Genomic DNA, 57,671 nt, shown 5'->3' on the forward strand with positions numbered 1-57,671 from the left:
GGCGTTGCCGCTCATGGGCTCAATCGGCTCGGCCGCGTGAGCAAGCTCCCGCGGCTCTCGCCACAATCGCCCATAGACTGTGGTCTCGTGACACGGTGGTTCGCGCGCAGGTCGGCGCCGGTCGACGCGCCGAAGCTCAAGCCGCGACGTGAGCAGGCCGTGGGGACCCGCGTGGATCTGCACGACATAGCTCCCGATGTGCTGCCCTATCTCGGCCAGGTCGCCTACCTTCAGCTGCAGGTCTTCGAGACGCTTTCGGGTGTCGTGCAGCAGGTCCCGTCTCTGGCGAGCAAGGAGACGATCGCGCTGGCGGCGGGTGCCGCGCTCAGCAAGCATCAGGCCGTGCTCGCCGAGATCCGCAGACACGACGCCGAGCCGTCAGAGGTGATGGCTCCCTTCGCGCGCGCGATCGACGGATTCCAGGCGATCACCGTCGGCCGCGACTGGCAGGAGACCCTGCTTGCCGTCTACGTGACCGACGGCCTGCTCAGCGACTTCTTCATGCGATTGGCGCAGGGCATCTCGGGTGACGTCGGTCCGCGTGCAGTAGGTCTGCTGGGCGTGCAGAGCAGCACCCAGCAGATCGCGGCCATCCTGTCGCTGGAGATCCAGCAGGATGCCACCCTCGGCTCGCGACTGGCCATGTGGGGGAGGAGGCTGGTGGGCGACACCCTGCTGGTCGCCAGATCGGCACTGAAGCTCTCCGGCAACGCCCGCTCGGACGAGGAGCGCATCGATCCCGTGTTCACCGAGATCATCGGAGCGCACACGAGACGCATGGATGCGCTGGGACTGACCGCCTGACGGCATCCGTTCGCCCGCTGAACGTCGGCTGCGGGCCGCACGCCGCCAGCGACCACGTCACGGCACGCCGGACTTTTGACGATTCGCCGTAAGGAAATCGCGATCTCCGTACGGCGAATCGGCAATTGTGCGGCAAAACACAAAGCTCAGGGCTGGCGACAACGAAGAGTGCGCGAGGTCGACGAAGAGTGCGCGAAGTGGACGAAGAGTGCGCGAGGTCAACTCCGTCATGCCGGACCCGCGCTGCATGCACGATCGGCCGGCGACCCTCAGTCCACGAACGTGTCGCGCAGGCGCTGCTGCACTGCAGCATCCAGACCGAGACCGTCGGTGAAATAGCGCTCAATGGTGCCGTACCGCTCACGCGCTTCGGCCAGTGCCGTCTGCAGGTATCGGGCTTTGACCCCGAGCACCGGTTTGAGCAGCTCCGGGTCGCCGCCGCCCGCAGCGAATCCGTCGAGCACCGGCTGCAGTCCCGCGAGCAGGTAGCCGTTGCTCAGCAGATAGTCGTCGACGACGTCGGACTCGGACACCCCGAGCAGGAGGAGCAGCGCCGCAGTCGCCCACCCGGTACGGTCCTTGCCGGTCGTGCAGTGGTAAAGCGCCGGAAGCGCGTCGGCGCCCGCGAGAGCAAGGAAGAGCCCATGATAAGCCGTGCGGGCGCTCGGCAGAGGGACGAGCCCCCGGTACGCCGTGTCGAACGTCGCGTCGATGTCGGTACGGGCGAGCAGCCTGCTCGCCTTCTGCGGCTGCGAGGTGAGCCGTGTGATCCGCGCCGGCGGCGCTCCCGGCGCGTCCGCCATCACATCCAGGTTCGCTGTTGTCGCGCCATCCAGATCCCGGTCAGGGGCGGCTTCGCGCTCTGCCGCCGTCCGCAGATCGAACACCGTACGGATGCCACGCTCGCGCAAGCGGGATAGATGCGCCTCACTCGCGCGACCCAGAGCCGTCGAGCGATACAGCAGACCCGTGCGGGTGCGACGCCCGTCGGAGGTCTGGCATCCGCCGACGTCCCTCAGATTCGGGACGCCGTCGCACTCGAGCAGCGTGCCAGGGCGGGCCTCCGGATCGCCGGACCCCGTCGCCGCACGCTCTGCCACGTCACGCCCCGGTGGACGGCAGGCCCGTTCGGGTCAGGCGGTGCAGCCGCCGGTCGTCGGCTCGGCTGCGCAGCGCGCCGAAGGCGAGGTCGACGCCGACCGTGACGACCGCCGTGCCGACGAGCGTGATCCACCAGATCCAGCCGCCGTTCCACTTGAGGCCGAGCCAGGTCAGCGCCACCCAGAGCGCGGCCGCCACACCAGCGCCGACGGCGGGGATGAGGACGCTGCCGTGCGCGTGACGGTACGGAAGCGTGTACCTGGCGAGCAGGCCGATGACCGCGCCGCCCAAGGTGATGAACAGAAGCTCCATTGCCGTGACCTTCGTGTGGGGTGTGGAAGCCGAGCCGACTCGCGCTGTGCTGGTAGAGCCGGCGTGCCTGCGCGTCCGTCAGATTACGCGACGAAGCCGACGCGACGCGATTCCTCGCTGCCGATCTGCACGTAGGCGATGCCCGCGGTCGGCACGATGAACAGACTGCCGTGCTCGTCGCGCAGCTCGAGCGTGGCCGCTGCGTTGGCGAGCGCCTCGCTGACGGCGGCCTCGACCTCGGCCGCGGACTGGTTGGACTCGAAGCTCAGCTCACGGGGGGCGTTGACGATGCCGATGCGAATTTCCACGGGGTGCCTTCCGTTGTGGTGCCTGTTGGTGTCAGTCACATTACGGTAGCCGCACGCCGCGCTCTGGACAGTTCACTGTCGGCAGAATGCCCTTCCGCAAGCGCGCGAGTGGCGTGCCGGCGGTGTCGGTGGCGGGCCCTAACGTGAGAGCGTGCTGCATGAGAAGACGCTCCTCATCGAGAACGCGGGCGAGCTGGACGCGTCGCAGCGCGCGGTGCTCACGATGGAGCCGCAGACCTCGGCGCTCGTCGTGGGAGCACCCGGCACCGGCAAGACGACGACGCTCGTCGAGCTTCTCGCGGATCGCGTGCACCGGTGCAGTTTCGCGCCGGAATCGGTGTTGGCGCTCACGTTCGACAGAGCGAGCGCCACGCGACTGCGCGATCGGCTGGGGCTGCGTATCGGCGAAGCCGTGAACGGTCCGCTCGCACGCACCGTCTCGTCGCTCGCGTTCGACATCGTCAGCCAGGCGGCCATTCGAGCCGGAGCCGAGCCGCCCACCCTGCTCACCGGAGCGGAGCAGGATGCCGATGTCGCTGCCCTTCTCTCCGGACACATCGAAGACGGCTCAGGGCCGGAATGGCCGGAGCACCTCGGCGAAGCGGTGCGCGGTCTGCGGTCCTTCCGCACCGAGCTGCGTGAACTCATGGCCAGGGCCACCGAGCACAGGGTGACACCCGCCGTCATGCGCAGCCTCGGACACGAGCTCGGACACCCGGAGTGGGTCGCCGCTGCGGACTTCATCGACGACTACCAGGCATCCATCGCCTCCGCCCGCCCCGATCAGCTCGACTCGGCGGAGCTTGCGCGGTTCGCCGTCGCGGCACTCGACCGTGGGGAGGTCAGCGACGCCGTTGCGCGGCTTCGTCTCGTCGCCGTCGACGACCTGCAGGAGGCCACCGAGCTCGGCCTCGGGTTGATCGAAGCGTTGCGCGCACGAGGTGTCGCCGTGGTGGCGTTCGGCGATCCGGATGCCTCCACCAGCGTCTTCCGCGGCGGCTCGGCCGATGCCGTCGCCCGCTTCGGCGCGGGGATGACGACGCGACTGCTGCGTGTGGCACACCGCCAGCCGTCCGCGCTTCGCGAACTGACGCGCAAGGTGACCGAGCGGGTGGGAACGGCGGGAGTCGTCGGCCATCGGGGAGCCATGCCTGCCCGGTCCGAGACAGAGGAGCTGATACCCCTTCTTACGATCGAAGCGCCGACGCCCGCGAGAGAGTGGGCGTCGGTCGCGCGGCTCCTGCGGGAACGCCATCTCATCGACGGCGTCGCCTGGTCGCGACTCGCGGTCGTCGTCCGCTCAGGGGCGCTCATCGATCGGGTGGCTCGGGCGCTCGCCGTCGCCGAGGTGCCCGTGCGCACCACGACTGCCGCGTCTGCTCTGCGCGACGACCCGGCGGCGCGGGCGCTGCTCGACATCGTCGACCACGGAGTGGGCCGGGCTGCCCTCGACGTCGATGCGGTCACGGCAATGCTGCTCGGTCCGTTCGGGGGACTCGACCGCCTCGCCGTCCGCCGGCTCCGGGTGGCGCTGCGCACCGAGGAGGTGGCCGCAGGAGGCACGCGCGGTGCGGACGCGCTGCTCGTGGAAGCCATCGCGGCTCCCGGCCGACTCGCCACGATCGACCATCGGATCGCCAGGCAGGCGGATCGGCTGGCGAGAACGCTGGATGCCGTGCGCACGGCATCCGCCGGGGGTGCGGGCATCGAGGAGCTGCTCTGGGTCGTCTGGGAGCGGACGGGTCGCGGTGCGCAGTGGCGGCAGGCGGCGTCGGGAACGGGCGTCGCGGCATCCGAGGCGAACCGCAATCTCGACGGAGTGGTGGCGCTCTTCACGGCGGCGAAGCGCTTCGGGGAACGCGAGCCCGATTCGCCGCCGTCCGTCTTCCTCGCCAGGGTTCTCGACGCCGACGTGCCCGAGGACACGCTCTCGCCGAGCAGCGCGGCCGAGTCGGTTCTGATCGCCACGCCGTCCGGCGTCGTCGGTCAGGAGTTCGACGTCGTCGTGGTCGCGGGTCTCCAGGAAGGCGTCTGGCCGGACCTGCGTGTGCGGGGCACGCTGCTCAACACCGAGGCGCTCATCCGTGCCGCGGCGGGGGAACCGGATGCCGTGCTCGATGCGCGCAAGCAGGTGGCGGCCGACGAGCTGCGCATGTTCGCCGTCGCCGTCTCGCGGGCGAGCAGGCAGGTGGTGCTGGCGGCGGCATCCGACGAAGACGAGACGCCGAGCGTGCTCTTCGGCCTGGCACCCGTCGGCACGCCGAGCGTGGATGCCGCAGCGCCCGCGCTCACACTCCGCGGCCTCACCGGACGGCTGCGTCGTGAGCTCACCAGAGACGACACTGCCCCGGCGGCGCGGCGGGAGGCGGCGTCGGCGCTCGTCGCGCTCGCTGAGGCGGGCGTTCCCGGTGCGGATCCATCTCTGTGGCACGGGCTGTTCGAACCCTCGACGCGAGCCGCGCTGTTCGACGACGAGGAGACGGTACCCATCTCGCCCTCCCGCATCGAGGCCATCGAGGAGTCGCCGCTCGACTGGTTCCTCGACGACATCGCGGGTTCGAGCACGAGTACGTCGATGGGCATCGGCACCATCGTGCACTGGGCGATGGAGACGGCGGACGACCCTGCAGTCGATGCACTGTTCGCGGCGGTCGAGTCTCGCTGGAGCGAGCTCGTGTTCGAAGCGCCGTGGATCGCCGCGCGAGAGAAGAGAGCCGTGCGCCGGCTCGTGCAGGGCGTCGCCGAGTACCTGACCGACTCGGAGCGTGCCGGAGCACGGCTGGTGGCGGCGGAGACCGGCTTCCACCTCGACGTGGGACGCGTGCAGGTGCGCGGCAAGATCGACAGAGTCGAGGCCGACCGTTCGGGAGGCATCACGATCGTCGACCTCAAGACCGGAAAGCCGGAGACGAACGACGCCAAGCTCGCGGAGATGCCGCAACTCGGCATCTACCAGCTGGCCTATGCCTCAGGACAGCTCGACGAACTGTGCGACGCCTTCGCACCGCACACCTCGGCAGGAGCCAAGTTGCTGTTCGTGCGAGATGGCGTGCGCGGCAAGTCGTATCGGGAAGGCGTGCAGGCCGCACTCGACGAAGAGGGGCTCGAGCGCTTCAAGGAACGCATCCGCCAAGCGGCGCAGGCCATAACCGCCGCCGAGTTCGAGGGCGTGGCAGAGGTGGACGAACATCGGTCGGGCTTCGCCGTGCGCCGCCTGCACCGGGTGAAGGCGGTGTGCAGTGACTGACGGAAGCGCCCCGACGCCTGCACCGGCTGTTCCGGTGTCGGCGGATGCGATAGCGGATGCCCTCGGCACGTACCGGCCCACGCCGCAGCAGCGTGCCGTCATCGAGTCACCGGTTGCGCCCGCGCTCGTCGTCGCCGGAGCAGGCAGCGGCAAGACCGAGACCATGGCCTTCCGCGTGCTGTGGCTGCTGGCCAACGGTCTCGTGGAGCCTGGCGGCGTGCTGGGGCTCACGTTCACGCGCAAGGCGGCGGGGGAGTTGCGCGACCGGATGAGGGATCGCATCGCCCGGCTGGCCGATGCCGGGCTCATCGACCGCCCCGACGAGTTCGATCCGCCCGTCGTCTCCACCTACAACTCGTTCGCGAACACCATCTACCGCGACAACGCTCTGCTTCTCGGGCGCGAAAGCGACGGAGCGGTGCTCGGCGAGGCATCCGCATGGCAGCTCGCGCGAAGCGTCGTCATCGCCAGCGACGACCCGCGACTGCACGACCTGGACCAATCGGTCGACCAGGTGACGCGCGCCGTGCTGCAACTGGCGCATGCGCTGGCGGAGAACACGGCCGATGCCGCGGCCGTTGCGGCCATGTCGCGGGAGTTCGCCCGTCTCGAAGAACTCCCGAACGGCGGGAGCGGCGGATACGTGAAGGACGTCGTCGAACCGGCTCGCGCGGTCGGCCAGCTCCCGGTGCTCCTCGACCTCGCGCGCGCTTTCGACGTGGAGAAGCTGCGCAGAGGTCTCGTCGAGTACTCCGATCAGGTGGCGTTCGCGCTCCAGATCATGCAGCGGTCGCCGGAGGTCGCCGACGGCATCCGGCACCGGCATGCCGTGGTTCTTCTCGACGAATACCAGGACACCTCCGTCGCGCAGACCAGGCTGCTCTCCGCGTTGTTCGCCGGGCGCCCCGTGATGGCCGTCGGCGATCCTCATCAGTCGATCTACGGGTGGCGGGGCGCGAGCGCATCGAACCTCGACCAGTTCGCGGCGGCGTTCGGAGACGGAGCTGGGGTGCGCAGGTACGGGCTCAGCATCAGCTGGCGCAACGGGAGGCGCATCCTGGATGCCGCCAACCGGCTGGTGGAGCCGCTCACCTCGCGGTCGAGAGTCGCCGTCGACAGGCTGACGCCGGCACCGGCGGCGAGCGAGCGCGAGATCGAGGCCGTGTTCGCCGAGACAGTCGACGAGGAGGCGGATACCGCGGCACTCTGGCTTCGAGACCGCCTTGCCGAGCCGGTGACCGACGCCGAAGGGCGAGCCGTGACCGACGAGTCGGGCCGGCGAGCGGTGCCCAGCGCAGCGATGCTCTTCCGCTCCCGGGCCACGCAGGCCGCCTTCACCGCGGCACTTCGCGAACATGGGGTGAAGTACCACGTGCTCGGCGTCGGGGGACTGCTGGCCGAACCCGAGATCGCGGACCTCGTGTGCGCGTTGCGCGTCGTCGACGACCCCACGGCGGGTTCGGAGCTGGTGCGGCTGCTCGCGGGAGCTCGCTGGCGCATCGGCGTACGCGACCTGCGCGGCCTCCGCGACGCGGCGACGTGGCTGGCCGAACACGACTACAGACAGCAGCGGCTGGATGACGAGGTGCGGGCGGCGATGCGTGCGAGCGTCATCGACAGCGAACAGGCATCCATCGTGGACGCGCTGGACGCCATCGTTCATGCGCCGGACGGCCATCGCATGCTCGAAGGCATCTCGGAGACCGGACGCACGCGGATGCGCGACGCAGGCCGGCTGTTCGCCCGGCTTCGCGCACGCAGCGGCCTCGACCTGCTCGACTTCGTCACCCTCGTCGAGCATGAGCTCGGGCTCGACATCGAACTGGCGGCCAATGAGTCCCGCACCGGCGGACGCGCGGCCATGGATGCCTTCTTCGGCGCGCTCGGTGACTACCTGTCCGTCAGCGAGACCGCCGGTCTGTCCGGGTTCCTCGGCTGGCTGCGCGAGGCGGAACAGCGCGATTCCCTCGCCCCGAGGTCCGAGAAACCGGAGCCGGGCTGCGTGCAGATCCTCACCGTGCACGGCTCCAAGGGGCTGGAGTGGGACCACGTCGTCGTCCCTCGTCTCGTCGAGGACGAGCTGCCGTCGCGGCCGAACGAAGGGTTCAGCGCATGGCTCGGCTTCGGCCGTCTTCCCTGGGAGTTCCGCGGCGACGCCGACGAGCTGCCCTCCTTCGCATGGCGAGGTGCGACCACACGCAAGGAGGTCAAGGCGGCGCGCGACGACTTCCGGCAGGAGGTCGCGGCGCACTACGAGCGCGAGGAGCGCAGGCTCGCCTATGTCGCCGTGACGCGCGCCAGGCACGGCCTGCTCATAACCGGGTCGTTCTGGGCGACGCAGAAGCAGCCGAGGCGGCCCAGCCGATACCTGACCGAACTGGCGGACGCCGGCATCATCCGGCCGTTGCCGGAAGAGTCCCAGTACGAGGAGAATCCGCTCGGCGAGGCGGCCGAGCCCATCACGTGGCCGCTCGACCCGCTCGGCGGGCGACGGGAAGCCGTCGAGCGCGCGGCCGAACTGGTCAGGAGCTCGGATGCTGGTCATCAGGGACGGTGGGCTCACGAGGTTGAGCTGCTCCTGCGCGAGCGCGAGCAGCTGTTGCAGGCATCCGCAGAGGTCGTTGTGCCGACCCGGGTTCCCGCTTCCCGCTTCAAGGACTACGTCGACGCGCCGGCCGAGGTCGCCGAGGAACTGAAGCGCCCCATGCCGGAGCGGCCGTACCGGGCGACCCGGCTCGGCACGCTGTTCCACTCCTGGGTCGAGCGAAGAGCGGGCCTTGCCGGCGGAACCGAGTTGATCGACGCGTTCCCGGCAGAGCTCGACGACGACATGCCCATCGACGATGCCGATGGTGCCCTCGATGGCGGATCGGCCCGGCCGGCGTCGTCCGCCGAGCTCGTCGAGCGTGAGCGGCTTGCGTCGCTGCAACGCAACTTCGAGCGTTCGCCGTGGGCGGGCAGGCAACCGATCGAGGTCGAACGGGAGATCCATCTGCCGTTCGACGGACACCTCGTGATCTGCAAGATCGACGCCGTATACGAGCACGACGGACGCTACGAGATCGTCGACTGGAAGACCGGTAGACCGCCGAAGGACGACGACGACCTGAACAGCAAGCAGTTGCAGCTCGCGCTCTACCGGCTCGCCTTCTCGAGGTGGCGTGACATCGATCCACGACTCGTCGATGCGGCGTTCTACTACGTCGCCGACGACCTCGTCATCCGGCCGATTCAGCTGCTGGACGAGCACGAGCTGTTGCGGCTATGGCGCGCGAGCACGGCAGCGGCAGGCAGCGGATTCGCCGCTGCGTGAGCGCCACCGGGCCGGCGCCGGCCGCTCGGCTTCGGCTGCTGCCCGCGCGTCGCCCTACCGTGTTGGCGTGGCGCGGGTCGCCCGCGCCACGGTGTCAGTCGTCGTCGCGGTCGAACTCATCGTCCGACGGCGGACGATCCTCGGCGACCGGCGGCAGGCCCCGAGAGGCGTCGCGGTGTTCGCGATCGAGCGGCGTCGCATCCAGCAGCGCCTCGACCTCGGTGATCGCCATGATGGGTCCGGTGTGCGGAGCGAGCGGATCGACGTCGTCGTCATGCACTCGCTCGACGAGGCTGTCGAGCATGGCGACGGCGTCGTCGACGATGAGCTGATCGTGCAGCTGAATCCCGTGCATCAGCCAGCGCGCCAGCTCGAGCTCGGCGTACAGCGTGGCCCGGAACAGGAGATTGCGGTCGGATGCCGCACCGCGGCCGAGCGAATACGCCTCGATGGCGCTCTCCGCGGCGTCCGCGTTCATGCCCAGCACCCAGTGCAGGTCGCGGGCCGGGTCGCCGACGCGCAGCGCCGACCAGCCGATCACTCCGACCACCGACTCCTCGCGCACGATGAACGAGTCGATGGTGAGCGCGCCGTTGATGACCGTGGGCTGGAACCGCCACAGCTCCTCGTCGTCCACGGCCTCCTTCCACCGCTTCGACAACGCGGCGGGCACGAGGCCGGTTCCGGTCGCCGACGCGATGAGCGCCTTCGTGGCCGCAAGGCACTCGGCCGCTGACAGCGTGGGGAGTCCGGCATCCGTCACGAACGAGGTGGGCAGCGAGTGCACCGCTGCGATGGCCCTGCCGATCGAGGCGGCAAGGCCATCTCCGGGCTGCACGTTCTCGAGCGCCACCTTGTCGCCGGGCAGGAAGGTGTAGACGACGGCTCTGGTTCCGCCGATCGGTGTCTGACCGACATACTCGGGCACGTCGAACGGCAGCCGGGAACGCACCCCCGGTGTGAGCGACCGCAGGGCGACGAGGTCGGCGCTCTGCTCGGTCTCGGCATCCTGCGAAGCGGGAACGCGGATGATCAGCTCGGTGCCGTCGCGGCTCGTGAGCAGCGCTGACTCGAAGTCACCGTGCAGGTCGTAGCTGTAGCTGCGGGTGCCGGCGATGTCGAGGTCGGGCACGGCCGACGTGGCCAGCGCGGCTAGAGTGAGGTGGGATCTGGCCATACCGTCAAGGTTAGGCTGCCGCCCGGCGCCAAGGCCGTGCGCCACGCGTTCCCGGCGGGCTCGAACGGCATCCGGTTGCGGGGCCGGTCGGTAAGGCCGAGGCAACACGAGCTCGCCAAGCAGGCAGCACGAGCACGGCGAGGCGTCGCAGGGCCGGATCCTCCCCACCGCCGTGAAGGAGTGCGCCCCATGCCCCGACCGCTCGGTCTTCTGCCGCTGTCCAGGTCCGCCGTGGACCGCGACGGGGTGAGCCGCACGCGCGAGAGCGTGTTCGACGACCTCCTGGCCGATGAGTCTACGAGGATCCTGCCGCTGTGGAACGGCAGGCTGCTCTCCGAGACCAGCGCCGACGACGCGTCATCCCCAGACCAGGCGCCTGACGCCGCGCGCCTTCGCTTGTTCAGCACCGACGAGATCACGTCCGCCCTCACCCGTGTCTACCTCGGCCGGACCATCGACGCCACGCCGCAGGAGCCGGCCGGGACGGCCGTGATCCTCTCCGTGCTGACGGATGCCGCGGCCCGCGAGCTCGAGCCGGACGAGTCCGCGTGGCGTGGCCTGCGCGATCTCGCCACACGGCTCAGCGATCGGGACGGCGGCCTCGCGGCCGAAGCCCTCGCCATCGCCAACTGGCATGCATCCCACACGCACTGCCCGCGCTGCGGTACTCCCACCGTGGTCGAGCATGCGGGCTGGATGCGTCACTGCTACGTGGACAACAACGAGATCTTCCCGCGTACGGATCCGGCGGTCATCATGCGCGTGCTCGACGAGGACGACCGCATTCTTCTCGGGTCCAATGCGATGTGGGAGAACAACCGCTGGTCGCTGCTCGCCGGATTCGTCGAAGCGGGGGAGTCGTTCGAGGCCGCGGTGCTGCGCGAGGTGGAAGAGGAGTCGGGGGTGGTCGTCGCCGACCCTCAGTACCTCGGCTCGCAGCCCTGGCCGTTCCCGGCATCTGTGATGATCGGCATGGAGGCGCGAGCGGTGCCCGGGCACACGCAGCTGCGTCCGGACGGCGAGGAGATCCTCGCCCTTCGCTGGTTCAGTCGCGAGGAGATCTGGCGCGAGCGCGACGACATCCTGCTTCCCGGCGGTTCGTCCATCGCGCACGCGATCGTCCGCGACTGGTACGGCGGTCCTCTCGATCAGCCGCCCGTTCATGCCTCGGCACGGGAGGAGGCGGCGGTCGGAACAGACCCCGACAGCGGGAGATCGGACGCGGCGTGACGCACTCCGCGCAGGAGCTGCTCGACGGTCTCGATGCGGCGCAGCGGGTAGCGGCCGAGGCACTGCTCGGGCCCGTCTGCGTGCTGGCGGGTGCGGGAACGGGCAAGACGAGAGCCATCACCCACCGCATCGCCTACGGTGTCGCGACCGGCGTCTACGCCCCCAACCGGGTCATGGCGCTCACCTTCACCAGCCGTGCCGCGTCGGAATTGCGCACTCGTCTGCGCGTGCTCGGCGCGAGCGGTGTGGCGGCGCGCACCTTTCACGCCGCAGCGCTGAGCCAGCTCAACTACTTCTGGCCGATCGTGGTCGGCGGCGGGCTGCCGCGCGTGCTCGACGGCAAGGCGCGGCTGCTGGCGCAGGCGGCCGAGCGCATCCGGCTGCGGGTGGACACGGCAACGCTCCGCGATGTGGCCGCGGACATCGAGTGGCGCAAGGTCAGTGAGCTCGGCATCGACGACTATGCGCGGATGCTCGCCGGCGGCACCGAAGAGTCGTCGCGGCGTGCTGCGCCCGGATCGCTGCGGCCCGAACAGGCCGTCGACCTGCAAAGGGCGTACGAGGCGCTCAAGGACGAGCGCAGGCAGCTGGACTTCGAGGACGTGCTGCTCGCCTGCGCAGGCATGATCGAGACCGAGCCGTCCGTGGCCATGCACGTGCGAGAGCAGTACCGGTTCTTCGTGGTCGACGAGTACCAGGACGTCTCGCCGCTGCAGCATCGGCTGCTCGAGCTGTGGCTGGGCGACCGGACCGACCTGTGCGTCGTGGGCGACGCCAGCCAGACCATCTACTCGTTCGCCGGCGCATCCAGTTCGTTCCTGCTCGAGTTCGCACGTCGATACCCGGATGCGACACAGGTGCGCCTCGAGCAGAACTACCGGTCGGCTGAACCCATCGTCGAGACCGCGAACCGCCTCATGCGCGGGCGGCCGGGCGCGCTCACGCTGCACACGACGGCGCCGACCACGACTATGCCGGCCGCGACCGGTCCGACAGCACGACGGGAGACGGAGGACGATCCGACCGTCACCGGGTATGCCACCGACGCGGAGGAAGCCGCCGCCGTCGCCGCCGACCTGAAGGCGCGGATCGAGCAGGGCGCGAGGCCGCACGACCTCGCCGTTCTCTACCGGGTGAACGCCCAGGCCGCACCGCTGGAGGCCGCGCTGAACGATGCGGGAGTGGCCTATCAGATGCGCGGAGGCAAGCGGTTCTTCGACCTCCCTGAGGTTCGGCAGGCGGTCATGACGCTACGCGCGGCATCGCTCACCGTGACGGACGAACCGCTCTTCCAATCGGTGAGCGACGTGCTGCGCTCGCTCGGCTGGACGCTGGAGGCGCCCCAGGCGGCGGGCAGCGTACGGGACCGCTGGGAAGCGCTCAACGCAATCATGGGGCTGGTCGACGACGCCCCGTCAGGCACGACGTTCCGCGAGTTCACCGACGATCTGCTCGCCAGGCAGGCCGCGCAGCACGAACCCACCATCGCGGCCGTCACGCTCTGCACCCTGCACACCGCGAAGGGCCTGGAATGGGACGACGTGCACATCGTCGGCCTCGGCGACGGCCTGATGCCGATCGGATATGCCCGCACGCCGGAGGCCGTCGAAGAGGAGCGTCGCCTGCTCTACGTGGGCATCACGCGAGCGAGACGTCGGCTCGCGCTGAGCTGGGCTGAGAACGCTGCCGGCCCACGAGAGCCGTCACGTTTTCTGGCAGAGCTCGGCATCCGCACAGAGGATGCGCGGCGTGCCGCTGCTCGGTGACGCTCCCGTCCGCGTGCAGCCGGATGCTCGTCGCCGCGTGAGAGCGATCGCCTTCGCGCACTCTGGCATCCACCCACCGCGCGGCGAGCGCGGCCACATGAGCGGAGAGGAGTGCGGGCTCAGGAGCGGGCGGATGCGTGTCGAGCTGCACCGCTATGGCCGGCCATGCGGGATCGGTGTCTCTGCGCTCCAAGGAGAGGCATCGCAGGCAGGGATCCCGGTCGGCCGAGCCCGCGTCCGCGAGCACAGGCTGCGCGTAGGGCGAGTCCACGAACGGCCCGAGCTGCACGCCGTCGTCGCCGAAGACGATCGGCAGATGCGGGATGTCCCGGCGCAGCCACGTGCCGTGTCGCCACGGCGGCACGACGTACGAGGCGACGATGACGGCCGCGGCGACGGCGTCCGGCGTTCCGTCGGCCGAGCTCGATGAGACAGCCCGCAGTCCGGCTCCTCTAAGCAACCGCAGCACACGCTCGGCCGTCGGGCCCGCGCCGTCGACGGCGATCACCGGCGCGGGGCTGGGCGACGTCGCCGCAGGCTCCAGCGCTCCGGCGACGGACGCGAGGAGTGCAGACACCTGCGCGGCGGCATCCGCACGGTGTTCCCTTGCCACCTCGATCTCGAGTGCCGACCGTGGAACGCCCGTGCGCAGCGCCGCGAGCATCCGCTCCGTCTCCGGCGACACATCGGGAAAGACGCACACCACGCGATCCACGCCGAGCTGCAGCGTGTGCGGATCGCGCCAGACCAGGGGCACGGCCGGATCGAGTCGATGAACCATACCGGCCATCATGCTCACGACGGGGTGCGCGCGGCGGCGTTCTCCACAGCCCATGCGGGCGAGGGCTCCTCCCGCCGATCAGACCGGGGCGGGTCCGGAGTTCCCCTCGTCCGTGCCGCCCGGGCGGCCCTCGTCGTCGCCCGTATCGGGGCCGTGCTCACCCGTGCTGCCTTCGGCGCCGTGCTCACCCGTGGCGCCTTCGGCGCCGTCGCCCTCGATGTCCTCACCGCTGAGCATCGCGGCGATCGCCTCGTCGAGCTCGTCGTACTCGGGTTGGGCCCCCGACGCGGATGCCGTCAGCCTCGCCACGAGCGAACTCGGGTCGTCGATGTCGTCGGAGGTGGGCAGGAGGTCGGGATGCGACCACAGGCGATCGCGTTCGTCGTCGCCGACGGCATCCGTCACCTGCGTCCACATGGCAGCGGCCTCACGAAGGCGTCGTGGTCTCAGCTCCAGGCCGACCAGGGTCGCGAACGCCGACTCGGCGGGACCTCCGGCCGCGCGACGTCGGCGCACCGTCTCGGCGACGGCATCCGATTTCGGCAGCCGCGTCGTCGCCCGTGCAGTCACCACGTCGACCCAGCCTTCGATGAGGGCGAGCATGGTCTCCAGCCGGCTGAGCGCTGCCTGCTGCGCCTCGCTCTTCGGCGGGATCAGGGCGCCGCTCACCATCGCCTGCCGCAGCTCCTCGGGATTCGAGGGGTCGAAGCTCTCCGCGAGCTCCTCGAGACGGTCGGTGTCGATGGTGACACCCTTGGCGAATTCGGTGATCGCCGTGATGAGCTGCAGCCGCAGCCACTTCGCATGCCGGAACAGTCGCGAGTGCGCCAACTCGCGCACGGCCAGGTAGATCGCGACCTGATCGGTGGGGATGTCCAGGCCGTCTCCGAACGCCGCGACGTTCTGCGGGAGGAGCGCGGCCGTCCCGTCTTTCAGCAGGGGGATGCCGACATCGCCGCCGGAGACCACCTCGCCGGAGAGCTGGCCGACGACCTGCCCGAGCTGCACGGCGAACAGCGTTCCTCCGACGGCGCGCACGATGTGCCCTGCGTTCTGCAGCATGCCGCGCATCTCCTCTGGCGCCTGCTCCTGCATGACTGACGTGAGCGCATCCGAGATGCTCGTGGCGACCGGCTCGGCCAGCTGGCTCCACACCGGCATGGTGTCCTTCACCCACTGCCGCCTGCTGAGCAGCGTCGGTGTCGTCGTCAGCTCGGAGATGCTCGTCACCTCATCGAGCCAGAGCGCGGCGACGGCGAACGCCTGGTCGAGCGAGGCACGTTCGGCGGGTGTCGCCTCGACGGCGTCCTTCGAGGCGATGCTCGTGCCCTGCTCGAGCGCCACGTTCCAGTCGATGCCGTTCGAAGGCGAACGCAGGGCGCTCTGCAACTGGCTCATCAGCGCCTGGATGCTGGCGGCGTCGCCCGGCAGCCCTGCCGCTCCCGCCAGCTGACTGGGGTCGAACGACGCGTTTCCCGAGAGGAACTGCCGAAGCATGTCGCGCAGTTCGTCGTCGGGGTCGTTCCGGTCGTCATCGGACATGCGATGCCTCTTCCCGTTCGATCGCGTGCTCTGATTCAACGCTAGTCCGGCGCACAGCAGCCGAAGGTGGGAAATCGCCTACGCTGGGCTGGTCCGCCGTCCGCCTGTCGCGAACAGGAGCCCTCGATTGAGCCTTTTCTCCGACGACGTGCACTCGGAGGGCTTGCCGCTCGATGGCGAGGCGGCACGTAGCGACGGGTCGGGCCCCGATCCGGATGCCGGTGACCGCTCGGCGGAGACGTCTCCCGTTCCCCGGTCCCGCCGCATCGGCGCCGCGCTCATCGTCGTCGCGTTCGTGCTGCTCCTCGTGATGGTGCTGTCGCCTGCGCCGTACGTGATCGAGGCGCCGGGACCGGTGTTCAACACGCTCGGGTACAACCATCCCGTCGGGGAGCGCGCGACCAATGCCGACGAGAAGAAGCCGCTCATCGTCGTGAGCGGTCACAAGACGTACCCCACCAAGGGCTCGCTCGACCTGCTCACCGTCTCCGAGATCGGCAACCCCGACCAGCTGCCCAACTGGGGTGAGGTGATCCAGGCCTGGTTCTCGCCGTCGAAGGCGGTGATCCCGGTGAGCGTCGCATATCCGCCGGGGCAGGACGTGCAGGAGCAGAACGCCGAGAACGCGCAGCTGATGACCGACTCGCAGAAGGACGCGGTCGCGGCGGCGCTCAATCAGCTCGGCTATCACTTCACGCAGCGCGTCGTGGTGAAGCAGATCGCGCAGGGCCCAGCCAAGGGCATCCTCCAGGTCGGCGACGAGATCCTCACTGTGAACGGCGTCGAGGTGAAGAGCGTCCAGTCGCTGCGCGACGAGCTGAAGAAGAACGGCGCGGGAAAGCCGGCGTCCCTCGAGATCGAGCGCGACGGTGCGAAGAAGACGGTGAGCGTGTCGCCGGAGGAGACGTCGGGAGCGGTCGTGATCGGGATCGGCGCGCAGATGGACTATCGCTTCCCGTTCGAGGTGAAGATCCAGTTGGACAACGTCGGCGGGCCGAGCGCCGGTCAGATGTTCGCGCTGGGGATCATGGACAAGCTCACGCCCGAGTCGCTCAACGGTGGTGCTCGCGTGGCGGGAACCGGCACGATCGACAACGAGGGCGACATCGGCGCCATCGGCGGCATCCGGCAGAAGATGTACGCGGCGCGGGCGGCAGGGGCGACGGTGTTCCTCGCACCCAAGTCGAACTGCGACGAGGTGACGGGACACATCCCGTCCGGACTGCACGTGTTCGCCGTGACGAAACTGGCCGAGTCCGTTCGCGTCCTGGATGCCGTGCGCACCCGATCCAGCACGGCTCACCTCCCCACGTGCCCGGCTTCGTAGCCCGCACGTAGACCGCTCGGTTCGCCATACTCCTACCGCACGTCCAGCCCACTCCCAGGCGACCCCGAACCGGCGCAGGGCACCCCGACCCTAGGATGGGGATCCAGGGCGTGTCCGGCAGGCGCACCCTGACGCCCGACAGCGGATCGCGAGGTCCGCGCGCCCCCGAAGAGGACCTTCCGTGACATCCGCAGCAGTGCACCGCCCCGGTCGACGCCGCCGAGCGGCGGTCTGGATCACGCTCGGCATCGTCGCCGTTCTGGTGATCGCCTTCTTCATCTTCGCGAGCCTGTACACCGACGTGCTGTGGTTCCAGCAGGCCGGCTACCTCGAGGTGCTCACCACGCAGTGGTTCGCGGGCGGCGTCATGTTCCTGCTCGGCTTCTTCGCCATGGCGGTGCCGCTGTGGCTGTGCCTCTTCCTCGCCTATCGACTGCGTCCGGTCTACGCGAAGCTCGACTCCGGCGTCGGGCGCTACCAGCAGGTCGTCGAACCGCTGCGCAGGGTGGCGACCTACGGCATCCCGATCGTCTTCGGCCTGTTCGCCGGTGCCGCTTCGGCGAGCAGATGGCAGACCGCGGCGCTCTGGCTGAACGGCGTGCCTGCGGGCAAGACCGACCCGCAGTTCCATCTGGACGTCTCGTTCTACATGTTCGCGTTGCCGTTCTATCGCAGCGTGCTCGCGTTCATGTCCGCCGTGGTGATCATCGCGCTGCTGGCCACGTTCGCCACGAGCTATCTCTACGGATCGATTCGCGTCAACGGCCGAGAGGTGCGCATCGCGCGGGCGGCACGCGTGCAGATCGCCGTGCTCGCCGCCGTCTACCTGCTCCTTCAGGCCATCAGCATCTGGCTTGACCGGTATGCCTCCGTCACCGACTCCTCTGTCGGGGGACGCGTCACCGGTGCCGCCTACACCGACGTCAATGCCACCATCCCTGGGCGCGCCATCCTTGCCGGCATCGCCGTACTGGTCGCGCTTCTGTTCGTGCTCACGGCGTTCATCGGCCGGTGGCGCTACCCCCTGGTGGGCACGGCGCTGCTCATCGTGTCGGCCATCATCGTCGGCGCCATCTACCCGTGGGGCGTGCAGAAGCTCATCGTCGCACCGAGCGAGAAGACCATCGAGTCCACATACATCGCGCGCTCGATCAAGTCCACACAGCAGGCGTTCGGCGTCGACAACGTGAAGGTGAGCACGTACGACGCCAAGACGGATGCCAAGCAGGGCGCGCTGCGCAAAGACGCAGACACGACGGCGAGCATCCGCATCCTCGACCCCTCCGTCGTCTCCGACGCGTTTGCCCAGCTGCAGCAGTTCAGGCAGTACTACGGGTTCAACTCCCACCTCGACGTCGACCGCTACACCATCGACGGCAAGGAGCAGGACAGCGTGGTGGCGGTGCGCGAGCTGCACCAGTCGGGCCTCGGCGACTCAGGCAAGTACAACGAGACGTTCGTGTACACGCACGGCTACGGTCTGGTCGCGGCGTACGGCAACAAGCGGCAGGCAGACGGGCAGCCGGACTTCTTCGAGTCGGGCATCCCGACCGCCGGTGCCCTGGGCAAGTATCAGCCGCGCGTGTACTTCGGCGAGGACTCGCCGAGGTATTCCATCGTCGGCGCGCCGAAGGGCGCCAAGCCGGTCGAGCTGGACTACCCGGCGGGCTCGGGCGGAAACCAGGCCACGTACACCACGTACTCGGGCAACGGCGGTCCCAAGCTCGACAACCTCTTCACCAGGCTCGCCTACGCGATCAAGTTCCAGGACGAGCAGATCGTGCTGTCGGATGCCGTCAACGACGACTCGCAGATCCTGTACAACCGCAACCCCATCTCGCGCGTGCAGCAGGCAGCTCCGTACCTCACGCTCGACAGCGACCCGTACCCATCGGTCGTGAACGGGCACATCGTGTGGATCATCGACGGCTACACGACGAGCGACCAGTATCCGTACTCGCAGGAGGTGTCGTATGGCGACGCGACGGCCGACTCGCAGCGCACCACGGCGGCCGGCTTCGGCATGGACGACATCAACTACATCCGCAACTCCGTCAAGGCCACCGTCGATGCCTACACCGGCAAGGTGACCCTGTACGCCTGGGACGCATCCGACCCGGTGCTGAAGACCTGGGAGAAGGTGTTTCCGAGTACCGTGAAGCCGGTCAGCGACATGAGCGGCGCTTTGATGAGTCACGTGCGGTACCCGGCCGACCTGTTCAAGGTGCAGCGCGAGATCCTGGCGCAGTACCACGTGACCGACCCCGGCTCGTTCTTCTCGCGCACGGATGCCTGGCAGGTGCCCGACGACCCGTCGAGCTCGGATGCCACGTCGCTGCAGCCGCCGTATTACCTCACGATGCAGATGCCGGGGCAGAAGTCGCCGCAGTTCTCGCTCTACTCGACGTACATCCCGCAATCCACGAGTGCGTCGAACCGGAGCATCCTCAAGGGGTACCTCGCCGTCGATTCCAACGCCGGCGACAAGTCAGGAACGAAATCCTCCGACTACGGAACCCTGAGACTGCTGCGCCTGCCGTCGCAGGACACCGTTCCCGGGCCGGGCCAGGTGCAGAACAACTTCGACTCCGACCCGAGCGTGTCCGCAGCACTCAACCTGCTGAGACAGGGCTCGACGAAGGTGATCAACGGCAACCTGCTCACGCTTCCGGTGGGAGGCGGTCTGCTCTACGTGGAGCCGGTGTACATCCAGTCCAGCGGATCGACGAGCTACCCCCTGCTGCAGAAGGTGCTGGTGTCGTTCGGCGACAAGATCGCATTCGAGGACACGCTCGACGGTGCACTCGACGTGCTGTTCGGCGGCGACTCGGGGGCGACGGCCGGAGACACTGGAACGGGCTCGACGAGCGAACCCACTCAGGGGACGACGGGCGGCTCGGGCCAGACCGGCGGATCGGGCCAGACCGGAACCGGCGGCAACTCCTCGGCGAACAGCACCGAGGAGCAGAAGCTGCAGAACGCGCTGACCGACGCCAAGCAGGCTCTGGCCGACCGCGACGCTGCTCTGAAGGCGGGCGACTGGACGACATACGGCGTGCAGGATGCTCGGCTGCAGAAGGACCTCGCCGACGCGCTCGCGGCACAGCAGGCGATGTCGTCGGGCTCCGGATCCTCCAGCAGCTCGAAGTAGGCACCGGCGGGCAGCAGGCCGGCGGTAGGCAGGCAGGCAGGCACCAGGCAGACAGCACGTCGGCGGACGGCAGCAGGCAGCCAGCACGACGTGGGCCGCGAGCGCGGAACGACGCCGTCGCACGACCGTAAGCTTCACACCATGCCTCGCGTTCTCACCGTTCTCGACGACTATCAGCGAATCGCCCTGCGCTCGGCCGACTGGGCACCGCTTCGCGACACGTTCGACATCGACGTCGTCGCCGAGCACCTCGAAGGCGATGAGCTGCTGGAGCGGATCCGCGCCACTGAGGTCGTCGTGGCGATGCGCGAACGGACGGCCTTCCCCTCCGAGCTCCTCGAGCGCCTCCCCGCGCTGCGCCTTCTCGTCACCACGGGCATGAGGAACGCGTCGATCGACGTGGATGCGGCCAGGCGTCGCGGCGTCGTCGTGGCGGGCACGGGCTCGGCAGGCAACAGCGTCGCCGAGCTGACCATCGGCATGATGATCGCGCTGACCAGGAACTTCGTCGAAGAGGATGCCTCCATCCGCGCCGGAGGGTGGCAGCACTCGATCGGACCCGGGCTCGCCGGCCGCACGCTCGGCGTGCTCGGTCTGGGCAGACTGGGGGTGCCCGTCGCCCGGCTCGCCCAGGCGTTCGACATGCGGGTGATCGCGTGGAGCCGCTCGCTCACGAGCGAGCGCGCCGCGGAGCACGGGGTGACCGCCGTGTCGCGCGAGGAGCTCTTCTCTCTGCCCGACATCCTCACCATCCACCTGCCGCTCACTCCCGGCACGCGCGGTCTCGTCGGCCGCGACGAGTTCGAGCTCATGCGTGAGGACGCCTACCTCGTGAACACCTCGCGCGGTCCGATCGTCGACGAGTCGGCGATGCTCGAGGCCTTGCGCTCCGGCGGCATCGCGGGCGCGGCGCTCGACGTGTACGACTTGGAGCCGCTGCCTGCCGATCACCCGCTGCGATCTGCTCCGCACACGCTCCTGCTGCCGCACATCGGCTACGTGTCGACCGACAACTACCGGGCGTTCTACGGCGACGCCGTCGACGACGTGCTCGCCTACCTCTCCGGCTCGCCGGTCCGCGTCCTCGCCTGACCCGCCGACGGCGCGGGATCGATAGCCTGACCGACATGACAGACCTCTCGACGCGCGCGGCTCAGCTGCCCACCTCTTCGTCGCCCTTCGAGCTGACCGGAACCGCTGTGCTTGTCACCGGCGCGCGCCGGGGACTCGGCAGAGCGATCGCCCTGGAGTTCGCTCGCGCCGGCGCGGATGTCGCGATCGGGCTGCGGGACGAGACGGATGACGCGGGGCTCGTGTCGGAGATCGAGGCACTCGGACGCAGAGCGCTGCCGGTGCGGCTGGATGTGACGCAGCTCGACTCCGCCCGGGAGGCGATCGACCGTGCGGTGACCGAGTTCACCAGGGTGCACACCCTGGTGAACAACGCGGGTGGCGGCATCATGGGTGCGGCCATCGACGTCACCGAGGACGACTTCGACCGAGTGTGGGCGCTGAACACGAAGTCGACATACTTCTTGTCGCAGCATGCCGCCAGGCACATGCGCGAAGCCGGAGGCGGCTCCATCGTGAACATCGCATCCCAGGCCGGCCTCGTGGCGCTGCCCGGCGAATCGTCGTACTGCGTCTCGAAGGCGGCGGTCGTGCACATGACGAGGTGTCACGCCGTCGAGTGGGGGCAGTACGGCATCCGGGTGAACGCGCTCGCTCCGACGTTCATCGAGACCGACGGCACCGAGGCGGCGCTCTCCGACGCGGAGTTCCGTGCCGACACGGTCGAGCGCATCGCTGCCTTGCACCGCGTCGGAGTGCCGCGAGAGGTGTCGGGTGCGGCCGTGTTCCTCGCCTCGCCGGCGGCGTCGCTCATCACGGGGCAGACGCTGGCCGTCGACGGCGGTTGGACGGCACGGTAGCGCGGGCGGCGGTCAGCGGCGCTTGACGCTGCCCGTGAGCTCGGCGATGGCATCCAGCCGGGGCGGGCGGAGGAGCGCCCAGGCGATCGCGATCACGACGAGCGAGGCCAGGAAGACGATGAGGCCGACCCAGTCATCATCGTCGCTCAGGCCGTACATGTGGTTGAGGTTGCGGAGCGGGCCGGTGATGAGCACCAGGCCGACGTGCACCACAGTGAACGCGACGAACCAGATCATCACGACGAAATGCACGGTCCGGGTCACCGAGAGCGGTATCGCCTTGTCGAAGCGGCGCCAGCGCACCGAGAGACCGGGCGCGAGCCGAATGCCGGTCAGCACGGCCAGCGGCGCGGCGAGGAAGATCGTGGCGAAGTAGGTGAGCAGCTGCAGCGCGTTGAAGTTCACCCAGCCGTTCGCGTGCGGCCAGTTGAACGACGCGTACTGAAGGCCGGCCGAGATGGCGTTGGGGATGACGTCCCACCTGGTGGGAACCACGCGCACCCACTGACCCGTGCAGAACAGCAGGACGACGAACACCAGGCCGGTGAGCACCCACAAGGCATCCACCGTGAGATGCCACCAGGAGGTGAGCGTGATTCGGATGGGCGGGTTCTTCGTGCGCACGAGGCGGTCGTTGTCGCGGATCCAGAACTCGCGGGGCCGCGTTCCCGAACGCCGGGTGCGGCGAACGGACCAGCCGGAGAGCACGATGAAGAGCAGGAAGGCGCCGCTCAAAAAGTGCAGAATGGACAGCCACAACGGAAAGCCGACGGGCGCCCAGGACGGCAGCTCGCTCGTGCCCGGATACGTGTGGAGGAACGCGACGACGGCCGGCAGGGCGACGAACCACCGCGCGACGAAGACGACGACCACGGCGCCCACGACGATGACCGGTACGAGCCAGGCGAGCGGACGCCATCTGTTCTGCGCCGCGCTCGCGCTCTGCTCGTGCGTTGTCATCGGGGTTCACGGTAGCGCACCGGAATGGGCGCACTCATGACAGCAGCGAGCACAGCGCCGTCTCCGGGGCCCCCTTCAACGAGATGAGCTCTCCCGAGCGATACCGGTCGAGCACGCGCGGATCGATGTAGCTGGCACGCGCGACCGCCGGCGTGTTGCCGAGCGCCTCGGCAGCGGCGTCGACGGCGGCGTGCACAGCGGCATCCCGCGCTCGTTTCGTGGTCTGCGGGCCGTACCTGGCGAGGGTGGATGCGGCGACGATGGTTCCGCGCAGCGTGCGGAAGTCTTTGGCCGTGGCATCCACGCCGGTGCGAAGGCGGATGTAGTCGTTCACCTCGCCCGTGGTGAGCGCGTGCCACGCGGAGCCGCGCCAGGCGATCGCCCGGCCCGTCGGCCTTCTCACCTGCACGATCTCATGCAGGTAGCGCGCGAGTTCGGGGTCTGTCACGTCGGAGTCCCAGCGCTGGCCGCTCTTGGAGGGGAACCGCAGCGTGATGTCGTCGCCGTCGATGATGACGTCCCTGCACTGCAGCGTGGTGAGACCGCGGCTTCCGTAACGCCGCAGGTATTCCTCGCTGCCGATGCGCAGCGACACTCTGTCGATGACGCGGAAGGCGGCCGCCAGTGCGCGCTCGCGACCGAAGCCGTCGCGCTTCAGATCCCTCGTGACCGTGCGCCGGGCGCCGCGCAGCGCACGTGCGAGCAGCAGCACCCGGTCGAACTTCGCCTCGTCTCGCTGCTTGCGCCAGTCCTCGTGGTACAGGTACTGGCGCCTCCCTGCGTCGTCCGTTCCCACCGCCTGGATGTGCCCGCGCTCGTCCGCGCAGATCCACACCTCCTGCCAGGCGGGAGGGATGGCGAGCGAGAGGATGCGATCCAGCTGCTGCCTGTCGGTGACGCGCTGGCCACGGGCATCCACGAACCGCGGCGGATCGCCGTTCTGCCGCCGGATGCCTGGCCCGTTCGGATCGCTGCGGCGCAGCCTGGCGCGCCGGACGGCGGTGACGATGGGATCGACCGTACCGGTCTGGCCGGTGCTGGTGACGGTCATGGGCTGTGTTCCTCGGTGCTCTGCTGCTCGTGCTCTGCTGCTTGCTGCTCTGCTGTTCGGTGCTCTGGTCTTCGTGCTCCGTCTTCCGTGCTCACGCGTCTGGTCTTCCGTCGCCGAAGCCGCAGCCGCACCCGCAGCCGCGGCCGGAGCCGGAGCCGGAACCGGGCACGGCAGACGACGAGATGGTAAGCACGGTGCGCCGGGGCGGTGCAGACGTTGACACGGCAGGCGCTGGAATGCGACGAGTGCGCTGGACGCCGACGCGTCACCCCTCGCGTCGCGCTGTTACGTTCGAGGGAGCGCGCCACGAACGCGCGGCAGGAACGTCTCACGAAAGGACGCACCGATGCTCTACTCGGGAAAGACCGCGGCAGACAAGCGCGCCGGCTTCAGGGCGGCGCTCGCCGGCGGTGGGCTGCTGAGATTCCCTGGCGCATTCAATCCGCTGAGCGCGCGCCTCATCGAGCGCAAGGGCTTCGACGGCGTGTACATCTCGGGCGCCGTGCTCTCGGCTGACCTCGGGCTTCCCGACATCGGGCTGACCACGCTCACCGAGGTGGCGGGTCGAGCCAGGCAGATCGCGCGCATGACGGACCTCCCCGCCATCGTCGACGCGGACACCGGGTTCGGCGAGCCGATGAACGTGGCGCGCACCGTGCAGGAGATGGAGGATTCCGGTCTGGCCGGCCTCCACATTGAAGACCAGGTGAACCCGAAGCGGTGCGGTCACCTCGACGGCAAGCAGGTGGTGGACGAGCACACGGCGTTGCAACGCATCCGCGCGGCCGTCGACGCCAGGCGCGACCCGAACTTCCTCATCATGGCGCGAACGGACATCCGCGCGGTCGACGGGTTGCAGGCGGCGATCGACCGGGCGAAGGCGCTGGTGGATGCCGGTGCCGACGCGATCTTCCCCGAGGCGATGACGGGTCTGGACGAGTTCGCCGCTGTGCGGGCCGCCGTCGACGTTCCCTTGCTCGCCAACATGACGGAGTTCGGCAAGAGCGAGCTGTTCAGGGTGCAGCAGCTGGCCGACGTGGGCATGAACCTCGTCATCTGGCCGGTCTCTCTGCTCCGGCTCGCGATGGGAGCCGCGATGCAGGGACTCGACGAGCTGAACGAGAGAGGCTCGTTCGCGGGCGCGCTCGACCGCATGCAGCACCGCGCCGAGCTGTACGACCTCATCGACTACGAGGGGTACAACCGGTTCGACACGTCGATCTTCGACTTCACCCTGGAGCGCTGAGCGGCGCTCCGGCGGCGCCTCCCACGCTCACCTGATGCTGTGGCCCGCCTGGAACACTCCGTTCGGGTCGACCTTCTCCGCTTCGCGCAGAAGCCGGTCGCGGGAGGCGCCGTAGGCATCCGCCGCCGCGATGGGATGCTCGCAGAATGTCAGCAGTACCTCTTGCTGCAGCGACCACGGGTCGAGCGCCTGCGCCAGCGCGGTGGCCGCCGCGCTGCCGTGCTCCGCGGCCTCCGGCGTCGGCGCTATCGCGATGGCGTACAGCGCGTAGCCGCCGTCGACGTGCGAGACGGCGCCGGCGCCCTCAGGCGACCGGGCGAACGCTGCGCCCAGCTGCCGCAGCTCGCCGAACAGCAGGCCGGACCGCGTGCCGGGGCCGACCTGGGCGAGGAAGGCGTCGATGGCCTCGTCGGGCACCGAGTCGAGGATGCGGTGATCGCTCACCGCGGGCGTCGGCTGCGGGGGATCCATGTGCATGGCGGGCAGCTCGACGGCGGGGATCCGCGCGAACGTGTCGACCTCGGGATTGAGGGCACGCAGCGGCGACAGGAGCCGTGCGGCCTCGTCGTCGGACTCCAGCAGCGCGCCGTCGATGACGACGACATCGCGTCCGGAGAGGAATGGCGGCAGCTCGGGCAGAGGCGGCAGGCTCATCACCCGGAACGACGTGGTGACCGACTCGGGAGCGTCCAGGGTGAAGTCGCGCCACACCCGCATCACCTCGGCGGCCACGGAACGATCCCAGAGCAGGATGCCGGCGAACACGTCGGGGTAGGGGAGAAGGCCGATCTCGACCGCCGTCACCACACCGAAGTTGCCGTTGCCGCCGCGGAGCGCCCAGAACAGGTCGGCGTCGTCGTCGGCGCTCGCGCGACGCACCTCGCCGTCCGCGGTGACCAGCTCGACGGCTCGCACGCTGTTGACCGCCAGCCCGTGCCGCCGGCCGTAGAACGACATGCCGCCGGAGAGCGCGAAACCCGCGACGGCGACGTCGCCGGCACTGCCGTGCAGCGCAGTGAGACCATAAGGGCTTCCGGCGGCGATGACCTCGTTCCACACGGTCCCTCCCACGACACGCGCCATGCGCGCGTCCGGGTCGACCGTCACGCCCGTCAGTCCGGACATGCGTACGAGCACCGTGCGGGAGAGATCGGATGCCGCCAGCAGCGAGCCGGCGTGTCCCGTGCTCGCGGGGGCGACCCGCAGTCCCGCGGCGACGGATGCGCCCACGACGGTCTGGACGTCGGCGACGGACTGGGGCACGGCGACGGCCGCGGGCTCGAGCACGGCCGCGAGGTTCCATGGGGTGCGGGCCGCGTCGTATCCGGGTTCGTCGGGCAGGAAGAGTCTTCCCGGCAGGAGACCGCGCAGCGATTCAGCGTCGCTCGTGGTGAGCACGTCGGTCATGATGAGTCCTTCGGGTTCGGGTTTTCAGGTTCGGGTTTCGGGTTGAGTCGCCGGGCAGCGCCGGTGCGACCGGCGAGGACTGGCCGGTGACGGCATCAGGATCGGTCGATTCGTTCGATGCCGCCATCCCCCAGACGCGGGGCAAGAGGGTTCAGCGTCCGGGCGACGAGCCACGACGCGCGGAGCAGTGAGCACGAGACGCGAGACAGCGAGCACGAGACGCGGAGCAGGGAGCACGCCGCGCAGGACGACGGTGGGGCGTGATGGCGCCGACGGCGGCCGCGTGCCACGCTGGAAGTGCGAGGTCGCGCCGGTCACCAGCCGCGCGGTCGCCGTGAAGACGCAATCGGGCTCGGTCGTTCCCACAAGGCACGCGGGCCCCGAGCAGGCGAGGAGGCCGGCATGCACATCCGTGGCGAGATCGGGAAGCGACAGCGGGCGGTGATGTCGCGGTGATCGACAAGGTGGTCGACTCGGCGGCCGAAGCCGTCGCCGACATTCCGAGCGGGGCGAGCCTCGCCGTGGGAGGCTTCGGTCTGTGCGGCATCCCTATGGTGCTGATCACGGCGCTGCTCGAGGCGGGCGTCGACGATCTCAGCGTGGTGTCGAACAACTGCGGCGTCGACGACTGGGGTCTCGGCGTTCTGCTGGCGGCCGGGCGCATCCGCAAGATGACGTCGTCGTATGTCGGCGAGAACAAGGAGTTCGAGCGCCAGTACCTCTCAGGAGAACTGGAGCTGGAGCTCACACCGCAGGGCACGCTGGCCGAGAAGCTGCGCGCCGGCGGCTCGGGCATCGCGGCCTTCTTCACGCAGACCGGCGTCGGCACGCAGGTGGCCGAGGGCGGGCTTCCCACCAAGCACAATCCCGACGGCAGCGTGGCCGTGAAGAGCTCGCCCAAGCCGGTGCAGCCGTTCCTGGTGGACGGCGTCGAGAAGGACTTCGTGCTCGAGGAGGCGATCGTCACCGACTTCTCGCTCGTGCACGCCAAGCTGGCCGACCGGCAGGGCAACCTCGTCTTCGACAAGTCGGCTCGCAACTTCTCACCGCTGTGCGCCATGGCCGGCAGGGTGTGCATCGCGGAGGTCGAGCAGGTGGTGGATGCCGGCGAGCTCGATCCCGACGCCGTGCACCTTCCCGGAATCTACGTCGGCCGGCTCGTCGTCGTGGGACCCGACGTGGAGAAACGCATCGAACGTCGTACCGTGCGGTCGGGGGAGGGGGACTGAGGATGCCGCTGACGAGAGAGCAGATGGCGGCGAGGGCCGCGCGCGAGCTGCCCGACGGCGCCTACGTGAACCTCGGCATCGGGCTTCCAACGCTCGTGCCGAACTACGTGCCGGACGGCGTGACGGTCGTGCTGCAGTCGGAGAACGGCATCCTGGGGGTCGGTCCCTACCCCACCGAACAGGAGGTGGATCCCGACCTCATCAACGCGGGCAAGGAGACCGTCACGCTCCTGCCCGGTGCCGCGTTCTTCGACTCGGCCATGAGCTTCGGCATGATCAGGGGCGGCAAGATCGACGCGGCGATCCTGGGCGCCATGCAGGTATCGGCGGCGGGCGATCTGGCGAACTGGATGATCCCCGGCAAGATGGTCAAGGGGCCAGGCGGTGCGATGGACCTCGTGCACGGCGCCCGTCAGGTGATCGTGCTCATGGAGCACGTGGCGAGGGACGGCAGTCCGAAGATCGTGGATGCGTGCTCGCTGCCGCTCACCGGCAAGGGCGTCGTGGATCGCATCATCACCGACCTCGCCGTGATCGACGTGACGGAGAACGGGCTGCGCCTCGTCGAGCTGGCGCCCGGTGTGACCGTGGAGCAGGTGATCGAGGCGACGCAGCCGCCGCTCGACATCGCCGTCTGAGCCGTCCCGCCGACCGGTCGCTGACATCCGTCGGTGGAGCGTCGTGTCCTCACGGGGCGCAGCGTTTCACCGGCGAAGATCACCGCCGCGCTTGCCGGTGCAGAACGAGGCCGAGTGCGGCGCCGAAGACGAGATGCGCTGCGACCATCGTTCCCACGCGGTTGCGGGTGTCGCGATGGGCCGGAGGCAGGATGCCCATCGCAGGCAGCCATCCCTCGTAGCCGCCCAGCCATACGAGCGCGCCGTAGACCGTGCCCGACAGGATCCCCCACCCGGCGCGAGGAACGGCGACCGCGTACGCGACGGCGGCCGAGACGCCGTAGCCGAAATGCGCGACGGACGCGAGCATGTTCTTGCGCTGCTCAGGCTGCTGCGGCACGAGTGCGTCGACGATGAGCTGCGGCGGCTGCCGGTCGATCGTGCCTACCTGGTGTGCGAGGCCGAGCGCCACACTCATCGCCGTCGTCGCGATGAGTCCGGCGCGCGCACCGTGCAGCGCGTTGCCGAGGCGAGTGCTCATGAGATCGATCCGTGTCGTTGCATGCATCCAGGCGTACGCGTCGACGGCCGCGTGCAGTACCGGTCGCGCACCGGGCCGGATCGTGATAGAGCGCTGAACCGCGGTAGAACTCTGAGCCATGGAGGGACGGGGTCGTACACAGCGGCGAGTCGAGCAGAGAGCGCGGTCACCTTCCGGTGGCCCGAAGCGCGACGGATGACCGGGTGCGCCCGAGCGGGCCCGCAACCCCTTGAGCCCATCCGGTGGAGGCCCGAGTATTGGTCAGCGCAAGGCCAGTTGCAAAGGGGCAGGTTGCAACGGAGCGCAGGGCCGGTCGCAACCGAGCACAGCGTCAGCGGCAGGTCGCGGAGCGTGGGGCCGGTCGCGACGGAAGGGAACAGCGTGGGCGACGAAGAGAACATCGAGCACGACAGGGCGTACAGCCCGTCCAGCGAGCGGGAGACGGAGGTGCGCCAGAACGAGTCGCCGAAGGGCGACGCCGCCCCGTCCGATCCGCAGATCGACGAGCGTGCGGTGCGTCAGGCGCCGGGCGACGGCGGCGCCGACGACGCGGGAGACGTGGAGGCGCCGCCCGACGAGGTGGGCAACGTCGCCGAGGTGATGCAGCGTGGGGATCGCAAGCTGCGGGAGAAGGGCGGCACGGGAGACTGAACACGGCTCGGGCACGGAGAGGGGAGGCGGCGCCGGGTTCCGGAGCGTTCAGAAGGCGACCGTCTCCGATCCGTGCCACTGCGTGATCTCGACGCCCTGTGCCCACCTGCGGATGCCGCCGGCAGGTGAGATCACGAGACCGGAGCGGATTCCGGGTGCGGAGATCCACGACAGGTCGTCGAAGCCCGCGACGACGGCCGTCGTCGCCCAGACGTCTGCGGTGGAGAGCCCGTCGGCGACGACCGTCGCCCCGGCCACGGAGACTGCCGCCGAACCGGTCCGCGGGTCGAGGATGTGCGCCCCGCGCTCTGCAGCACCCGAGGTGGCGACGGCACCGTCGACCACCTCGACGGTCGCCGCTACCTGCTCCGGGTTGAGCGGGTCGGAGATGCCCACGCGCCACACCCAGTCCGAGCCAGGTGCGGTGAACAACTGCATGTCGCCGCCAACGCTCAATCCGACGGCGTGCTCACCCTCGAGGTGGACCAGCGGTTCCAGCGCGCGGCGCGCTGCCCGCTCCGCGGCCCAGCCCTTCACGTATCCCGTCGGATCGAACCAGCCCCGATGCCAGGCGTCGAAGAGGCCGCCCGTCGACGTCGCGGCCTCCGCGCATGCGCTGTGCACGCTGAGCACCCGCTCGTCGGCATCCTCGAGGCGCAGCGTGCCGCGGCGCAGGCGGGCGATCTGCGAGTCGTCGCGGTATGTCGAGAACAGGCGGTCGGCGTCGTGCAGGTCGTCGAAGCACGCTCGCACGTTCGGCACCGGGTCGGTGGTGTGTGCGGCATCCGCGATGAGGTGGATGCTCGCGACCGTGCCCATCACCTCGTCGGTCCAGGCCGAACGGTGCAGCACTCGCGTCGTCATGCGCTGGCCTGGTCGATGGCGCTCTGCAGCGACCCGATGTACCCGTCGCTCGTGAACGTCGCACCCGAGACCATGTCGATGTGGGAACTCTGCGCCTTCAGCGTCTCGGAGACGAGCTGCGGGACGGCTCGGCGATTGATCTGCTGGTCACGGAAGCTCTCGGTCGGATACACCGGCACGTCGACGGCAGTGATCGCGCCGCCCGACACCGTGATCTTCACCTGAACGGGGCCGTACCGGGTGTCGGCCGACTGCCCGGTGTAGCTGCCGTCCTTCAGACCGCTCGATGCGGAGCCCGAGGCAGACGGCGATTCCGAGCTCCCCGACCCTGGGGTGGACGACCCGTCGGAGGAGCCGGTTCCGGATCCCGTGGTTCCCGAGCCCGACGTGCCTGTGCCTCCCGAGCCGGATGTCCCGGAGTCCGTTCCCGTCCCCGCTCCGGTCGAAGCGGGGGCGACGGCCTCCAGCGACGTGCGGTAGCTCAACAGCAGCACGACTCCCGTCACCGTGGCCAGCAGCGTGTAGACGATCCTCTTCATGTCCCGTTCCCTTGTGGTCCGTGCCGCCTCACACCGAGAACCGCTCGGTGTGGATGCGCGTGGCCGGCAGCCCTGCCGCGCGGAGGTCGCGCGTGACGCTGCGCATCCACGGCTCCGGGCCGCAGACGTACGCGTCGTACTCGTCGAGGTCGGGCGCCAGATAGCGCAGCAGCTCGTCCCCCTGCCACGCCGCGTGCGAAGCGGGCAGCCACGTTGACGGGCCATCGGAGCGGCGGCCGTCCAGCCGGGCGTACCGCACGCCGCGCCGCCGAACGAGGTCGCGGATGGCGGCCCCGCGCAGGCCGTCCTCCGCCGTGGAGTCCCGCACGACGAGCGTCGCCTCGCCGTCTCCGTAAGGCTCCGACTCGAGCAGCGACACGAGCGGAGTCACCCCGGCGCCCGCCCCGATCATGAGCAGCTTCCTTCCCTGGCGCTCGCCGCCGGTCATGCGGCCGAACGGCCCTTCGAACAGCACCCGGGTTCCCGGTCGCAGCGCGGTGAGCCGGCGGGTGCCGTCCCCGAGCACCCGCGCCGAGATGGCCAGCTCGTCCCCGTGCGGCGCGGCGGCGAGCGAGAACGGATGCCCGCGCATCCACCCAGGACCGTCGAGGAAGCGCCACACGAAGAACTGTCCGGACTCCGCGCGCAGCCTGGACAAAGCGCGGCCACGCATGCGCACGAGCACGCCGCTGTCGCCGTCGGGCTCGACGGAGGACACCCGCACGCTGTGACGCAGGGATCGCGTGACCGGCACGATCACGCGGTACAGCACGACGCATGCGGCGGCGAGAGCCCAGAGAGTCCACCAGTAGATCGTCGCCGGGAGGGAGTCCAGGAAGTCCGTGCCGGTCCAGAGCATGTGCGGGATGGCGAACCCGACTCCGAGATAGGCGTAGAGATGAAGCAGATGCCAGGACTCGTAGCGGATGCGCCGCCTCGCCCTGCGCAGAGACATCACGACGACCAGGATGAGCAGCGCCGTGCCCGCTGTCGCCAGCAGCATGCCGGGATAGTCCCAGACGAACTGCCAGGCCTGAACCAGCAGATTCGTGCCGCTCTCGGCCGCGTACCCGATGGTGATGAGCGCGATGTGGGCGAGCATCACCCAGAACGACCAGAAGCCGACCAGCCGATGCATCCGCGTCATGCCGTCGCGGCCGAAGCCACGCTCGAAGAGCGGGATGCGCGCCATCAGGAGCACCTGGTACAGCAGCAGGTTGGCGGCGATCAGGCCGGTCAGGCGTCCCACCGAGTTCACGGCGTCGGCGCGCCACGTGAAGAGGTCCTCGAGGCCTCCGCCGGAGATCCACAGGGCCACGACGAACAGGCTGGAGAGCCAGATGACCGCGACCGAACCCACGCCCCATCCTTCCGAGCGCGATCGCGCTCCGCGGAGACGGCGACCAGGCGCTGCGGCCGTGTCCGGGGGAAAGGACACGAGCGCCGCTTCCTGTCGAGAGGTGGTCATACTCAAATCCTGCGGTTGTGCTTGTGAGAACGACTCAAGAATCCGCCTCTCCCAGCGAGGTCTGAGCACACCCATAGGCCCGACATGCCCGGGGCATCCTTTCGGTCGGTCACGGGATGTTCTTGCGCCGCGTCGCCCGGGGGCGGCCGGCGAGCGGAAGGCTCAGCACGCTCCGGCGAGACGCGTCGGCGATCGCCAAAGCGCCCAACGCCACGATCGGGTAGGCGACGAGGACGCCGGCGAACGCGGGCCACGCATCCACAAGCCCGCCCGCCACGCCGAGCAGTGCCCACAGCACGAGCGGGTGCGCGAGGAACACGCCGAACGATCGGTCGGAGAGGTAGTCCAGCGTGCGATGCGGCGCGAGCGGACGGCGGTCGACCCACCACGCGCCCAGCGTAAGGAGTGCGACAGAGGCGACCGCGGACCACAGGATGACGATCGGCTGGTACGCCGTCGCCGCACGATATGGCGAGAATCCCCACTGCAGTTGCAGCACGTAGGCGCCGATCGCGGCGGCAGCGGCGATCACCGTGACGGCAGCGATGAGCCTGCGATGCTCACGCACCCAGCGCAACACCGCTCCGGCGTGATCGGCGGCGACCGCGCCGGCGATGATGAACGCCTGGTAGTTGATGACGTTGCTGAAGAGATTGATCCAGTGCAGGGATCCCGGCTTATAGGCGTCGAGGGCGCTGATCGTGAACTGCACGGCGAACGAGACACAGACGAGCAGCCAGTGCCATCGGCGGGTGACCTTCACCAGCCATACGAGCAACGGGAACAGCAGGTAGATCTGCATCGTGACCAGGAGGAAGTACAGGTGGTAGTACGCGGTGCCGGTCAGCGTCGCGAAGAGGAAGTGCACGAGGAACGGTCCGAGCTCGAACGGCTTTCCGATCGCGCTGACGACGCAGTAGATGAACGACCAGACGACGTAGGGCACCCCGACGAGCAGGAAGCGCTTCGGCCAGAACCGGCGAAGGGGAGTGGGCTTGCGCAGCTGGCTGTACATGAGCACGAAGCCCGTCAGCGCGAAGAAGGCCTCGCGCGTGAAGTGCAGCAGGATCAGCACCGCGACGAGCGGCGCTTCGCCCCGCGCGGTGTGGCTGACGACGTGCACGGCGATGACGCACGCGAACGTGAGCACGCGCACGACCTCGAGCTCATACAGCTTGTGGCGCCGGGCGCGCACTGCCGGGCTCGCGCGTTCGCCTTCTGGGTGCTCCACCCGACGAAACTGGTCGTCGCGCACTCAGAATCGGCCAAGAAACGAAGCCGCTGCCTCCCGAGCACCGTCGATCGTCAGTGCGAGATGCGGTAGATGGCCGTGGCGTGCGCGCTCAGCCGCACCGTCAGATGTCCGTGTGCGCGGCCCCGGACGCCGGTCCACAGGTCCTGGGTCGTGACCGTGTCGCCGAGTCTCGGCGACGGCACGGGCACGGTGATCGTCGCCCCCCGGGACGAGACGTTCGTGATGGTCAGCGCGGATGAGCCGTCCGAAAGCGGTTTGAGCAGAACCAGTTCGTGTTTCGATGACGCCAGCACTGCTGGAGGCGCTCCGAGCCGATCCTGATCGACGCGGATGACGCGGCGTCCGGTGAGGATGCTCAGCGACTGCGGCGACACCGTGGTGAGGTCGCATCCGATCAGGAGGGGAGCGGACAACTGCGCCCACAGCGCCAGATGACTCCGCTCTTCGTCGAGCGTCATCCCGCCGTTGCCGATCTCGAGCATGTCCGGATCGTTCCAGTGCCCAGGGCTCGCCGCGTCGCGCACGGTCAGCGTCGACCGGACGATGGAGATCACCGAGCTCCACGAATCCTGGATGTCGGGAGTCGTGCGTGACAGCTGGGAGACCCAGCGCCGCCACGCCGGCACCGGCTGCTCCGGCTTGTCGTGGATGCTCAGCACGATCGGCCGGCCCGTCGCATCCAGAGCCGCGCGCATGATGGCGAATGCCGCTTCGTGGCCCACGCCGTCGCGGTCGGCGCCGCACCAGTCGTACTTGAGGTAGTCGACGCCCCACGAGGCGAACGTCTGCGCGTCCTGCCGCTCATGGCCGAGGCTCCCCAGCTGCCCGGGATATCCCTGGTACCGCTCGGCGCAGGTCTCGGCGCCAGGGGCCGCGTAGATGCCGAACCGGAGGCCCTTGCTGTGCACGAACGCGGCGAGAGCGGCCATGCCGTGCGGGAACCGCGTGGGGTCGGCCGCGAGCCGTCCGTCTCGGTCGCGCGTGGGCGCCTGCCAGCAGTCGTCCACGTCGACGTAGTCGTAGCCGTCAGCCAGCAGTCCGACGGAGACGATCGCATCCGCCGCCGCTTTCACGTCGGCCTCCGTGACGGAGCAGCCGAAATGGTTCCAGCTGTTCCAGCCCATGGGCGGGGTCTCGGCCAGCTGAGCAGCCCCGGAGCCCGAGGAGCCGCACGAGGTGAGCGTGAGACACGCCGCGACCACCAGAACGAAGGCGACGAGCAGTTGCGACTGCCGCCGGCCGTGCCCGGTCGTCCGGATGCTCACACCAGCGCCGCGGGCTTCACCCGAACGGGAGACATCCACAGGGCCACGATCACGGCGGTGATCGCGCCGGCCGCCATGATGGATGCCAGCACGACGATCTGAAAGCGGCCCGCCTCCAGCGGAGAGACGCCGCCGAAGATCGCGCCGACGAACGCTCCGGGCAGCGTGACGAGGCCGGTCGTCTTCGTCTGGTCCGTCGAGGGGATGAGGGCGGCGTAGACGGCGTCGCGCGCCAGCTCATGGGTGGACTGGCGCGGGGTGGCACCGAGCGACATCCACGCCTCGACCTGGTCCCAGCGGTCGCGCACCAGCTCGACGAAACGACGGCCGGCGAGCGTCGCGATCGTCATGGCGTTGCCGATCACGATGCCGCCGATCGCGAGCACGTACCGCGCCGAGAATTCGATGGTGCCGGTGACGAACACGATGGTCAGGGTGAGGGCGATGCCCGCTCCCATGGCGGACAGCATCATGAGGGCGTGCTGCCTGGTCCATCCGATGCGTCTGATGGCCGTGAAGCACGCCACGCAGAACATCACGAGGAGGGCGAGGGCCACCCACCAGCCGTTCGTGATCACGCCGGTGAGGATGATGCTGACGACGGCGAGCTGCAGGATGCCGCGCAGCACCGCCAGGGCCGGCGCCCAGTGCTTGGGTGCGCCGTAGAACCACAGAACGGCCGTCGTCAGCGCGATGAGCACGACGACGCCGATCAGGCTGTTGAGCAGCACAGTGGTCATGACAGGAGCCTAGAGGCGACTGAGGCGAGAGCCATGCGAGCTTGCTCGCATGGCCGAGCCGATGGAGTCTCTGAGTGGCGCGGAGCCGCGATAGAGGCGACTGAGGCGACACAGGCGAGCGAAGCGAGAGTCGTGCGGCCTCGCCTCACAACTCGCCGATCTCCGCTGGCCTGCTGCGCGCGGCTGTGGCCTCACGGCTGGGCGAGCGCACGTACATGACGGCGACGAGCGCGCCCATCAGCAGCACGAGGGAGAGGGACACGCAGGCCTCACCTGCCCCGAGCCCACCATCGGCGCGCGGCTTTCCCAGCCAATCGGCCACCGATGCGCCGAGCGGCCTGGTGAGGATGTAGGCGAACCAGAAGCAGAGCACGGCGTTCCAGCGGCCGAAACGGTAACCGAGGGCGGGGATCAGCATGAGAGCGGCGAACCCGGCTATCGACGCCAGGTAGCCGAGGCCGAGGGCGACGGCCGTGAGATCGCCGAGTGCCGTCCCCATGGCGAAGGTCGCGACGACGGCCGCCCAGTAGAACAGCTCGCGTCGTGGCGTGACGATGTCGTGCACCGACAGCGTGCGCTCGAACCGCCACCACAGCCAGAAGACCGCGGCGAGCACCACGGTGTAGAAGGCTGTGCTCACTGCGTACGGCACCCCGAGCACGACATGCATGACGTCGGCCGCCATGGTTCCGAACACGCCGACCATTCCGACCGTGAACCAGTAGGACCATGGCCGGTACCTGCCCCGGGTGAGCTGGATGGCGAGGGCGATGACGAAGAGCGCGAACCCGCACACGACGGCGATGACCGGTGGCAGCACATGGATGGAGTAGTCGGACACCGCTTCGCCCATGGCGGTGGAGACGGCTTTCGTCAGCCAGAACAACGGTGTCGGGTCGGGAACGCGCCCCAGCCGCGGGGCCGGGCGCCGGTGGCTCGTGGTTCTGGTCATCGGGAGGGCTCATTCGGGTCGGTTCGGTTGTGTGCGTGAAGCTGCGCAAGGCTGTGCCGGTGCCGGCCGCACGGTGGCCATGCCGAGGCACGTGATCGTGGACGGGTAGGCGTGCTCATCGGGTGAAGAGATACGTCACGCTGCGGTGCTCTTCGTAGTGCGCGGTGAGGTGGTATCCGAGGCGCTTCAGCGCCGCGACGCCCCAGTCGTCCACGTGTCCGGGCAGGGCGTACTCGATCAGCCAGACGCGGCTCACCCCGTGGAATCGCCCGAGTGATGCCGCGGTGCTCACGCTGTAGGTCGTGTCGTGCCAGGTCGGGTTGTCCGGGTAGGGCGAGCGCAACGTGACATCCTTCAGGCCGGCGAAGGCGGCCGGATCGGTGTCCATGGCCAGGCGCGTGCGTCGTGACGGTCGCACGCCCTCGTCGAACACCACGCCGTCGCCGTGCCTGTCATGCGCGTGCACCGTTGCGGCGATCTCGTTCCAGTCGGACTCGTTCATGGCGTAGGCGCCGCGCTGCCCGGCCCACACCGGAAGGGCGACGGCGACGACGACAGCGGACGCTGCCACGGCCATCCACGTGCGGCGGGTGACGCGGTCGATGCCGGCGGCGATGAGCACTGCCGCGGCGGGAGCAGCCATCGTGGCGTATCTCGCGGTGAAGCCGGCGACCAGCGGGCTCGAGCCGATGAGGATGCCGGCAGGCAGCACGAGCCAGCACAGGGCCAGCACGACGACCTCGGGTCGCCGAGGGCGAAGCGCGCCGACTGCCCGACGGCGGCGGACTGCTCGCACCACGAGGTCGGCGACGGCGATGAGGATGCAGGCCCACGCCACGAGCGCGAACGGTACGGAGCCGAACCACATCTGCTCGAAGACGGACCCGCCCGTGACCTCGTCGCGGTGCGCGAGGTAGGCGACCTGCGATCGTTCGAGAACGGCGAACACCACGAGCGGTGATGCGATCACCGTCGCAGTCCCGGTCGCGATCGCCCAGGCCCGCAGCCTGCGTCGCGCTCCGGGCGTGGCGAGAAGGAAGGCGCCGACCGCGACGGACATGAGGAGGTCGTAGAGGAACATGTACGTCGCGACGGTCAGCACGGCGGCGTACGCCACCCAGAGCCGGCTGCCAGGACGCTGGCGCAGGGCGATCTCGGCCACGATCGCGCACAGCACGGCGCACAGCGCGGCATCGAACGCGTACGCCCTCGCCTCCTCGCCCGCGTAGGTGAGCCGCGGAAGGATCGCAGCGACCAGACCGGCCAGTACCGCAAGGCGCAGCGAGCGCATACGGCCGCACATCCAGACGACGGCCGCCGCCGCAACGCCGACCGCAACGGCGCTGGGCAGCCGGACGGCGAACGGCGACGTGCCTGCGACGTTCACCCAGAGGTGCAGCAGCACGTAGTAGAAGCCGTGGACGGCATCCACGTGCCCGAGCATGGCGAACAGGCTGCCGAAGGAGCGCTGCGACGACAGCAGGCTGGCAGCCTCGTCGCCCCAGAGCGAAGGGATCCACGACCCGGTCGCGCTGACGACGGCGGAGACGCCTCCGGCGACGGCCGCGGCCACGGCCAGCCTGCGACGATCACTCCATCCCCGTGCGCCGGTCGGGCCGCCGGTTGCGAGGGCATCCGGTCTGGTGACGGTCACGTCCATGGTTTCGCCGTGCGACGACATCACTCTCTCCCCGCCTCGGCGACACGGCTGCGTCCGCTCACTCGGCCGACCAGTCAGGCTCGTCCGGCGCCCACTCCTCGTTCCTGAGACGCCATTCGTTGCCGAGGGCTGCGAGCCCGAAGAACACGAGGGTCGACACAGCGGCGAGGCATGCGACGACGATGGTCGCTACCCATTTGATGTCCACAGCCGCTCCTCCCGTACCGCACCCGGCCGGTCCAGGCATCCTTCAGCCCACGCTCGGGCGGCGGCTCCCAGATTCGTCCTAGATTGGGCCGTGCGGGGCCCGCCCTTCGTGGATGCTCAGACAGCCGCGCTTGCACCTGGGAACAGGCTCGTGCCGCGGGAAGGCACCTGGCAGGACGTGCAGGGCGCGCAGGACGTGCCAGACGTGCACGACGTGCCGGACGTGCAGCGTGCGCAGGGACCAGGAGCTTCTCAGGCGTGCGGCAGCGTCAACGTGAAGACGGTCCCCGCCGCCGACGTCTCGGACACTTCGATCCGACCGCCGTACCGGTCAGCGAGGTCGCGGACGAGCGCGAGCCCGATGCCGAAGCCCGACCGCCCTGCGCCGCGTGCGGCGCCGTCCCCACGCGCGAAACGTTCGAACACTCGCCGTGGGTCGATCCCGACGATGCCTCCGCCCTGGTCGCGCACCGAGAGCGCGAAGAACGAGCGCTCCTTGGCGGGCTCGAGCGTCACCGTGACCGTGGCGTCGGCGGGGGAATGACCGATGGCGTTGTCGACGAGAGCGACGACGCATCGGCGCAGCGTGCTCTCCGGCACCCGGGTCTTCGGTTCCTCTCGTCTCTCCAGCTGCAGGGCGACGCCTCGGTCGTCCGCGATCATCCGCAGGTCGGTCAGCGTGCTGTCGACCACGGAGGCGACATCCGTCACGTGGCTGGAATCGATCTCGCTCGGCGGTGCGGCGGCGAGCAGGAGGTCGGTGATGACGTCGCCGAGCAGCCGCACGTCCTGCTGCAGGCCGGCGAGGTTCTCCGCGGTGCTCTCGCCCGAGGCGATCTCCTGCTTCAGCAGCTCCACCCTGGCGGCGACGACGGCAACAGGGGTGCGGAGCTCGTGGCTGGCGTCGGCCACGAACGTGCGCTGGATGCGCAGCGCTTCGCCGAGCGGCCGCACGGCCCGACGGGCGATCACCCAGCTCGTGACAGCGGCCAGGGCGATGGCGATGATCCCGACCACGATGAGCGCGACGAACATGTCGTCGGCGTCGACGTAGATCTTGGTCTCGCCGGGAACGGGCTTCTCCAGCAGCTCACGAGGCTGCGACTGATCGACGATGAACGCGACCGAGAGGGCGATCACGAGGATGACGATGCCGGCGGCCGCCGCCGTGATTTGAGCCGTCATCAGGCGCGACGATCGGGCGATGGCCGCCGCATCCGCTCCGACGGCCCTGCCGCGGCGCATGCTCACAGCTGACCCAGCCGGTAGCCCTTGCGGCGCACCGTCAGGATGATGTCCTTGTCCGTCTTGCGGCGCAGGTAGTGCACGTACGTGTCGACGGTTCCCGGCTGGTCGTCGGCGCTGAAGACGGCGCGCAGGATCTGCTCGCGGGAGTACGTGCGTTCCGGGTTCTGTGCCAGCAGCTTGAGCAGGGCCGCCTCGCGCGGCGTGAACAGGATGCGTCCGATGTGCGGCGAGTAGATGCATCCGTCGTCGGGATAGAACGTCCACTCGCCGACGGGCAGTCCGACACCCTGAGGGTCGAAGCGGCGCGTGAGAGCACGCAGTCGCGCCAGGAGCTCGTCGTATTCGAACGGCTTCACCAGGTAGTCGTTCGCCCCGGCATCGAGCCCGTCGACCTTGTCGGCCGTCGTGCCCAGCGCGGTCAGCAGGAGGATGGGCGTCACCACCCGCTGGTGCCGCAGCTTCTGCACGATGGTGAGTCCGTCGAGCGAGGGGAGCCTGCGATCGATCACCATCACGTCGTGGTCGCCGCTGACGGCGCGATCGTAGCCCTTCTGCCCGTCGGCGACGAGCTCCACCTCGAACGACGACTGCAGCACCCTCGCCATCAGCGGGCCGAGCCTCGGGTCGTCCTCGACGAGCAGGAGGAAGGGTCGCGCGTCACCCGGCTCACTGGTCGCTGCCATGGATCGCTCCCTCCGTTCCGCGGCCGTGCGCTCGGTCCCGGGTCCGCCGAACGGCGCGGGCACCGAGGCCCTCACCATCAGGGGTATCACGACCTGGCCCGGCGGGGCGGACGGAACGACGGATGCCGGCACATCCGTCTGCGGGTGCACGTCCGGCTGCGTGCCGGCCTGCCCGGCCGTCCGCGCCTGGGCGGGCGACGCCGCAGTCATCCCGCGACCGGCTGCCCGGCGTCGACGATCGCCGCGAACTCGTTCGCCACCTCGGCCCGATAGGCATCCGCGTCGAGCGAGCTCGACGGCACGTCGCCGTCGAGGTACGCCAGCATGCCGTCGGCGAGCGCGGCGTCGTCCTGTCCCACCACACGCAGGGGACTGGACGGAAGAGCGTCGTGCACCGACGCGAAGGCGGTGGACACGATGGGCAGCCGGCACACGGCCGCCTCGAGCAGCACCATGGGTTGCCCCTCGTACACGCTGGAGAGCACGAAGCAGTCGGCGGCGGCCATGATGGCGAACGGGTTCTGGTAGGCGCCGGTGAGAGTGACGGCATCCGAGAGCCCGAGATCGTCGATCTGAGCCTGGAGATCGTCTCGCAGCGGCCCGCGTCCGACGATGAGAAGCCGTGTCTCCGGGTGCGCGGTGTGCACAGCCGCGAACGCCCTGATGAGCCGCGCATGGTTCTTCTCGGGCGACAGCCGTCCGACCGTCACGAACCATCGCCCGCGATGGTCTTCCAGCTGCCTCACCCAGTCGGGGACGAGCACCTCCTCCGTCTCCTCGTCGCGGGGATGCCCGTCCAGTTCCGCGAGCGGCTGCCGCATCCCGTCGAGCACGCGGTCCACGTTCGGCAGGTTGCGCACGGTCACGAAGCGATCGGCCGGCGCGTACTCGGCGAGCTCCTTGCGGTTCAGCTCCGTCAGCCGAGGGGACACCGAGACGAGCCGATCGTAGGAACGATAGAGCGCGAAGACCCGGCCGAGGCTGTGCAGCATGCGCTTCCTGCCGTTCACCTCGCGGTTCCTGTCCGCCGCCATCTCGTTGTGCAGCCAGATCGCCCGGGGCGCGTCCGGGGAGTGCAGCAGCAACGTCGTCCAGAACGGGCTGTATCCGCTGAAGTCGGCGACCCAGTCGAACCGCGCGCCGCCGAACACCCGGTTCCATTCGTCGTCCCACAGACGCTGGTAGCGCGGCGAATCCACGCTCGCCGGTCCGGCGCTTTCCGTGTCGGCGCGGCGCTCGTCCCACTTGCGGCGCAGGTGCGTGATCTTGCTTCCGTTCATGCCGCCCATGCGGTAGATCTGGCGTACCTGCGGAGGGATGAGCGCCTGGTTCGCTCGCGCCCAGCCGCGGCGCGAGTATGACATGAGCGCCGTGACGTCGTAGCGCTCGTGATCGATGCCGGCCAGCAGGTTCATCGCGGCCGTGGTGATGCCGTTGGAGCGCATCCCGCCGACGTAGAGCAGGAGGCGTTTCCGCCCGTCGGATGCCGCCTGCCGCACGCGGTAGTCGTCCGTGAGTCCTCTGAAGACCACGTCGATCACGCGCCGCGTCGCGCCTCCGTCCTCCAGCGGTGCGAATCGTCCCTGCCACTGCGCATACCTCGGCGACGATGCTTCCCCGCGCAGCAGGGCGAGCATGGTGCGGCCGGCGGCGCTCGCGTCGTCGACGACCGGGCCGGGAAGCTCCTCGGGCGGAAAGTACGTTCCGCGGGTCTCTTCATAGCCCGAGGCGTCGGGCGTGTAGAAGACGATCGGCTTACCGGTGGCCAGATAGTCGAAGAAGATCGACGAGTAGTCCGTGACGAGCCCATCGCAGACGCCGAGGATGACGTTCGTCGGCAACGCGTTCGGAGCGAGGATGCGCCGCAGCTCCGGCCTCGACGCGGCGAACGAGTGCACGATCTGATGGGTCTTCAGCAGCACCACGTAGTCGGGACCGAGCTCGCGCTGCAGCATCCGCACATCGTGCACGAGCTGGTCGATGTCGTCCGCTGGCCGGCTGAACCTCTCGCCGTGCCATGTCGGCGCGTAGAGCACTATCGCCTTGTCTCCGACGTCGGCACCTGAGCGTTCCAGTGCCGCCCGCACGGATCCGCGCTCTGTCCCATCAAGCCGCTGCCGGTCGATGCGCGGATAGCCCTCCGTGATGATGCGGCCGGTGTAGACGTTCCGCAGCCGGTAGGCATCCTCGTACATGCGCTCGGCCATGAAGTCGTTGGCCGCCAGCAGGAAGTCCGCCGCGAGAAAGTTGCGCAACGTGTTCGCCGAGTCGAGCGCTCCGCCCGGCATGTCGAAACCCATCTGCTTCAGCGGGGTGCCGTGCCACGTGTTGAGGTAGATCTGGCCGGCTCGCTTGCCGAACTCGGCGGGGAACGTGGCGTTGTTGACGAGGTACTGACTCGTCGCCAGCGCCCGGTAGTACCCGTTGCTCCGGTAACGCACGAAGCTCACGCGCGGGTCGTGCGAGAACTCGCGCACGAAATCCGGTGCCGCATCGCGGTCGGCGAGGACCCACACGTGCTCGTAGCCGGCGAACTCGGGATCGGCGATGAGGCCGCGGAAGATCGCTTCCGGATTGCACAGGGCGCCGTTGCCCGAGAACGACTCGTAGAGCACGGTTCCCGGACGGATGGGCTGCGTGCGCCAGAACGCGTGCCGGTCGTATTGCACGGCACGACGCACCCGCCGAACCTGTCGGCGGATGCGGGCAAGGGGTGACTTCACGTGCGACTCCTGGGCGGAACGGGCCCCGTCGAGTCTTCGTGCCCCGATCCCAGAATCGTCTAAGAGATCGGCCACGCCGCGTCCGCTCGAGAACGACGGATGGCGTCGCCCCGCTCGAACACGCGTAGCAGCTTCGCGTCGGCATGAGAAGCCGGTTCCGCCGGTCCCACCCGATTCCTATCGTGTCTGTCGTGTGCTCGGTGCGGTCCGCAGCACCGAACGAGAGGAGATGCCGATGGCCACCGACAAGAGCGACGCGGCAGCGACGGGAGCCGAGCTGTCAGGCGACGAGAAGCCCCCGATGGACCCCGACACATCCGAGGCGACGAGGCGGCAGCTGGAGCTCGCGGTCGAACAGGGGAACGCCTACCGCAAGGCAGTCGACTACATGGTGGGCGACGTGGCCAAGGGAGGAGGCATGCAGAAGGTCGGCGACTACCTGATCGGCTACGCGGTCGAGGATGCCGAGGGCATGTACAGCTTCGACGACGGCGAGCTCACCTGGAACAACCCGCAGGACGAGAACCTGCACCTGGAGATCGTGGTCTGCGACGGGTCGGACGGCCGCTTCGTGCCTGGCGCATCCGTCACCGCGACGCTGGTCACGCCGGCGGGCGAGGAGCTCGGTCCGCACGACCAGGTGCTGGTGTGGCATCCGATGATCTACCACTACGCCCGCAACTGGACGCTGCCCGAGGACGGCGAGTACGTGCTGCGCGTGCACGTCGACCCGCCCACGCTCATGCGGCACGACGAGATCAACGGCAGACGGTTCCTCGAACCCGTCGACGTGGAGTTCACAGGCGTGAAGGTCGAGCGGGGCGCTGAGCCCGTGACACCGCCGTCCGAGTGACCGGGCCGGCCGAGGCGACTCGGACGGGGCTGTTGCTCGGTGAGCCGACTTCGGCCGGCGACCTGACTTCGGCCGGCGACCTGACTTCGGTTGGCGACCTGACTTCGGTCGGCAGGCCGGCGACGTGCCGATGACGTGCAGGTCGATCGGTGTCGCGCGGACGGGCCTTGGCGCCGGCGATCGCCGAACGGTCCGTGCCCGGACGCTCGTCGCGCCGGCGCTCGATTTCGACCCGCGATGCCCGCATGCTAGGCTTGATGACGTGCCGCGGGGTGGAGCAGCTCGGTAGCTCGCTGGGCTCATAACCCAGAGGTCGTAGGTTCAAATCCTGCCCCCGCAACCAATCGGAGAAGGCGTCCCGCCACGGGGCGCCTTCTTCGTCTCTCCCGGGCGGGCCGTTTCCCGGTCCGGGGTGGATGCACTCCGAAGGGATGGTCGACGTGGCGAGCAGCGGATCGAGCCGACGACTCCCGGCAAGCGGCGCCGCTCTGCGTGCGGAAGGGGCGCTGTCGTGAGCGAGACGGAGGCCGAGCAGCGGGCATCCGGCGCCATTGCGGTAGCCGTCGCGCAGTTCGCACCCGGAGCGCACTCCGAGGTGAACTTCGACGCGATCGCAGACTTCGCGGCCGTCGCAGCCGCCCGCGGTGCAGACCTCGTGGTCTTCCCCGAATACTCGTCCTACTTCGTCGATCCCGTGGATGCGCGATTCCTCGACCACGCGGAACCGCTCGGCGGACCGTTCACCACGGCGCTCGCCGAGCTCGCCGACGCGCTGGGCACTGCGATCGTGGCCGGTTTCGCGGAGCGCACGGATGACCCCGGCCGTTTCTCGAACACGCTCGCGGCGGCAGTGCCGGGTGAAGGCATCCGCGCCGTGTACCGCAAGCAGCATCTCTACGACGCCTTCGGGGCACGGGAGTCCGACGTCGTGCTCCCCGGAGAGCTCGAGGAGCCGCAGCTGTTCACCGTCGGCGGGTTCACCGTCGCGCTCCAGACGTGCTACGACCTCCGATTTCCCGAGATCACGCGCACGCTGGTGGATGCCGGCGCGGAGCTCGTCGTCGTGCCCAGCGAGTGGGTGCGCGGCCCGCTCAAGGAGCACCACTGGCGCACGCTCATCACGGCACGTGCCATCGAGAACACGATCTTCGTGGCGGCCGCCGACCACACCGGTCCGGTCGGCGTGGGCTCGAGCGTGATCGTGGACCCGATGGGCGTCGTGCTGGCGGATGCCGGGGAGCGCCCCGGCGTCAGCGTCGCGTGGCTCAGCCGCGAAAGGCTCGACGCTGTGCGTTCGACGAATCCCGCGCTGTCGCTTCGGCGCTATTCCGTCGTGCCCACGCGCTGAGGCCACGTCCGAGCCCGCGCGCTGGCGCAGTCAGTAGCACCGGCCCGCCGTAGCTCTCAATACCAGCGCGCCGGCGTCATCCGAGGTCGGCCAGCTGGGCGGCCGCTCGTTCCAGAACGTCGACTCGCTTGCAGAAGGCGAAGCGTACGAGCGATGCCGCCTCGCCGCGCATCCGAGGCCCGCAGAAGGCCGAGATGGGAACGCCGACCACGCCGGCGAGCGAGGGCAGCTCACGGCAGAAGGCGACGGCGTCGGTGTAGCCGAGCGGAGCGGCATCCGCCACGACGAAGTAGGAGCCGTGCGAGGGGAACACGGTGAATCCGGCGCTCTCCAGCCCGGCGGAGAGCAGGTCGCGCTTCGCCGCGAGGGTGGCGGCGATGTCGGTGAAGAAGGCATCGGGCATCCGGAGCCCTGCGGCGATGGCCGGCTGGAACGGCGCGCCGTTCACGTAGGTGAGGAACTGCTTGACCGCCGTGATGGCGGTGACGAGTGCCGGCGGTGCCACGACCCAGCCGATCTTCCATCCCGTGGTGCTGAACGTCTTTCCGCCGGACGAGATGGTCACGGTGCGGTCGCGAGCACCTGGGAGGGTCGCGATCGGGATGTGCGGACGATCGAACGTCAGGTGCTCGTACACCTCGTCGGTGACGACGACGGCGTCGTGCGCATGGGCGAGCTCGACGATCGTCGCGAGGGTCTCACGTCCGAACACGGCGCCCGTCGGGTTGTGCGGGTCGTTCACCAGGATGACGCGGGTGCGGTCGGTGACGGCCGAGCGCAGCTCGTCGAGGTCCGGCTCGAAGTTCGGCGCGCGCAGCCGCACCGTTCGATGGATGCCGCCGGCTAGCGCGATCGTGGCCCCGTACGCATCGTAGAACGGCTCGAAGGTGACGACCTCGTCGCCTTCCTGCAGCAGGCCGAGCAGCGTCGACGCGAGCGCCTCCGTCGCTCCGGCCGTGACGAGAACCTCGCGGTCGGGATCGACCTCGAGGTCATAGAAGCGCTGCTGGTGCTCCGCGATCGCCTCGCGCAGAACGGGCATCCCGATGCCGGGCGGATACTGATTGAGCCCGTCGCGGATGCTCCGCACCGCCGCGTCGATGACCTCGGCCGGTCCGTTCTCATCAGGGAACCCCTGCCCGAGGTTGATCGCCCCGGTGCGGGCAGCGAGCGCGCTCATCTCGGCGAAGATCGTGGGGGACACCGTTCCGTCGTCGCCCAGCAGTCCCGCACCGCGTGCAGCGCTCTGCCAGTTGCCGGGGATCAACGCCGTCATCGTGCCTCCGCTCGTCTCGTCGCGCTTCGTCGCGCGTCTCACGCTAGCGCGATGGCGCATGCGAGGCGGTCCAGGCCACACTGTCGTCCCCGGGCGTGCCCCTGTGGATAATGCGTGGGCCGAGCCCATGTCTTGCCCTACGGTTGTCGGCATGTCCCTGCGCCGACGGATGCCCGCCGTGGCTCTCGCCGCACTCGTCGCGCTCGCGCTCGCCGCCTGCACGCCGGCACATCCCCGGCCCACGCCGTCGTCGAGCCCAGCGGCGACGCCCCTCTTCTCGTCCGACGCGGAAGCGCTCAAAGCCGCGACGGATGCCTACGCCGCATACCTGAAGGTGTCGGACGAGATCTCACACGACGGTGGTGCGAACCCGGAGCGCATCAAGCCGTATGTGACGACGCATCAGTATCAGCGGGAACTGAAGGGATTCGATTCGTTCCGAAGCAAAGCGTTGCACACGACCGGATCTAACACGTTCGATTCGATGCAAATCGGCAATGTATCCGGCACATCCATCGACGCCTACGTCTGCTTCAGCAGTGTGAATATCCATGTGCTGAATGACAAGGGGGAGGACGTAACTCCATCGAGGGACTCCCCGCGCATACCGTTCGAACTCGCTTTCGATGCACGAGACAAAAACCACCTGCTGCTTTCCCGGAGTGACATATGGTCGGGCCACAACTTCTGCTAGCCAGTGCCCTCTGCTTCGTCGCGCTGGTGCAGCCGACCGCACGTCAGGATTCGAGTTGCACGGCTGCCGAGTGGTCTGCTGGCCTCTGCTCCACCGGCACCATCTCAGGTGATCACGTCGACCTGGGCGCGTCGAGCGGCGGGGGCTCCGGTTCCGGGGCGAGCGATTCCGGCTCGAACTCGGCAGGCGACGACGCAGCGTCGGGCGACGAGGAGCTGCCGCCGACGACGACAGGGACGACGTGCAAGGGCGTCGGCAAGTGCAACTTCGAGCTGGGCGACACGGGCATCCAGGTGACAGGCACCACGCTCGCGATGTCGGACCTCGCCTCGTTCTTCCCACAGCGCCCCACCGTCGCGAGCGAGCCTGACGGCTGGGCCATCATCGGGCTCGACACCAACTTCGTCTCCGGTGCGGCCCAGCACACGGCATCCGGCACGTTGCTCGGCCGGCCGGCGAGCGTTCGGTTCACTCCCGTCTCATTTCTCTGGGACTACGGCGACGGCGTCAGCGCCTCGACGGCATCCGGCGGTCGCACCTGGAAGCAGTGGGGCTTGCCGGAATTCAGCCCGACTCCGACCAGTCACATCTACTCAGCTGGCGGCAGCTATGAGGTGCGACTGACCGTGGAATACACCGCGCAGTACAGCATCGCGTCGGGGCCGTGGCTGGGCGTGCCGGGTACGCTGAGACTGTCCGCGCCGACGTTCACGGTCGTCGCCGCCGACGCGAAGACCGTGCTCGTGCAACGCAACTGCCAGGCCGATCCGCAAGGGCCGGGCTGCTGAGCTTTGCCGCATCGGAGCGGATGCCGGTGGCGGCGAGATCCGCTTCCGGGGAGGCCGGGAACGGGTCATGCCGAACCCATGGAATTGTTCTAGTCGGTTCACAGATTGCCCATAATCCACGCCCAGCATGACAGCGGATGCTTGGAGTGCTTGGAAGGAGCACGACAGATGACCGACACACCGAAGGACCCCGCGGAGAGGCCGGAGACGGCCCCCCAGCAGCCCGCCGCTGACGACTCGGCCGTCGCCGCGACTCAGCCGGGCGAGCGTGGCTCGGCTCTGCCCGGTGAGGCAGAGGTGACCGCTCAGCAGCAGCCCGCCGACGTGCCGTCCGCGCCCGCTGCAGAGACATCGCACGTTCCCAGCGCGCAGACGCCTGACGCGGCTCCCGCCCAGACAGCACCGTCTGCGGCGGCGAACCAGACACAGCCGACGGAACAGCTTCCTTCGTACGGCGCCGTTCCCACCTCGCCTGCCCAAGCCGGCGAGCAGCCTCAGCAGGGCGCTCCGGGCGTGCACAACCCGTACGCGCAGCAGCCCTACGGCCAGCCCGCCTATAGCAGCCAGCCCGGCCACTACCAGTATGGTGCGCAGCAGGCGCCCCAGCCTCAGCATGGCGCATTCGGGCAGCCGACCTATGCCGGCCAGCCGCCCTACGCGCAGCAGCACGCGGGACAGCAGGCTCCGACGAAGCAGAAAACCGTCAAGGGCAACCGCGCCGGCATCCTGATCACCGGGTTCGTGCTCGCCGGACTGCTCGGCGGTGGCGTCGGGGCCGGTGTGGTCGGCGTCTACGCTGCCAACACGCACAGCACCCGCTCGGTCACCTCGACCGGCGCCACCAATGTCACGGTGAATGACCCGCAGACGGCGACGGATGTCACGGCCGTGGCGTCCAAGGTCAGCCCGAGCGTCGTGACCATCAACGTGACCGGAAGTCAGGAAGCGGGCACCGGATCGGGTGTCATCCTCAGCGACGACGGCTACGTGCTCACGAACACGCACGTCGTCACGCTCGACGGTGAGACCGGCAGCGGCAGCGTGTCCGTCACGACCAACGACGGCAAGATCTACAAGGCCAAGGTCGTGGGCACGGATCCGGTGCTCGATCTCGCGGTCATCAAGCTGCAGAACGCCAGCGGGCTCACCCCCGCCACGTTCGCCAACTCGGACAAGGTGAACGTCGGCGACACCACGATCGCCATCGGCGCACCGCTCGGGCTCTCCGGCACGGTCACCAACGGCATCGTGAGCGCTCTGAACCGCAGCATCCAGATCGCCTCCTCTGCCGCGCCGAAGCAGGATCAGCAGGACAACGGTGGCAACGGCGACAACAGCCCGTTCAACTTCTGGAACTTCGATCAGAACGGCGGAGGCGACGGAAGCGGCAACGGCAACGGCGGTCAGTCATCCGCGCAGAGTACGATCTCGCTTCCGGTCATCCAGACGGATGCCGCGATCAACCCCGGAAACTCCGGCGGTCCGCTGCTCAACGGCAAGGGCGAGGTGATGGGCATCAACGTGGCCATCGCGAGCGCCGGGTCGTCCAACGACTCCAGCGGCCAGTCCGGGAGCATCGGCGTAGGCTTCGCCATCCCGTCGAACGTGGCGCAGCGCGTCGCGAACGACATCATCAAGGACGGCAAGGCATCCAGCGGCCTGCTCGGCGCCACGGTGGCGGACTCCACGTCCGACAGCAGTGCGACAACGGTCGGTGCTCTGATCAAGTCGGTCAGCTCCGGTGGAGCGGCGGCCGACGCCGGTCTCAAGGCGGGCGATATCGTGACGAACTTCAACGGCAAGCCGATCACGAACGCGACCGACCTCACCGCCCAGGTGCGCGCGCTGCCCGGTGGCGCCAAGGCCAGCATCACGTACGAGCGCGGCGGACAGACGCAGCAGACGGACGTCACGCTGGGCACACTGTCGACGGACTGACGACACCGCAGCCCGGTGACCACTACCGCCGGTTGAGCAGCGCCGAAGGCGCGTGTCGAAACCCCGCACCAAGTGGTTTCGACAAGCTCAACCGGCGGTTGGTGTCTGTGCGCCTCCCGGATGCCCGCTGCCATCGCGCTGATAGGCTGAGCCGACGGTTCGACGAGCGGATGTGATGGGCGAATCCAGCAGAGAAGGCGCCGGCGGCGCCGGCAGCCTCCCCGGCGTCTCGTACGTGATGCCGGTCTTGAACGAAGCGCCGTACGTGCGCGCCGCGGTCGAGCGCCTGCTCGCTCAGGATTACGCCGGACCGTACGACATCACGCTCGCGGTCGGTCCCAGCAACGACGGCACAGAGGACGTGCTGGAGCAGCTTTCCCGCGAGTATCCGAACGTTCGCCTGGTCCCGAATCCCGTGGCCTCCACGTCGGCCGGGCTGAACGTGGCGATCAGGGCATCCTCGTTCCCCATCGTCATCCGGGTCGACGCGCATTCGCTGCTGCCGCCGGAGTACACCCGCATCGCCGTGGAGACGCTCCAGCGCACCGGGGCCGACAACGTGGGCGGCCTGATGGATGCCAGGGGCACGACGCCGTTCGAGAAGGCGGTCGCCCGCGCGTACAGGTCGCGCATCGGACTCGGTGGCACCCAGCATCACGTCGGCGGGAAGGAAGGGCCGGCGCAGACGGCCTACCTCGGGTCCTTCCGCCGCGACCGCCTCGAAGCCGTCGGACTGTTCGACGAGGAGGTGCGCCGCGGACAGGACTGGGAGCTCAACCGCCGGCTGCGTGCCGCAGGCGGAACCGTGTGGTTCACCCCTGAGCTCGTCGTCACGTACCAGCCGCGCTCCAGCATCCGCTCGCTCGTCAACCAGTTCTTCGCCACCGGGATGTGGCGAGGCGAGCTCGTGCGCAGGTTCCCCTCCGCGAACTCATTGCGCTACTTCGCGCCGCCCGTGCTGGTCGTGCTGCTCGCCGCGTCGAGCATCGTGGGCCTTCTGGGGCTCGCCGGTCTCATCATCGGCGCGCCGCTCGGCTGGCTGACGCTCGCGTTCATCGTGCCCGTTCTCTACCTGTTGTTCGTCGTGGTGGCCGCACTCATCATCGGCTCGAGGGACGGGTTCGCCGCTATGCTGCGATTCATCGTGGTCGTGCCCACGATCCATGTCAGCTGGGGTGTGGGTTTCATCGGGGGATTCTTGGAGTTGTCGCACGACCTGCACAGCCGGTCGGGGAGGTAGCGTGTCGATTTCGGATTCCCGCCGTAGACCGGCGTCCATCGCGCAACTCCGCGAGGTGACGCAACCGCCGGAGGTGCGGCAGCGGCGCAATGCCGAGCACTGGACCGCGCATCTCTACCTGCGCGACATCTCGCCCTACCTGACCTGGGCGTTGCTCAAGACGCGGATCAGCGCCAACGGCGTCACCGGCTTCATGATCCTCTCCGGATGGCTCACCGCCGCCGCCCTGCTCATCCCCGGGTTCTGGGGCGCGCTGGTCGCCGTCATCCTCGGTCAGCTGCAGATGCTGTTCGACTGCTGCGACGGAGAGGTCGCCAGGTGGCGCAACAGCTCGTCTCCGGCCGGGCATTTCCTCGACGCGGTCGGGCATTACAGCACCGAGACGCTGATCGCCGTGGCGCTGGGCCTCAGGGCGGCCGCGTGGCCGTTCCAGGCGCCAGACGACTACCTGTGGACCACGCTCGGTTTCGCGCTCGCGCTGGTGCTCGTGCTCAACAAGGCGCTCAACGACCTCACGAGGGTCGCGCGTGCCTACGCCGGCCTGCCGCGACTGGGCAACGCCGAAGCGGATGCCGCCCCGCAGCAACGCCTCGTCGCGCTCGCCAGGCGCGCGGTCAGGTTCTTCCCGTTCCATCGCATGTTCCACTCCGTCGAACTCACCATCCTCACGTTCGTCGTCGCGGTGATCGCGCTGTTCACCGGCTCGCCCGCGACCGAGCGCGTCTACCTCGTCGTGTTGCTGGCGTTTGCCATCCTCGCGCTCGTCGGCCACTTCCTGGCGATCATGAGCTCCAAGCGTCTGCGAGCATGACGGGTCGGTCGGATCGGGGCTCCTCGCCCGTCGTGCCGGCGACCGTGGGGGTCGTCGTGCTGACGCAGGGAACGCGACCCGAGGAGCTGGCTCGGGCACTGGCATCCGTGCTCGCTCAGCGCGACGTGCAGGTGGATGTGGTGTGCGTGGGCAACGGGTGGGAGCCGACCGGACTCCCGCACGGCGTGAAGGCGCTGGGACTGCCCGACAACGTCGGGATCCCCGCCGGACGCAATGCCGGCGTGCCGTTCACGTCGGGAGAGTTCCTGTTCTTCCTCGACGACGACGAATACGTGGAGAGCGAGACGTTCCTCGCGGATGCGGTAGTCCGCTTCCGCGCCGACACCAGCCTCGGCGTGCTCCAGCCGCGCGTGCGCACGGTCGACGGATCGCCGGCTCCACGGCGCTGGGTGCCGCGACTGCGCAAGGGTGACCCGGCACGATCGAGTGCCGTGTTCTCGCTGCTGGAGGGTGCGATCGTGATGCCGCGGCAGGTGTTCGATGCGGCAGGCGGCTGGGCGGCGCCCTTCTTCTATGCGCACGAGGGCATCGAGCTCGCGTGGCGGGTGTGGGATCAGGGCAGGCGCGCCTGGTACGCGGGCGACCTCGAGGCCAGGCATCCGAATGTGCCGACGACCAGGCACTCCGACTTCTACTGGCGGAATGCCCGGAACCGTGTCTGGGTTGCCAGGCGCAATCTGCCCGCGGTGCTCGTGCCGGTGTATGTGGCGACGTGGACAGGCGTGCAGCTGCTCAGGGCGGCGAAGGTGCCAGGCACCCTGCGTCCGTGGTTCGCCGGATGGGCTGCCGGGTGGCGGGACGACCCGGGGGAGCGGCGCCCCATGAGCTGGCGCACGGTCTGGCGGATGACGCGTGCCGGGCGCCCGCCGCTGATCTGACCGGCTGTGGTCTGAGCGGCGCCGATCTGGCCGCTGCTGACCTACTCAGTACCGATTCGACCGGCGGGGATGACGAGCGAGACCCGCGCCGACCCGGCGGGCGCCCGACAGCGGAAGGGGATCCGACGTCCACCGAGTCCTGAGAATCGTCCAATATTCTTGACGCCATGGGTTTTGCACACGACGCTCGCGCCGGCGTTCGACTGATCAGGAATGCCTTCGTACAGCGCCGTGCTCGCGCCGATCTCGCCAATCGGCTGGCACTGGCCCCGGAGCTGGAGCCCGGCAGGTTCAAGATCGGCGTGTACTTCGCCGACAGCAAGGTGAACATGTACCAGATCCGCCAGTGGTACAAGCCGTTGCTGGAACTGAGCAAGACGTGGCCGGTGGTCATCCTGTCGCGCTCGCCGGTCGGCGCATCCGTGTTGCTGGATGAGTCGCCGATCCCCGTCGCCTACGTGCGCACCGTCGTCGATCTCGAGAACACCATCGCCCAGCAAGACCTGCGCGTGATCTTCTACGTGAACCAGAACACCCGCAACTTCCAGATGATGCGGTACGGCCGGCGCTGGCACGTGTTCATCAACCACGGTGAGTCCGACAAGATGTACATGACCACCAACCAGTTCAAGGCGTACGACTACGCGCTTGTGGCCGGGGACGCCGCCATCGCCCGCCTGAGCAGGGTGTTGTGGGATTACGACTTCGACAAGCGAGCCATCAAGATCGGCCGGCCGCAGGCGGACTTCTATTCCGGCACCCTGCCGTACACACCCGACGACCGCACGGTCGTGCTGTACGCGCCGACATGGGAAGGCGACAGAGCCGCCGCGGCCTACGGGTCCGTCGCCTCGCACGGTGTCGCCCTGGTGGAACAGCTGCTGGCGACCGGTCGCCACCGCGTCATCTACCGGCCGCACCCGCGCTCTGGTGTCGTCGACGAGGAGTACGGCAACGCGAACAAGCGCATCATCCAGGCGATCGAGTCCGCGAACGCGGCCGACCCGTCCGCCAAGCACGTCTACGACGACGGCCCGGAGCTCGGCTGGCAGCTGTCTGCGGCCGACATGGCCATCGTCGACATCTCGGCGATGGTGTACGACCGTCTCGCAGCGGGCAAGCCTCTCCTCATCACGCATCCCGTGCATCCCGAGGCCGAGATCGATCACGGCGGATACCTATCGGCCTGCGAATGGCTGTACGAGAAGGATGCGCCCGACATCGTGTCGATCGTGGATGACCTGCAGCACGACGAGGCCGCGGCCGAGCGTCTCAAGTACTGGGTGGAGCGCTACTTCGGCGACACCACACCGGGAGCGACGACGAAGCGCTTCCACGACGCCGTGCAGCACCTCATGGACGAGTGGGAGCGCTTCGCGACCCTGCACGCCACGGACGATACGTCGCTGGAGCACGGCGACGGCACAGATGCGGAGACGGCGGACTCCCTGCTCAGCGAGTGACGCGGCGGCGAGCGCTGTGGTGCGGCGGCAGGAGCTCAGTGCAGTCGGTGACGGGGCTTCACTCGGAGCCGGGTGCAGCGGCGACGGCCGTCTCCTCTTCCGGCTCGACCTTCAGCACGTCGGCGAGCGATTCGGGGAAGGTATCGGGAAGGGCGCCGAAACCCGAATGCGCCGAATGCAGCACTCGGGCGCCGGTCATGCGGTTGCCGACTCCGCCGACGACCGCCCCCACCCCGAAGGGCAGCGCCTTTCCGATAATGCTCGCCGATCCGGCCGTCGCCAGACGGCGGGTCATCGCACTCTGAAGCCGCTGGATCAGCGGACCGACCACGACGCGCGGGATGCTGCTGGAGACGACCTGCCGCCAGTACATCCCCCTCGTCACCTCTCGCTCCGTCAGCTCGAGTCCCCATTGCCGCACGAGCGCCGATCCCTCCTTGCCGAGCATCAACGCCAGCACGAGAGCCCGGGCGCGCTCTGGATCCTCGACGGCGATCCCATGGAGCTCGGCGATGGACTGCGCGAACAACGCCGTCGCTTCGAGGAAGGCGGCCGTCTCGACCGCTGACAAGGCCAGAGTGACGGCGGTTCCGACCGTCGGGATCACGGCAGTGGTACCCACGGCGGTGCCGCTGGTGGTGACAGCCATGAGGTAGCGCCGTCCGACGAGATAGGCGACCTCTTCGGGAGTGGCATCCGGATGCCGCCGCCTGATGCTGCGCAGATGGGCGAGAACGGCCGGCCTCTGCACGGCCAGGAACCGGTCGACTCCCCGGTTCACGCGGTGCGGCAGACCGACCCCTTTCGACGTGCTCGTGCCGGTGACGCCGACGATCGGCTTGACCTTCTTCGAGCGTGCCATGCCATCGAGTCTACGGAGGGCGTGCATTCTCCCAGCGGCATGGGCCTGGCTGCGGGGGCCGCGGCCGCGTGCGGGCGGGGAGGTGCTCGTGGCGTTTCTCCTAAGCTGGCCGGATGCCCCGCCTGATCACGCAGACCGACTTCGACACCGCGCGCGACCGTGCCCATCGCGGCGAGAACATCGCCATCGCGGAGACCTTGCGTGCCTGGGCGACCGACGACGAGCACTTCACGCTGGCAGAGGGCGTGTCTCGCGCGGCCGTGCTCGTGGAGGCCGGCGACAACTTCGGCTACGCGGGCGATCACGCTGAAGCACTGCGCATGTACGAGGCTGCCAGAGACGACGGCGGCCCCACGTACGTCGACCCGCGCGCGCTCATCGTCCAGGCGCTCTACCAGGGCGGACGAAAGGATGCGGCACTCCAGCTGGCGGATGCCATGCGCAGGGATTCTCCGCAGCTCATCAACACGTTCCTGGTGCTCGGCGGCTTCTTCGAGCTGGTGGACGAATCCCAGCAGGCGCAGCGCTGGTACTCCATGGGAATCCGTGCGATGGACAGCGGCAACGTCCCGGGTTCCGAATCGCAGTACGAGACGATGCTGCTCGGTCGCGCGCGGGTCCGCGACGAGCTCGGCATGCCGCGCGACACGCTCGACGACGCCGCGAGGATCATCATCGAGAGGTATGCCGAGGGGCGCGGAGGCGGGGCGTAGTTCGGCCTGCGTTCGCCCGGCTCCCTTGCACGGTTTGACCCTCACGCACCGTGTGGGCGGAGCAGGGAGGGTGAGCAGCGTCGCTCTCCTGCGACGCTGCGGTTCCGCATGCGGTACTCGTCGTGCTCGCCGCCGGTCGAAACCGTGATCGATCGGGCATCGATCAACACGAACTCTTCGCGGCCTGGCGTCGATCTCTCACAGGGCACGAACGCTCTGGACCCGAACGCTGTGCCGCTCGTAGACAAGATCGCATGGTCGAGCCGTTCTCCCGCGCTGCCGGCGCGGTCGGCGAACGGCTTCGGAACATCCGCACCGCGCTCGGACTGAGTCAGGAAGAGGTGGCGTACCTGGCGGACATCCACCCGACGAACTACGGCAAGATCGAGCGAGGGCGCGCCAATCCGAGCCTGACCACGGTCATCCGGATCGCCACAGCGCTCGACACCGATGCGGGAGAGCTGATCTCGGGCCTCACGCTCGCCGACCTTCCCGGTCGTCATCGCCAGTACACCGCCAAGGACTTCATTCGCGAACGTGAACGGATGCGCTGAGCGGTCAGAAGCTCGCACGCCAGAGATACTCGTCACCGTTCGCGCGGTGCCAGCGCACGACGAGCACGGTGGATCGCGCCAGATCATGCCCGTGGATGGGGATCTCGGCCACCTCTCCCGGTTCGAGCGTGATGGGCGCCTGCACCGGCATGCTGCCGGCCCCGAGCAGGGAGAATCGCACGCCCGTGAGGGTCTCCAGGCTCGCATTGCGCAGGCGATAGCGCGGAGGTGTACTGCGATCGAAGGCGAACGGAACAGGGTAGGCGGCAGGCGGCGGATGAGGGTCGGTACGGGTTCGAGAGCTGGTCATGCCGGCACGCTAGAGGCGGCGTCCGACGCGGCGGCCGGAGCGGTGGGCAGGGGTGTTCCGCGATGACCTGGGGACGCGAAGCCCCGCGCAGCGAGGGCAGGGGATGCGAGGCGGCGAAGCGGAATGGCCGGCGCGGAAGGGACAGGGAGAGTCAGACGCCGTATTCGGAGTTGTAGCGTTCGAGCACGGTCGCGATGTCGGCATCCAGCGCGAGCGCCCCGCCCTCGAGATACAGACCGCGCTTGCAGAACCGGCGCAGGTCCTTCTCATTGTGCGAGACGAAGAACAAGGTCCGCCCGGCGGCGAGCATCTCCTCGATGCGGCGGTAGCACTTCTCGCGGAAAGCCTTGTCGCCGACAGCGAGCACCTCGTCGACGATCAGGATCGGCTCGTCCAACTGCGTGATCACGCTGAACGCGATTCGCACCTTCATGCCGCTGGAGAGGTGCTTGTACGGGGTGTCGAGGAAGTTCCCGATGTCGGCGAACCCCACGATGTCGTCGAATCGCTCATCGATCTGCCGCTTCGTCATGCCGTGCAGACCGGCCGTGAGATACACGTTCTCGCGCACGCTCAGATCGTCGACGAATCCGCCCGTGATCTCGATGAGGGGCGCTACACCCTCG

General features: G+C 68.9%; 48 protein-coding genes, 1 tRNA gene and 1 pseudogene (1 of these 50 running past the window's edge). 25 read left to right on the top strand and 25 right to left on the bottom strand.

Going from position 1 to position 57,671, the window contains the following annotated elements:
* Positions 1 to 87: 87 nt before the first annotated feature.
* Entirely contained in the window at positions 88 to 804 is a 717-nt protein-coding gene (locus tag VHB92_RS10155) for a ferritin-like fold-containing protein (RefSeq protein WP_325453634.1), read from the top strand.
* Between the two features lie 269 nt (positions 805 to 1,073).
* On the opposite strand, the gene VHB92_RS10160 is transcribed toward VHB92_RS10155, so the two are convergent.
* The 3 genes from VHB92_RS10160 to VHB92_RS10170 form a co-directional block, all read right to left on the bottom strand.
* Positions 1,074 to 1,904, bottom strand: coding sequence for a tyrosine-protein phosphatase (locus VHB92_RS10160; protein ID WP_325453635.1), 831 nt, complete (start codon positions 1,902 to 1,904; stop codon positions 1,074 to 1,076).
* 1 nt (position 1,905) lies between these two features.
* Entirely contained in the window at positions 1,906 to 2,217 is a 312-nt protein-coding gene (locus VHB92_RS10165; protein ID WP_325453636.1) for a hypothetical protein, read from the bottom strand.
* An 83-nt stretch (positions 2,218 to 2,300) separates the two neighbouring features.
* Positions 2,301 to 2,525 carry a DUF3107 domain-containing protein gene (locus VHB92_RS10170; RefSeq protein WP_325453637.1) on the bottom strand — a complete coding sequence of 75 codons (225 nt, stop codon included), beginning with the start codon at positions 2,523 to 2,525 and terminating at the stop codon, positions 2,301 to 2,303.
* 151 nt (positions 2,526 to 2,676) lie between these two features.
* Here VHB92_RS10170 and VHB92_RS10175 point away from each other — a divergent pair, with 151 nt between their 5' ends.
* Both VHB92_RS10175 and VHB92_RS10180 read left to right on the top strand, forming a co-directional pair.
* Positions 2,677 to 5,772 (top strand): ATP-dependent DNA helicase, encoded by a 3,096-nt coding sequence (locus VHB92_RS10175; protein WP_325453638.1) that lies wholly within the window; start codon positions 2,677 to 2,679, stop codon positions 5,770 to 5,772.
* A complete protein-coding gene (locus VHB92_RS10180) occupies positions 5,765 to 9,085 on the top strand; it encodes a UvrD-helicase domain-containing protein (protein WP_414653097.1) in 3,321 nt (1,106 codons plus the stop codon). Before VHB92_RS10175 ends, VHB92_RS10180 begins: the two co-directional genes overlap by 8 nt.
* A gap of 94 nt (positions 9,086 to 9,179) precedes the next feature.
* On the opposite strand, the gene VHB92_RS10185 is transcribed toward VHB92_RS10180, so the two are convergent.
* Positions 9,180 to 10,262: a phosphotransferase gene (locus tag VHB92_RS10185; RefSeq protein WP_325453639.1), complete on the bottom strand. Its 1,083-nt coding sequence runs from the start codon at positions 10,260 to 10,262 to the stop codon at positions 9,180 to 9,182.
* A gap of 189 nt (positions 10,263 to 10,451) precedes the next feature.
* Here VHB92_RS10185 and nudC point away from each other — a divergent pair, with 189 nt between their 5' ends.
* Positions 10,452 to 11,492, top strand: coding sequence for an NAD(+) diphosphatase (nudC, locus tag VHB92_RS10190; protein ID WP_325453640.1), 1,041 nt, complete (start codon positions 10,452 to 10,454; stop codon positions 11,490 to 11,492).
* Positions 11,489 to 13,258 carry an ATP-dependent helicase gene (locus VHB92_RS10195; RefSeq protein WP_325453641.1) on the top strand — a complete coding sequence of 590 codons (1,770 nt, stop codon included), beginning with the start codon at positions 11,489 to 11,491 and terminating at the stop codon, positions 13,256 to 13,258. The genes nudC and VHB92_RS10195 overlap by 4 nt, the downstream gene beginning before the upstream one ends.
* An 859-nt stretch (positions 13,259 to 14,117) precedes the next feature.
* On the opposite strand, the gene VHB92_RS10200 is transcribed toward VHB92_RS10195, so the two are convergent.
* Positions 14,118 to 15,581, bottom strand: coding sequence for a zinc-dependent metalloprotease (locus tag VHB92_RS10200; RefSeq protein WP_325453642.1), 1,464 nt, complete (start codon positions 15,579 to 15,581; stop codon positions 14,118 to 14,120).
* A gap of 127 nt (positions 15,582 to 15,708) precedes the next feature.
* Between VHB92_RS10200 and VHB92_RS10205 the strand changes: the two genes are divergently transcribed.
* The 4 genes from VHB92_RS10205 to VHB92_RS10220 all read left to right on the top strand — a co-directional run bounded on the left by VHB92_RS10205 (position 15,709) and on the right by VHB92_RS10220 (position 21,990).
* Positions 15,709 to 16,908: a YlbL family protein gene (locus VHB92_RS10205; protein ID WP_325453643.1), complete on the top strand. Its 1,200-nt coding sequence runs from the start codon at positions 15,709 to 15,711 to the stop codon at positions 16,906 to 16,908.
* 181 nt (positions 16,909 to 17,089) lie between these two features.
* Positions 17,090 to 20,059, top strand: a complete 2,970-nt coding sequence (locus VHB92_RS10210; protein ID WP_325453644.1) for a UPF0182 family protein — start codon at positions 17,090 to 17,092, stop codon at positions 20,057 to 20,059.
* A 141-nt stretch (positions 20,060 to 20,200) separates the two neighbouring features.
* Complete coding sequence (locus tag VHB92_RS10215) at positions 20,201 to 21,151, top strand: D-2-hydroxyacid dehydrogenase family protein (RefSeq protein ID WP_325453645.1); 951 nt, start codon at positions 20,201 to 20,203, stop codon at positions 21,149 to 21,151.
* Between the two features lie 35 nt (positions 21,152 to 21,186).
* A complete protein-coding gene (locus VHB92_RS10220) occupies positions 21,187 to 21,990 on the top strand; it encodes a glucose 1-dehydrogenase (RefSeq protein ID WP_325453646.1) in 804 nt (267 codons plus the stop codon).
* 12 nt (positions 21,991 to 22,002) lie between these two features.
* Here the strand turns inward: VHB92_RS10220 and VHB92_RS10225 are convergent, their stop codons facing one another.
* Positions 22,003 to 22,950: a hypothetical protein gene (locus VHB92_RS10225; protein WP_325453647.1), complete on the bottom strand. Its 948-nt coding sequence runs from the start codon at positions 22,948 to 22,950 to the stop codon at positions 22,003 to 22,005.
* Between the two features lie 34 nt (positions 22,951 to 22,984).
* Positions 22,985 to 24,001: a DNA topoisomerase IB gene (locus VHB92_RS10230; protein WP_325453648.1), complete on the bottom strand. Its 1,017-nt coding sequence runs from the start codon at positions 23,999 to 24,001 to the stop codon at positions 22,985 to 22,987.
* 346 nt (positions 24,002 to 24,347) lie between these two features.
* Between VHB92_RS10230 and prpB the strand changes: the two genes are divergently transcribed.
* A complete protein-coding gene (prpB, locus tag VHB92_RS10235; RefSeq protein WP_325453649.1) occupies positions 24,348 to 25,247 on the top strand; it encodes a methylisocitrate lyase in 900 nt (299 codons plus the stop codon).
* A 27-nt stretch (positions 25,248 to 25,274) separates the two neighbouring features.
* Here the strand turns inward: prpB and VHB92_RS10240 are convergent, their stop codons facing one another.
* Positions 25,275 to 26,654 (bottom strand): FAD-binding oxidoreductase, encoded by a 1,380-nt coding sequence (locus VHB92_RS10240; protein ID WP_325453650.1) that lies wholly within the window; start codon positions 26,652 to 26,654, stop codon positions 25,275 to 25,277.
* 452 nt (positions 26,655 to 27,106) lie between these two features.
* On the opposite strand from VHB92_RS10240, the gene VHB92_RS10245 reads away from it, so the two are divergent.
* Together VHB92_RS10245 and VHB92_RS10250 are read left to right on the top strand one after the other, a co-directional pair.
* Positions 27,107 to 27,883: a CoA transferase subunit A gene (locus VHB92_RS10245; protein WP_325453651.1), complete on the top strand. Its 777-nt coding sequence runs from the start codon at positions 27,107 to 27,109 to the stop codon at positions 27,881 to 27,883.
* A gap of 2 nt (positions 27,884 to 27,885) precedes the next feature.
* Complete coding sequence (locus VHB92_RS10250; protein ID WP_325453652.1) at positions 27,886 to 28,521, top strand: CoA transferase subunit B; 636 nt, start codon at positions 27,886 to 27,888, stop codon at positions 28,519 to 28,521.
* A 79-nt stretch (positions 28,522 to 28,600) separates the two neighbouring features.
* Here the strand turns inward: VHB92_RS10250 and VHB92_RS10255 are convergent, their stop codons facing one another.
* Positions 28,601 to 29,041, bottom strand: coding sequence for a DUF6789 family protein (locus VHB92_RS10255; protein WP_325453653.1), 441 nt, complete (start codon positions 29,039 to 29,041; stop codon positions 28,601 to 28,603).
* A gap of 381 nt (positions 29,042 to 29,422) precedes the next feature.
* Between VHB92_RS10255 and VHB92_RS10260 the strand changes: the two genes are divergently transcribed.
* On the top strand, positions 29,423 to 29,692 hold the full coding sequence (locus VHB92_RS10260; protein WP_325453654.1) for a hypothetical protein: 270 nt from the start codon (positions 29,423 to 29,425) through the stop codon (positions 29,690 to 29,692).
* Between the two features lie 48 nt (positions 29,693 to 29,740).
* On the opposite strand, the gene VHB92_RS10265 is transcribed toward VHB92_RS10260, so the two are convergent.
* From VHB92_RS10265 to VHB92_RS10320, 12 genes are all read right to left on the bottom strand, one after another.
* Positions 29,741 to 30,556, bottom strand: coding sequence for an FAD:protein FMN transferase (locus VHB92_RS10265; protein WP_325453655.1), 816 nt, complete (start codon positions 30,554 to 30,556; stop codon positions 29,741 to 29,743).
* The gene (locus tag VHB92_RS10270) at positions 30,553 to 31,095 is read right to left on the bottom strand and encodes an FMN-binding protein (protein ID WP_325453656.1); all 543 of its coding nucleotides are present in this window, start codon (positions 31,093 to 31,095) and stop codon (positions 30,553 to 30,555) included. The genes VHB92_RS10265 and VHB92_RS10270 overlap by 4 nt, the downstream gene beginning before the upstream one ends.
* A gap of 28 nt (positions 31,096 to 31,123) precedes the next feature.
* Positions 31,124 to 32,455 (bottom strand): ferredoxin reductase family protein, encoded by a 1,332-nt coding sequence (locus VHB92_RS10275; protein ID WP_325453657.1) that lies wholly within the window; start codon positions 32,453 to 32,455, stop codon positions 31,124 to 31,126.
* 217 nt (positions 32,456 to 32,672) lie between these two features.
* Positions 32,673 to 33,794, bottom strand: coding sequence for an acyltransferase (locus tag VHB92_RS10280; RefSeq protein ID WP_325453658.1), 1,122 nt, complete (start codon positions 33,792 to 33,794; stop codon positions 32,673 to 32,675).
* A 74-nt stretch (positions 33,795 to 33,868) separates the two neighbouring features.
* Positions 33,869 to 35,083: a glycoside hydrolase family 27 protein gene (locus VHB92_RS10285; protein ID WP_325453659.1), complete on the bottom strand. Its 1,215-nt coding sequence runs from the start codon at positions 35,081 to 35,083 to the stop codon at positions 33,869 to 33,871.
* Positions 35,080 to 35,823, bottom strand: a complete 744-nt coding sequence (locus VHB92_RS10290) for an ABC transporter permease (RefSeq protein ID WP_325453660.1) — start codon at positions 35,821 to 35,823, stop codon at positions 35,080 to 35,082. Before VHB92_RS10290 ends, VHB92_RS10285 begins: the two co-directional genes overlap by 4 nt.
* Before the next feature lie 145 nt (positions 35,824 to 35,968).
* Positions 35,969 to 36,775, bottom strand: a complete 807-nt coding sequence (locus VHB92_RS10295; protein WP_325453661.1) for a hypothetical protein — start codon at positions 36,773 to 36,775, stop codon at positions 35,969 to 35,971.
* 115 nt (positions 36,776 to 36,890) lie between these two features.
* The gene (locus VHB92_RS10300; protein WP_325453662.1) at positions 36,891 to 38,435 is read right to left on the bottom strand and encodes a glycosyltransferase family 39 protein; all 1,545 of its coding nucleotides are present in this window, start codon (positions 38,433 to 38,435) and stop codon (positions 36,891 to 36,893) included.
* Positions 38,436 to 38,493: 58 nt separating this feature from the next.
* Positions 38,494 to 38,643, bottom strand: a complete 150-nt coding sequence (locus VHB92_RS10305; RefSeq protein WP_325453663.1) for a hypothetical protein — start codon at positions 38,641 to 38,643, stop codon at positions 38,494 to 38,496.
* Positions 38,644 to 38,894: 251 nt separating this feature from the next.
* Entirely contained in the window at positions 38,895 to 39,887 is a 993-nt protein-coding gene (locus VHB92_RS10310; RefSeq protein WP_325453664.1) for a HAMP domain-containing sensor histidine kinase, read from the bottom strand.
* A gap of 2 nt (positions 39,888 to 39,889) precedes the next feature.
* Positions 39,890 to 40,573: a response regulator transcription factor gene (locus VHB92_RS10315; RefSeq protein ID WP_325453665.1), complete on the bottom strand. Its 684-nt coding sequence runs from the start codon at positions 40,571 to 40,573 to the stop codon at positions 39,890 to 39,892.
* 206 nt (positions 40,574 to 40,779) lie between these two features.
* The gene (locus VHB92_RS10320) at positions 40,780 to 43,296 is read right to left on the bottom strand and encodes a glycosyltransferase (protein ID WP_325453666.1); all 2,517 of its coding nucleotides are present in this window, start codon (positions 43,294 to 43,296) and stop codon (positions 40,780 to 40,782) included.
* A gap of 235 nt (positions 43,297 to 43,531) precedes the next feature.
* Here VHB92_RS10320 and VHB92_RS10325 point away from each other — a divergent pair, with 235 nt between their 5' ends.
* The 3 genes from VHB92_RS10325 (at position 43,532) to VHB92_RS10335 (ending at position 45,497) form a co-directional block, all read left to right on the top strand.
* Positions 43,532 to 44,149 (top strand): hypothetical protein, encoded by a 618-nt coding sequence (locus VHB92_RS10325; RefSeq protein ID WP_325453667.1) that lies wholly within the window; start codon positions 43,532 to 43,534, stop codon positions 44,147 to 44,149.
* 266 nt (positions 44,150 to 44,415) lie between these two features.
* A tRNA-Met gene (locus tag VHB92_RS10330) sits at positions 44,416 to 44,492 on the top strand.
* 168 nt (positions 44,493 to 44,660) lie between these two features.
* Positions 44,661 to 45,497, top strand: coding sequence for a carbon-nitrogen hydrolase family protein (locus tag VHB92_RS10335; protein ID WP_325453668.1), 837 nt, complete (start codon positions 44,661 to 44,663; stop codon positions 45,495 to 45,497).
* Between the two features lie 76 nt (positions 45,498 to 45,573).
* Here VHB92_RS10335 and VHB92_RS10340 read toward each other — a convergent pair whose 3' ends face one another.
* Complete coding sequence (locus VHB92_RS10340; RefSeq protein WP_325453696.1) at positions 45,574 to 46,773, bottom strand: pyridoxal phosphate-dependent aminotransferase; 1,200 nt, start codon at positions 46,771 to 46,773, stop codon at positions 45,574 to 45,576.
* A gap of 151 nt (positions 46,774 to 46,924) precedes the next feature.
* Between VHB92_RS10340 and VHB92_RS10345 the strand changes: the two genes are divergently transcribed.
* The 7 genes from VHB92_RS10345 to VHB92_RS10375 all read left to right on the top strand — a co-directional run bounded on the left by VHB92_RS10345 (position 46,925) and on the right by VHB92_RS10375 (position 54,606).
* The gene (locus tag VHB92_RS10345; protein WP_325453669.1) at positions 46,925 to 47,467 is read left to right on the top strand and encodes a hypothetical protein; all 543 of its coding nucleotides are present in this window, start codon (positions 46,925 to 46,927) and stop codon (positions 47,465 to 47,467) included.
* The gene (locus tag VHB92_RS10350; RefSeq protein ID WP_325453670.1) at positions 47,443 to 48,255 is read left to right on the top strand and encodes a PKD domain-containing protein; all 813 of its coding nucleotides are present in this window, start codon (positions 47,443 to 47,445) and stop codon (positions 48,253 to 48,255) included. The genes VHB92_RS10345 and VHB92_RS10350 overlap by 25 nt, the downstream gene beginning before the upstream one ends.
* Before the next feature lie 168 nt (positions 48,256 to 48,423).
* Positions 48,424 to 50,193 carry a S1C family serine protease gene (locus VHB92_RS10355; protein ID WP_325453671.1) on the top strand — a complete coding sequence of 590 codons (1,770 nt, stop codon included), beginning with the start codon at positions 48,424 to 48,426 and terminating at the stop codon, positions 50,191 to 50,193.
* A gap of 175 nt (positions 50,194 to 50,368) precedes the next feature.
* A complete protein-coding gene (locus VHB92_RS10360) occupies positions 50,369 to 51,433 on the top strand; it encodes a glycosyltransferase family 2 protein (RefSeq protein ID WP_325453672.1) in 1,065 nt (354 codons plus the stop codon).
* A gap of 1 nt (position 51,434) precedes the next feature.
* On the top strand, positions 51,435 to 52,244 hold the full coding sequence (locus tag VHB92_RS10365) for a CDP-alcohol phosphatidyltransferase family protein (RefSeq protein WP_325453673.1): 810 nt from the start codon (positions 51,435 to 51,437) through the stop codon (positions 52,242 to 52,244).
* Positions 52,241 to 53,143, top strand: coding sequence for a glycosyltransferase family 2 protein (locus VHB92_RS10370; RefSeq protein ID WP_325453674.1), 903 nt, complete (start codon positions 52,241 to 52,243; stop codon positions 53,141 to 53,143). The genes VHB92_RS10365 and VHB92_RS10370 overlap by 4 nt, the downstream gene beginning before the upstream one ends.
* A 167-nt stretch (positions 53,144 to 53,310) precedes the next feature.
* Positions 53,311 to 54,606: a CDP-glycerol glycerophosphotransferase family protein gene (locus VHB92_RS10375; protein ID WP_325453675.1), complete on the top strand. Its 1,296-nt coding sequence runs from the start codon at positions 53,311 to 53,313 to the stop codon at positions 54,604 to 54,606.
* Positions 54,607 to 54,664: 58 nt separating this feature from the next.
* Here VHB92_RS10375 and VHB92_RS10380 read toward each other — a convergent pair whose 3' ends face one another.
* Positions 54,665 to 55,468 carry a hypothetical protein gene (locus VHB92_RS10380; protein ID WP_325453676.1) on the bottom strand — a complete coding sequence of 268 codons (804 nt, stop codon included), beginning with the start codon at positions 55,466 to 55,468 and terminating at the stop codon, positions 54,665 to 54,667.
* Between the two features lie 113 nt (positions 55,469 to 55,581).
* Between VHB92_RS10380 and VHB92_RS10385 the strand changes: the two genes are divergently transcribed.
* Together VHB92_RS10385 and VHB92_RS10390 are read left to right on the top strand one after the other, a co-directional pair.
* A complete protein-coding gene (locus tag VHB92_RS10385; RefSeq protein ID WP_325453677.1) occupies positions 55,582 to 56,181 on the top strand; it encodes a tetratricopeptide repeat protein in 600 nt (199 codons plus the stop codon).
* Between the two features lie 254 nt (positions 56,182 to 56,435).
* Positions 56,436 to 56,735: a helix-turn-helix transcriptional regulator gene (locus VHB92_RS10390; protein ID WP_325453678.1), complete on the top strand. Its 300-nt coding sequence runs from the start codon at positions 56,436 to 56,438 to the stop codon at positions 56,733 to 56,735.
* Positions 56,736 to 56,739: 4 nt separating this feature from the next.
* On the opposite strand, the gene VHB92_RS10395 is transcribed toward VHB92_RS10390, so the two are convergent.
* Together VHB92_RS10395 and VHB92_RS10400 are read right to left on the bottom strand one after the other, a co-directional pair.
* The gene (locus VHB92_RS10395) at positions 56,740 to 57,045 is read right to left on the bottom strand and encodes a hypothetical protein (RefSeq protein ID WP_325453679.1); all 306 of its coding nucleotides are present in this window, start codon (positions 57,043 to 57,045) and stop codon (positions 56,740 to 56,742) included.
* A 151-nt stretch (positions 57,046 to 57,196) separates the two neighbouring features.
* Positions 57,197 to 57,671 (bottom strand): annotated as a pseudogene (locus VHB92_RS10400) (ABC transporter ATP-binding protein) (its annotated part continues 125 nt past the right edge of the window); the annotation flags it as partial.

The sequence above is a fragment of the Humibacter sp. genome, from assembly GCF_035547335.1.
Taxonomy (GTDB): Bacteria; Actinomycetota; Actinomycetes; order Actinomycetales; family Microbacteriaceae; genus Humibacter.

Excerpts from the sequence above, each read along its gene's own strand:
- VHB92_RS10165 (WP_325453636.1), bottom strand. The coding sequence starts at position 2,217 with ATGGAGCTTCTGTTCATCACCTTGGGCGGCGCGGTCATCGGCCTGCTC.
- VHB92_RS10185 (WP_325453639.1), bottom strand. The coding sequence starts at position 10,262 with ATGGCCAGATCCCACCTCACTCTAGCCGCGCTGGCCACGTCGGCCGTG.
- nudC (WP_325453640.1), top strand. The coding sequence starts at position 10,452 with ATGCCCCGACCGCTCGGTCTTCTGCCGCTGTCCAGGTCCGCCGTGGAC.
- VHB92_RS10200 (WP_325453642.1), bottom strand. The coding sequence starts at position 15,581 with ATGTCCGATGACGACCGGAACGACCCCGACGACGAACTGCGCGACATG.
- VHB92_RS10215 (WP_325453645.1), top strand. The coding sequence starts at position 20,201 with ATGCCTCGCGTTCTCACCGTTCTCGACGACTATCAGCGAATCGCCCTG.
- VHB92_RS10220 (WP_325453646.1), top strand. The coding sequence starts at position 21,187 with ATGACAGACCTCTCGACGCGCGCGGCTCAGCTGCCCACCTCTTCGTCG.
- VHB92_RS10225 (WP_325453647.1), bottom strand. The coding sequence starts at position 22,950 with ATGACAACGCACGAGCAGAGCGCGAGCGCGGCGCAGAACAGATGGCGT.
- VHB92_RS10230 (WP_325453648.1), bottom strand. The coding sequence starts at position 24,001 with ATGACCGTCACCAGCACCGGCCAGACCGGTACGGTCGATCCCATCGTC.
- prpB (WP_325453649.1), top strand. The coding sequence starts at position 24,348 with ATGCTCTACTCGGGAAAGACCGCGGCAGACAAGCGCGCCGGCTTCAGG.
- VHB92_RS10240 (WP_325453650.1), bottom strand. The coding sequence starts at position 26,654 with ATGACCGACGTGCTCACCACGAGCGACGCTGAATCGCTGCGCGGTCTC.
- VHB92_RS10250 (WP_325453652.1), top strand. The coding sequence starts at position 27,886 with ATGCCGCTGACGAGAGAGCAGATGGCGGCGAGGGCCGCGCGCGAGCTG.
- VHB92_RS10255 (WP_325453653.1), bottom strand. The coding sequence starts at position 29,041 with ATGAGCACTCGCCTCGGCAACGCGCTGCACGGTGCGCGCGCCGGACTC.
- VHB92_RS10265 (WP_325453655.1), bottom strand. The coding sequence starts at position 30,556 with ATGACGACGCGAGTGCTGCACCGTTCGGCCTGGACCGACGAGGTGATG.
- VHB92_RS10270 (WP_325453656.1), bottom strand. The coding sequence starts at position 31,095 with ATGAAGAGGATCGTCTACACGCTGCTGGCCACGGTGACGGGAGTCGTG.
- VHB92_RS10290 (WP_325453660.1), bottom strand. The coding sequence starts at position 35,823 with ATGACCACTGTGCTGCTCAACAGCCTGATCGGCGTCGTCGTGCTCATC.
- VHB92_RS10295 (WP_325453661.1), bottom strand. The coding sequence starts at position 36,775 with ATGACCAGAACCACGAGCCACCGGCGCCCGGCCCCGCGGCTGGGGCGC.
- VHB92_RS10300 (WP_325453662.1), bottom strand. The coding sequence starts at position 38,435 with ATGGACGTGACCGTCACCAGACCGGATGCCCTCGCAACCGGCGGCCCG.
- VHB92_RS10310 (WP_325453664.1), bottom strand. The coding sequence starts at position 39,887 with ATGCGCCGCGGCAGGGCCGTCGGAGCGGATGCGGCGGCCATCGCCCGA.
- VHB92_RS10315 (WP_325453665.1), bottom strand. The coding sequence starts at position 40,573 with ATGGCAGCGACCAGTGAGCCGGGTGACGCGCGACCCTTCCTCCTGCTC.
- VHB92_RS10325 (WP_325453667.1), top strand. The coding sequence starts at position 43,532 with ATGGCCACCGACAAGAGCGACGCGGCAGCGACGGGAGCCGAGCTGTCA.
- VHB92_RS10340 (WP_325453696.1), bottom strand. The coding sequence starts at position 46,773 with ATGACGGCGTTGATCCCCGGCAACTGGCAGAGCGCTGCACGCGGTGCG.
- VHB92_RS10345 (WP_325453669.1), top strand. The coding sequence starts at position 46,925 with ATGTCCCTGCGCCGACGGATGCCCGCCGTGGCTCTCGCCGCACTCGTC.
- VHB92_RS10350 (WP_325453670.1), top strand. The coding sequence starts at position 47,443 with ATGGTCGGGCCACAACTTCTGCTAGCCAGTGCCCTCTGCTTCGTCGCG.
- VHB92_RS10355 (WP_325453671.1), top strand. The coding sequence starts at position 48,424 with ATGACCGACACACCGAAGGACCCCGCGGAGAGGCCGGAGACGGCCCCC.
- VHB92_RS10360 (WP_325453672.1), top strand. The coding sequence starts at position 50,369 with ATGGGCGAATCCAGCAGAGAAGGCGCCGGCGGCGCCGGCAGCCTCCCC.
- VHB92_RS10370 (WP_325453674.1), top strand. The coding sequence starts at position 52,241 with ATGACGGGTCGGTCGGATCGGGGCTCCTCGCCCGTCGTGCCGGCGACC.
- VHB92_RS10375 (WP_325453675.1), top strand. The coding sequence starts at position 53,311 with ATGGGTTTTGCACACGACGCTCGCGCCGGCGTTCGACTGATCAGGAAT.
- VHB92_RS10380 (WP_325453676.1), bottom strand. The coding sequence starts at position 55,468 with ATGGCACGCTCGAAGAAGGTCAAGCCGATCGTCGGCGTCACCGGCACG.
- VHB92_RS10385 (WP_325453677.1), top strand. The coding sequence starts at position 55,582 with ATGCCCCGCCTGATCACGCAGACCGACTTCGACACCGCGCGCGACCGT.
- VHB92_RS10390 (WP_325453678.1), top strand. The coding sequence starts at position 56,436 with ATGGTCGAGCCGTTCTCCCGCGCTGCCGGCGCGGTCGGCGAACGGCTT.
- VHB92_RS10395 (WP_325453679.1), bottom strand. The coding sequence starts at position 57,045 with ATGACCAGCTCTCGAACCCGTACCGACCCTCATCCGCCGCCTGCCGCC.